The organism is Novosphingobium fluoreni (assembly GCF_014196615.1).
In the GTDB taxonomy this organism is placed as follows: Bacteria; Pseudomonadota; Alphaproteobacteria; order Sphingomonadales; family Sphingomonadaceae; genus Novosphingobium; species Novosphingobium fluoreni.
The window spans coordinates 230,686-288,356 of sequence record NZ_JACIDY010000004.1 but is presented as its reverse complement, the minus strand read 5'-3'; the positions used below and the strand labels follow the sequence as shown (position 1 = coordinate 288,356).

Below are 57,671 nucleotides of genomic sequence, written 5' to 3'. Positions count from 1 at the left end.
TAGCTTCGACTGCGGCGCCTGGGCGTGCCGAAGTCCGGTTTTCAACTGCCGGACCCGGCTGGAGATGCGGGCGCGATTGTCATAGACGTAGGAGACCTCACGCGTTGGGTCCGCGCCTTCACGCATGGGAACCCAATAGAGCGCGTCGTCGTCCCACAGCGCCTCCCATTCGTCGTAACGATGTTCGTCCTGCAGTCGCGCCTCGTGGAACAGAAATTGTTCGATCGTGGCGCGGTCGATCGACTTACAGTCTACAGGAGAAGCGGTCATGCGGCATCCCCGTCAGCAACAGACATGACTTCGCGATAGTGCTTCCAGAAGCCGCGCTGGCTTGTTTCGTCCATCAGCCCGGCCAGGCGTACGCCATCAGGCTGCACGATTTCTTTGTCCAACCCGCGTGACAGGATGATCCATTCCGGTTCGCGGTTACTGACGCCCTGCTGAGTGTGCTCGCCGATTTCGGCATCGTCGGCGATCAGAAACCCCGCCGGCCCCATTGCGCCTTCGCACCGGCGCAGCGTGCGCTCATTCAGTTCGTCCGCTCCGTCCAGGAAAACGGGGCAGGTGTACTGGACCGATTCCGTCGGGCTTATCGGCTCGATGACCATAATGTTCATTTCGGCGAGCGACAGGTTGGGAAAAAGCATGGAGTGCGGTGGCCCTTCGATCAGCAGACGGGTCGCCTCCGCCTCGCCATAGGCATCGTTCATGGCTTTGACATAATTGGGCAGCCGTTCCGGCGCGATGCCGCCGGTCCAGCGAAAAAGCTTGTCGCCTGCGGCACGGTAGTCGCTGGGATGATCGATGTCGGTATGGCCTTTGCCGAAATCGCGTACCCTCGTCGGGGAAGTTGGTTTGCGATCGCGGACCGTTGCGAAGACGCGGTTCGCTGTGATCAGCGAGCCGTGCACCGCGTGAGCGTGATAGCCATCGACCTGGTTTTCGACGATCATCTTCCAGTTGGAACGCATCTTATGCTTCATCCAGCCTGCGGTGAGGCGGATGCGGCCGGTGGGTGACAGGGCCAGCAGGTTGTCGATCAAGTCGGTGGCCCGGCCGAGATGGTCGACCAGCGATATACCGTTGGGTACGAGGTTCACGAAGATGAACCCGCCGTAGCTATCCTGCCGTGCGACCGGGGAGAGCCCGCTGTCCGCCTTGGAGAAATCGGCAGGATAGGCATCTTCGTCGGGCAGCCCGATCAGACGGCCATCGAGCGCGAACGTCCACGCGTGATACGGACAGGTGATGCGGCTGCGATTGCCGGAGGCAGACTGGCACAAGCTAGCACCACGATGCGGGCAGCGGTTGTAGTAGATGCCGATCTCACCATCCTTGCGGCGCACCGCCAGCAAAGTCTGCGTTCCGACCCGGCGGACAACAAAATCGCCCGAATTGGGAATCTCGCTGTCATGCGCGACAAAGCTCCAGCCGCCATGGAAGATCCGTTCCATTTCGTCGGAGAATATGGCGGGGTCGGTGTAGAGCGATCCGTGCAGACGCCCGTCCTGCACGAGATGACGATAGTCGATCCTGGCCTGCACCGGCGCGATCATGTTCATCACACCGTCTCCTTGTCGATGGTCCAGGGAACGCCGCCAGGTTGCGACAACATGTCCTGCAGCGCACGCTTGTTGACCTTGTCAGTGTTTCCACGCGGCAGTTCGGGCAGTACCACGATATACTTGGGCACCTCGAATTTCGAAACATTCTCGCGACAGTGCCGATCAAGGTCTGCCGCGGTCAGGTTCGATCCCGCGCTTAGGGTCACGGCGGCGACGACCGCTTCGCCCCATTGTGGGTGAGGAATGCCGAATACCGCAGCCTCGGCCACGCCCTTGCGCTCGGCAAGCGCATTCTCGACCGCATTGGGATAGACATTGAAGCCGCCCGTAACGATCATGTTATGCTGGCGATCGCCCAAAAAGACATAGCCGCGGTCGTCCATCCGGCCGAAGTCGCCGGTCTTGAGCCACTTGCCGAACACCGTCTTCTCGTTGAGTTCGGGCAGGTTGAGATAGCCCTGCATGATGGTGTCGCCGCCGATCCACACCAGACCCAGCTCACCGCGCGGCACCTCGCGCCCTTCCTCGTCGCGTATCTGGATATCGGCATGGGGCATCGCCCGCCCAACAGAGCGCAGCAGTTCGAACTCGCCCGCCAAAGCCTGCTGATGCCCCGGATTGTCAAGCAAGGCGATCGCTCCGGTCGATTCCGAAACACCATAGCGGTTGAGGAACTCACAACCCAGAGTGGCGTAGGCATCGCGGATCAGAGCAGGAGTCGCTGGCATCGTGCCGTAGCAAACCTGGCGAAGCGAAGAGACGTCCCAGTGGCCCGTCTTCACGTCATCGATGATCCGCCGCAGCATGGTGGGGACGACGGTGACCGTCGTGATCCGGTGCTCCTCGATCAGATCGAGGAAGCGTTCTGCCTGGAAGTTTTCGAGTACGGTCGGCATGCCCGTGATCATGTTCATGCACATCGTGTTGATGTTGATGCCGGCGGGATTGGTGACGTAGATGCGCCTGTCCTGCTTGGTATAGCCATTCACCATGTTGTTGAAAACCAGCGAGGTGAACAGATTGCGATTGCTGAGAAGGACCCCTTTGGGATTGCCAGTGGTGCCTGACGTATAGCCGATCGCACCCAGGTCGTCCTCGCCTAGCGTTGGCAGGCTAAAGCCGCCATCGTGAGAGGCAATCAGCCGGTCATAGTCAAGCGACAGATCATGCTCACCACCAAAGCCGACTACGACACGACCTTCCGCTGCAAGCTCCTGCACCTGCTCGGCAAGACTACCGAGGCACTTGGCCTCGATGAAAATCAGCCGCGCATCGCAATCGCGAATGACATGCATCATCTCCCGTGTCGAATAACGCCAGTTCAGGCCGGCGCGTACGGCCCCCATCTTAAGGCATGCGAACCAATGTTCCGCGACCTCGATGCGATTGTGAGAAAGAATGGCGGTACGATCTCCCGGCCTTATGCCGAGCCCCTGCATCGCGCTCGCTAGCTGACTGGATCGCTGATGCATTTCGCCCCATGTCGAACGCCGATCGGCATCAATAAAGGCGACGTCGTTTGCAAACTTGTCAGCGCATCGCCTCACGAAATCGCGCAGAAACATTCAAAAGCTCCTATCGGGTCCATCATTCAAGGCGGCCTGCGGGGCGGTTGTAGCCATCTGTCGCCGCGCGTTAATTCGAGCCCTACCGCTGATCAACACAGCCTCGCTAGGATACATTAGTGTCCAACGCCCATTGAAGTTGGCTATGGCAGTCGGCCCCCCGGCTCCGGAGAGGCTCGCGTCCCTGTGGGGGGGATTGCGAGCAGTAGGGCGCAAATGGTGTGTTGCGCGAAAGCGTTGGCTGGCCAGCACGCTGCGGCCGTGAACAGCCCGGCAATTAAAGGCAACGTACCGATAAGACAAATTAGCAGTAACCCGACGTTTCTTCACTCGCGTCGTCGTCATTGCTTTGGAACCACAAGCAGTTGAACTGGAGAATATGATGGCTGGAAGAAAGTATCGCGTCGTTCATTGCGGAACGGGGCCAACCGGCAGATTAGGTCTGATCGGTATCGACAATCACCCTGATCTCGATCTCGTTGGTCACCTTGTGTTCGACCCGGCAAAGGTGGGACAGGACAGTGGCGACATCTGCCGGATGGATCGCAAACTCGGCGTCCTCGCGACTGACGACCAGGATGCTTTGATCGCCCTCAAGCCAGACATGCTGGTCTTCTTAGGCGACGGCATCGGCCATCTGAAGGAATCCGTCGATACCATCTGCAAGTTTCTCTCAGCCGGCATCAATGTCGGCACGGCCGCGCTCTATGCGCTGACGAATCCCCGGGTCGGCCCGCCGGAATATCGCGAGGCAATCGAAAAGGCGTGCGAGGAAGGCCAGTCTTCCTATTATTTCTCCGGTATCGACCCGGGCTTCGCCAGCCCGTGGCTCGCTGTCGCGATGCTCAAGAATTGCGACGAAGTCAGCGAAGTGCGAATGCAGGAATTGGCCGATTACGGCAAGTACCCGGTCGAGTGGATCATGCGCGAAGTCTATGGTTTCGGGCAGCCCAAGGATTATAAATGCTTGCTGTCCGAAGGGACGCACGCCATGACTACGTGGCAGGGAACAGTCACTGCAGTCGCCGATCGCATGGGTATCGAGCTCGAACGGCTAGAAGCCTTTTATTATAGCGAAACGCACGACGTCGGGCACCAGACGCTGTGGGGGCCGGTGGACGCGGGTACCGTCGCTGCGGTTCGCTTTGGCGTGGAAGGTTATTACAAGGGCAAGCCGTTTATCGTGCTGGAGCATGTGAACCGCACTACGCCTGCCGCCGCACCGCATTGGCCACAGCCCAAGATCGACCAGGAAAAGGGCCTCGACCATCAGTACACCGTACTGATTTCAGGTGATCCAGGCTTCGAGATCCGGTGGGATATCGGCCGGACCCGCTCCGACGAAGACGCCGGACTGGTGGCAACCGCGATGCTGATCGTGAACGCGGTGCCGATCGTTACCGAGCATGCGCCGGGCTGGATCAATGAAATGGATCTGCCGTTGTACACGGCGCGCAACATCAAGGTCTGATTTCGACAGAATAAGGGTGGGTCGCTCGGTCGTGCTTAGACTTTGCGACCCGCACCCATGATCTGAAGAGCGGCCATCTGCGCCGCATCGGATGACGCGAGATAGATGCAACCGGAGAGGTATCTTCATGCAATCGATAAACTTCGAGGGGCAGTGCGTCATCGTCACCGGGGCGGGCGGCGGGCTTGGCAGGGCCTATGCATTGGAAATTGCCCGTCGCGGTGGGGCGGTTGTGGTAAACGACCTAGGCGGCGATGTGGATGGGTACGAACCTGGTCCGGAAATGTCGCAGGCGGTGGCTGCCGAGATCGTGGCGGCGGGCGGCAAGGCTATCGCGAACCACGACACCGTCAACACACGCGAAGGCAGCGAGGCGATCGCGCAAGCGGCTCTGTCGGCATTCGGTCGCATCGACGGACTGATCAACAATGCCGGCATCCTTCGCAATGCATGGCTGCAGGATCTCGATGATGCCGATCGCGATGCGCTTATGGCCACGCACTTGCTGGGCGCGTTCAACGTTACGCGCGCCGTCTGGCCTACCATGATGAAGCAGGGGTATGGGCGGGTACTGTTCACGGCTTCGGCGGCGGGCATGTTCGGCAACCCGATGCAGTCCGCCTACGGCGCGGCGAAGGCTGGAACCGTGGGGCTCATGAACGTTCTCGCCCAGGAGGGTGCGCCGCATGGCATATTGTGCAACGCGCTGCTTCCCACGGCGCAAAGCCGGATGGGGGTCAAGATGGACCCATCCGAATTCGTCGCGGTGATGGATAACGTCGGGCCTTACGCCGCAAGCTTGCTGCCCGAGTTCGTTGCTCCGACCGCAGTCTATCTCGTCAGCAAGGCCTGCACGACGACCCACGATTCCTATTCCGTGCTGGGTGGAAGAATCGCGCGCGTTTTTGTCGGCATGACCGCCGGCTGGCTCGGGCCGCGCGATGCGCCACCGAGCGTTGACGATGTCGCCGCCCATATGGACGAGATACGTAGTTTGGACGCTGGTATCGACGTTCCGTCCAGCCTGGTCGATGAAATGCGCATTCTTTCCGAACAGATCACGACGCGCTGACCTGGCAGGGTGAATATCCCCCTATAAGGCGATGACCCGGCTTTAGATCCGGGTGAATGCAAATCCTCGATGACCTTACGGTTTGCTAAAAGAAAGTAAGTTGCAATGATGCAGCCTGACGCCAAGACTCAGCTCGAAATCTATCGTCGCATGTCGCTGCTCGTCACGAATGACGAACGCAGTCGGCAGGTCATCAAGGCCGGTAGGCTTGTCATGCCCTATTACAGCTACCGCGGACAGGAGGTAATTCCCGCAACGTTGATGACGTTGCTGAATGACGACGATTATCTTTGCACGATCTACCGAGGCATTCATGACATGCTGGCGAAGGGCATGCCGCTCAAGAAGCTATGGGCCGAGATCGCCGGTCGCGTGGATGGCACGTGCAAGGGCAAGGGCGGTCCGATGCACCTGACCTATCCGTCACGCGGCATCATGGTCACCACTGGTATCGTCGGATCGACCATGCCGATCGCCAATGGCCTGGCCTGGGGGGCGCAACTTGAAGGCAAGGGGCAGGTGTCGATCGCCACTTTTGGCGACGGTGCCTCCAATATCGGCGCTTTTCACGAATCGCTCAACATGGCGGCGGTGTGGAAATTGCCTGTTGTATTCGTATGCCAGAACAATCTTTACGGCGAGCATACGCGGTATGAGCGGTCGACTTCGGCGGCGCGCATAGCGGATCGCGGCATAGCCTACGATATGCCCGGCGTGAGGGTGGACGGCAATGATCCTTTCGCCATGTACGCTGCGGCCAAGGAGGCTGTCGATCGGGCACGGAGGGGAGGCGGACCAACCCTGCTCGAATGCATGACCTATCGTTTTCATGGCCACGTCTTTGGTGACGCTGACGCGTACATGGACAAGGCGGAGAAGCAGGCTGCGATCCAGGCCGATCCATTCCCGCGATATCGCGCCGATCTCATCGCCCGAAACATCGCGACTGAAGCGGAATTGGACGCGATCGATGCGAAGTTTGCAGCAGAAATTGATGAGGCCGTCGAATTCGCCCTGAAGTCGCCCTTCCCAGAGCAGAACGAACTTATCACCGATGTCTATGGAGAATTAGCGTGAGCGAGGGCGCAGGGACTATCGGTAAGGAAGCCAAGTTGGAAAAGAATAACGTGATCCAGGCAGTCAACCGAGCGTTGACCGATGCCATGGAAGCCGACGACAGGGTGCTTATTCTCGGCGAGGATGTTGCCGATCCGGAAGAGGGCGGCATCGCGGGCATCACTAAGGGTCTGTCGACCCGGTTTGGCGAGCGACGGGTGCGCTCAACTCCTATTTCCGAACAGGCTATTGTCGGTGCGGCGATTGGCGCCAGCCTGATCGGCTGGAAGCCTGTTGCCGAGATCATGCTGATGAACTTCACCACGGTCGCAATGGACATGATCGTCAACCATGCTGCCAAGCTGCGCTATATGTCCGGCGGGCAGACCAATGTGCCGATCGTCATTCGCACCATGACTGGCTCCGGCTTTTCCTCGGGCGGCCAGCACAGCGACTACTTTGAGGCTTGGTTTGCGCATACGGCGGGCATGAAGGTGGTGGCGCCGTCCAACCCTGCGGACGCCTACGGCATGATGCGCGAAGCCATCGATGATCCCGATCCCGTTCTCTTCATAGAAAATTTGCCGTCCTATTGGGTGCAAGGCCCGGCGGCCGAGAAGGGACATCGCGTGCCGATCGGCAAGGCGAACGTTTCGATGGCCGGCACCGATGTCACGATCGTGAGCTATAGCCGCGTTCTCAACGAGGTTTTGGCAGCACAGGCGATGATGGCCGAGGCTGGTGTTTCAGCGGAGATCGTCGATCTGCGCACCATCGCACCATGGGATCAGCAAGCTGTCCTCAAATCCGTCAGGAAGACGGGAAGGTGTCTTGTGGTTCATGAGGCGGTGAAGCCGTTCGGTGTAGGTGCTGAAATCGCCGCCGTCGTGCAAAAGGAGTTGTTCGGTTTATTGAAGGCGCCGGTGGAAAGGCTGGGCGCGCCGCTTGCATCGGTGCCCTTCTCCCGCCCACTGGAGGAAGCATTTGCACCTCGGGCGCAGGAAATCGCTCGGACGGCGATCCTGATGGTAAAGGGCGGCTGACGCCCTGCACCCGGCCGTCGCGCCGGGCAGGAAGATCGCCGCGACGCCAAAAATTACCGATCGGCAGATTACTTGGAAGCGGTAGCTTAGTGCTGGCTGAAGCAGCCTATGAAGCCAGAGCAGCTTTCAGGCGGGACGTTCACGCTTGATCGATTCCGCGACGTGATACGCGGTCTGTACGCGCGACGGGGGTATAATCTTCGTGATTAGTACACGCGCTGAGCTGCCGCCTACTACTCGCGCCATCACGGCTGCGCGATGGGATATACCTTCTCCACCCATCCCGATGACGGCACGCCGGGTGAAAGCTCGTGGAAGCCGGCAGCCTCACGACGCCCTGTTCGGTGAGGTGGTGGACGCGATCGTCGGCCACCCGGACTGGGTTCGTTGTAATGGATACATTTTGTTCATCGCAGGCACATGTCCGATCCGTCGCAACCTTGCCATACTGGCAAAGTCGGATGATCCGTCCTTGCGGCTGAGGCTCTCGCAGTTGATCCGCATCGCCGCGCTCAATGGCACGCATGTTCCCATCCGCCAGCTGCTCCTGCTCTGTTCGAACATCCTTCTCGGCGACGGCAAGAACGGCGGCCTCATCAGGTGTAACGATGCCCACGTCATTGCGCAGAGAAACGACGCGGCGGCCCGGGTTAACCCATAGGCGCGGAGATCGAACGGCGATTGCCGCCGACCCGCGTCACCCAGGCGCGACAGGGCAGCGAGGGCATGGAAGTGAAGCTCAATTGCCAGCGCGTCCGCACGCACGTGAAGATCGAGGTCAACCCATCGCTCCGGGGTCACCTGTTCCCCGTGCGTGACTTGGCCTGTTCCAACCAAGTGCAGGAACATTTCGAAGTCTTTGCGGAGGCGCGATGCGTGTCACACGGCGAGTTGTTCGGCGGAAAAATCTGCGCGGCGGTTGATCGGCAGCATCCCCGCGACCTGTTCGACGTCCGGCGTCTGCTCGATCAGGAAGGCCTGACGGACAAAGTTCGCCTGGGCGCGATCGCCGGCTTCGTAAGCCATGGGCGCCCGATCGCCGAGCTCGTCGATCCCGCGCGCAAGGATCAGCGCGAAACCTTTCGGTTCCAGTTCGAATGCATGCCATTCGAGCCTTTCACGTATGACGATCACCAAGCAACGCTCGAGCGACTAGTCAGCGCGCTTCGCGAAGTGTTTACCGATGACGATCGCGTGTTCCTCCTGTCCTTCGAGGCAGGCGATCCGGACTGGAGCCGCTTTCTAATCGCAGCGCTGGCCGAGTTGCCCGCGCCGCAATTCAAACTGATGAACATCCGCAAATTCCGTGAAGCCAGCCCGGAGCGCCATGGGGCGGTTCTCAGCGCGCTGGAGAAGTCCCTGACATAGGATTTGCCTACCCGCTTATCTGTCCGAAATTTGTAGGTGTATTTCGGACAAAGCTCCAACCAGCCCGATGCCGAGAAGGACTCGAACCGCCAGTTCATCTACGTCCCAGCCTTTCCCCACCAATCCAGATTGTGCTATTGATGCCCTTGGCGACTTCGTAAGTCTATTATTCGACCACAGAATCAATCTCTTAGGTGTCTTGCGACAAAGCTCTTCTGGCACTGTATCCGCCGAATTGTGGGGCTAATCAACTTCCTGCGATATGGAGCGCGCCGATCGGCGCCTCAGATCGGCGCGCTCCTTGGCCATCATGCCGAATAAACGGCACGCAGCCAGCCCTATGGCGGCTGGCCTAGCGGGCTCCGAGCGGGTTCGCCGCCATCCCCGCCACCGCCCTTGATCCGCCCCACACGGCGGCTTCTCCGACGGTCCCGGCGCTTTTTGGGTCCCGGGCCCCAAGAGGGCGTCAGGTCGACATCGATTGATCGAGCGACGTCGCCTGCACGATAGAGCGAAAATTCTCCAGAAATTCGGGGTGACGGCGCGCCAGGAAGCTCTCAATTTCGGGCTTCGAGAGGAGACGTTCGAGGAAACCCGAGGCGACCACTAAAACGAGCATGTCGTCGCCATAGGAGGCTTCGAGCTCCCTATAGTCCTCGCTTACCGATGCCATTTCACGCTCTAGCCGGGTCATCTGCTCGGCCGATAACCCGGTTGCCTTCTTCAGCTCATCGGGCTTGTGGAGATCGGCGGGCTTCGATGTGGCGAGCAGCGCCTTGGCATAGCTCACCGTGTAATTGTTCGCTGAGACCATGAGCTCGGCCACTTCCAGCTGGCGGATCGGCTTCATCTTGCGCAATTTCTGGAAGGCGTGATGCCCTACCGGCTTGTCCTTAAGCAGTTCGGCGACATCCGGGCTTATCCCGGCCAGGAGATGCCGTCGCTGCCGGATCACCTTCACATCGACGTTTAGTGCGCGCGCCAGCTTCTCTTCGGGTACGCCGCGATCGAGTGCCCTCACGATCATATAATGCTCTTGGATCGTAGCGAGGCGGTTCACCCGCTTGTTGTAGGTGAAGGACTCGTCATCATCGGCCACGACGCATGCCGCATCGGCGGCTCCTAGAAACCGGAGTGCATCGAGCCGCATATGACCGTCGAGCAGCAGATAGCTCCCGTCCTTCTGTCGGGCGATCGACAACGGCTCTATCAGGCCGACCTCGGCCACCGAAGCCGCGATCCGGCGATATTTAACCGTGTCGCGCACGCCTGCCGGCAAGGCCTTGGTAGGCAACAGATCCACGATCGGCAGGATCAGAACCTTTTGCTCGAAGGCGATCTTCACCAGTTCCGACATGCTGCCCCTATGCGGGTTCGATGCGCTCGGCGAGCGCGCGCGGGAGAGTGCTGAGGCCTTCGGCGCGTAGTAGCGTAGCGAAATGCTCGTCAGAGAGCAGGCGGCGCATGGCATTGGCAACGAACAGCAGCCGGCTACGTGCGAGCGAAGCGCGCTTGATGAGCAACTTCTGTCGCTCCGTCTCGCGCTGATAGGCGCGGATCAGCCCCTCGGACGTCACGGGCTTCTGAACACGGCCAGGCCTCGAGCCTCGCTTGTGAAGCTGCTTGCCGCTCGTATTGCGCTGATCGATGATCTTGCGGATTGCCAGCACCTGATTCCCAGGAATCGTTTTCTCCTCATAGGCTTCGGCAAGCGCGCGTTGGACCTCGCCGTCCTTGGCTCGGGCGATTTCCATCGCGATCGTGTGCGGGATCACCCCACGCTCAACTGCGGCGATCAGCTTTTCCTCGCCATTATCAAGCAATAGGCAGATAGCACTTACATACTCGACCGAGAAGTCGACCTTGGCCGCGATCTCGGCGTAGGAGTAACCGCGTGCATGCAGTGCTCCTATGGCATGCACCAGCTCGAGCGGACTGTGCTGGCGCCGGGCCAGATTCTCGACCAGACTCATCACGAAGCAGTCTTACTCGACCGCATCGATCACGATCGCTGGGATCTCCGTCTGGCCGAGTGCGATGAAGGCCTCGAGGCGCCCTTGGCCACAAACAAGGTCGAACCGGGCCTTCCCCGGTCGCTGGCTCACGGTGATCGGCTTCTTGAGCCCCAAATGGGCGATGCTGTTTACCAGCTCCTGAAAGATGCGCTTGTTGCGAAGCCGTTCGCCTCGGGGCTTGCGACGAACATCATCATCCTGACCGATCGGCGCAGCTATCACCTTCTGCTCACCGCAACGTTGCGCACCGCCATGGCTGCGCTGTCCTGGACCTATCCGGCCGATCAGCTGATTGCGCTCAGACGTGCTGCCAAGCAGGCGGTCGCAGCGGCGCCGATCTCGGAAGGGCTCGCGGTCTACAGTCTGCATTTCAATTACACGGTGAGCGGCGACCAGCCGGCATGGCGACCGCTGCGCGCCTTCGACGACGGCCGGCAGACCTTCATCGAGTTTTCTGCCAGCCTTGCAGTTGGCGATGCGCCCCCGCTCTTCATCGTCGGGCCGACCGGCGAAGCCGAGCTGGTCAACTATCGCGTCCGGGGGCGCTACTATGTCGTCGATCGGATATTCGATGCGGCGGAGCTCCGGCTCGGCACGAAGAAGCGGCAGATCGTTCGCATCACCCGTGTCGCCGAAGGTCGTCAGGCCTGGAAGGGCAAGCGCGCATGGGGTGCCTGCTGACGATCCTACTCTATTCGACGATGACATTCGTCGGAGCTAGGTTCGGCCTCAGGCTGTGCAGGTACGGAAAACGAGCATCGAACATTAGCCGTCGCCCCGACCACCAACTGGTTGGTTGCCGTCTAGTTATGATGACCGACTTGTCAGCTACCTTAAGGTCTTGTGGAAAACGCGCATCACGGCATCTACATCGTCCACGGTGTTGAACAGCGTCGGCGCAAATCGTATGCGATTTTCCGAGCACGTGACATAGCAGCCGGACTGCTGCAACGCTGCCTTGATCGAGCCGCAGTCAGCGCAGTGGAAGGCGATGATAGGCCCATGCGATGCGAATCCTGCTTGTTTCAGTCCCAGCTTGGCTGCCTCCGACCCGATGTGCTCAAGGATCTGCTGGCGCGCCGCTACGATCGCGTCGAGATCGACCGACGTCAGAAATTCGAGCGAACTGGTCAGCGATGCCACGACGATGTTCGAGATCGATCCGACTTCGAACTTGCCAGCGGTTCCCGGCCGCGTCCGCCAGTCCTGCGATGCGCCGTCGGAGGTCGCCACCTGACGCGCTCCGAATTGCGTGGCGGTGAGCTCTGGCAACGCGGAGCCGCGCACGTAAAGGAACCCAAGACCAAGGTCCGCCATGAGCCATTTATAGGATGATGTTGCGGCATAATCGACGCCACTGGCGTCAAGGTCAATCGGTAAGGCACCGACGCCCTGCATCAGGTCGACATAGACGCGGGCGCCGTGGGCATGGGCCAGTGCCGATAGCGCCGCCAAGTCGTGCCTATGGCCATTCCACGCGGAAACCCAGGACACGGCAAGCAGCCTGGCACCCCTTGCAAGCGCCGCCTGGACATCCTCCAGATAGACCACACCCTGCCGGGCGCGAACCACGTCGACCTCGACGCCGGTCTTCCGCAGCTGATGATACATATAGAGCGAACCGGTATAATGCAGTTCGTCGGTCACGATCCGGTTGCCGGCTCTTATTCCGAGTGCAGAAACGATCAGGTTCTCGGCGGTGGTAGCCGTCGGAACGAATGCGACCTCGTGTGGCCGCACGTTCACCAGGCGGGCGAAGAGCGATTGGACGCGATCCTGTTCCCGCGCGGTGTGCGAAGCGACCGCAGCATTGGTTCTGCAAGCGAGATAGTCCTGGATCGCCTGGATGCTCTCGAGACTCATCGGGTGCTGATAGGCGCTGTCGAGCCAAATTCCGTGGAGTTTGAAGTGCTGACCGAAGGCCTTGCGGACGGTCGGTTCCGGCCGATGCCAGCCCTGATGCGGAAGGTCATCCGGCACGATCAGGCGACCGCACCGAGCTTCGAACGGTAGACCCAGTAAAGCGTACCGATCCCCCCCCATACACCGATCAGCGCATAGGGCCGCCAATCGGTTTCGTAGCCGAGTGCGAACAAGCCGAGCGCGGTTGCCGCACCCAGCAGCGACAGCGCGAACACTGAGGTTCCACTGAGCCGCATCCGGGCGGCAGCCAGCACATCAGGCCGCCATTTCGAGACTTTGACGCCACATAGGCAAACGGTCAGATATTTCAGAATCGTGGGAATGTTCGAGGCGAGAAACAGAAAGACGAGATTGGAGGGCAGACAGAGGCCCGCGACAAGGCAGGCGAAGGACGCGGTGATCGCGACCCGGGGGACGGCCGCCTCGCCCGACAGTCGCGCGAGCGCCGGTGGCATCACCCCGGCCCGGCCCATGGCGTAGAAGGCGCGCGAAAAGATCAGGAAGGATGCGTTCAACGACTTGGCGAGCGACACAATGGCAGCACCGACGATCAACGTGAGCGCGAGCGAGGGGATCGATCGCCCGGCTGCGGTGACCAACGGGGCTGACGATGCTGCGAGGCCCTTGGCGCCAACCAGCCCGAGCGCGACAACGGCGACCGACAGATACACGGCTCCGATGACCAGGAGCGAGAGGAGGATGCCAAGCGGGACATTGCGTTCGGCGTTGACGACCTCCTCGCCGACCTCCGTCGCGCTTTCGATCCCCATGAACAAGTTGATCATGATCGGTGCCGCAAGAAGGATCGGCCACAACCCTGCAGGTGCGAGCGGAAAGATGTTGTCCGGCCGGATTGCGCCAATTCCGGTCACCACGAAGATACCCAGTGTCCCGAGCAGGACGATCATCAGAATCGATTGCGCCTTCGCGGCGACCTTCAGTCCCGCAAGGTTGACGAGAAAGACAATGACAAACAGCGCGAACATCGCCGGCTTTACCGGCAGCGGCACGACCATCGAGGCATATTGCACCAGAACAAGGCTGACCGTCGTCAGCTGGCCGACGCTACCGAAAATCCGCAACCACGACAAAAAGAAGCCAACGAACGGATGGAGATATTCTCGCGGCCATTCGAACGACGCGCCGGATCGTGGGTTTGCGGATGCAAGAAAGGCGTAGACCAGCCCGAACACCGCCATTGGCATGGCGGCAAGAACGGTCGTCACCAGAATGCCCGAACCGCCGATCGCGGCTGCCGGAGAGAGAACCGAGAAAATACTGAACCCGAGCGCTGACCCGGCACTAATCATGACAAGATCGAACAGCCCGATCGTTCGGGTCAGATGTCCCGCTTCAGCCGGTTCAGACGTCGAGATAGAACTTTGCATGCCTAAATTATCCGACATGGATCAAGCGCGTTTCGGCGGCTTGAAAGATCAGTAACAGATCGCGAATCAACGGCTCGTCCGCAACAGATCCCCGACCGTGTCTTGGAGGCCGCCAAAAACTCTTGCCGACGACTCGATATGATTGCGCATAGCGGCTTCGGCATCGTCAGGGCGGCGCCTGATGATGGCGTCAACGACGTCACGGTGCTCGGCCATGGTGTCGACCTCCAGGCCGCTGTCGAAATTCCAGGAAATATAGTAAAAGCGTCGCGCCCGATCGTGCAGACCGCGCAGCAGCTGTTCGAGGATGGAATTGCGCGTTGCCTGCGCGACGGCCGCGTGAAAATTCTGATCGATTGCCATCAGGGCCTCACGCGCACCGTTGCGACCCAACACCTGGCCCTCGGTTATCCCAGCCGTAAGGGATGCGCGCTCTTCCTCGCTCGCGCGGCTTGCCGCCAATCGCGCGGCAGCAGGTTCGTTCACCAGCCGCGCCTCGAACAGGCTTTGGATGTCGCGGATGGTGAGCGGCGCGACGATCAGGCCGCGACGGGGTACGATCTCGATCAGGCCTTCCTGCGCCAATCGCATGATGGCCATGTGAACGGGCGTCCGGCCGATTCCCAGGTCCGCACTAATCTGCGCTTCGTTGAGCGATGCGCCAGGACGATAGGTCAGATCGATGATGCGCTGTTTGACACTGTCATAGGCATGCGCACGCAACGGGATCGCCGGTTGATCGCTAAGAGGACGATCGCTGCGACGCGTCGCGCCAGCTTTGCTGCGGCCCGTTTTTACCGAGGCCGAACGCGCCCCGGCTTCGCCTGCACCCTCGGTCGACCGATCTGTCCCGCTTGGTCTCATCATCCCGCCCATTTCAATTCGACTCATTCGTGACGCGGACTTTGACGAGCCCGCTATGCTCGTGTCCCGTCAGGATCGCAGGCCAACGAACGCTCATGCCGACCGCACCGACCGAACGATCGTCATTGCCGCGTGCGCCGCGGCGATGTCCTGGATCGCGATCCCCGACGAATCGAAGACGGTGATGTCGTCGGCAGACGAGCGACCGGATACCGTTGCGCAGATCAAGTCGCCGAGCGAGCGGCGACGCAGGTCCGCAAGCGTCGCCTGGCCCGCAGCCAACAGATGCTGGGCCTCGCCGATGACTGCCGACTGCTCGGGATAGTCCATATAGAACAGGCTGCGCGCGACGAGCTCGACGGGAAGCTCCATCTTGCCGACATTGTCTGAGCCCATCGCAGACACATGAGTGCCGGGCCGAATCCATTCGTCACGCAGGACGGGAGAGGTTGCGGGCGTTGCAGTCACGATGATGTCCGCTTGGCGCGCGAGATCCTCGACGTCGCGAAACTCGACTATGAGCCCGGTTCGCTCCCTTACCGCTTGGGCGAAGCGATCGGTATCGGCGCCCGCCCGACGTGCGGCATAGACCGTGTCGATCGGCCGGACCGCCGCCACGGCTTCAATCTCGAAGACCGCCTGTGCGCCCAGCCCGATGATCCCCAGCCGATGGGCATCCGGCCGCGCCAGATACTTGACCGCGATCGCATCGGCGGCCGCCGTCCGCAGGCCGTTGAGATATCCCGCTTCGACGACCGCCACGACTTCTGCCGTGACATCGTCGATCAGCAGGGTCGTCGACGTATGCGACGCGAGCCCCCGTGCGCGGTTTCCAGGGTTATACGAGGCGGCCTTCACCCCCATGAACCCGGTCGAGGCATCGAAGCCGGATTTGATCGCGGTAATGTGGCAAGGATCGGAGCCCGACCCGCGGGCGACGGGAAAGACTTTGCTCTCGCCGCGTCCAAACGCCGCGAACGCCTTTTCGACAGCATCGATGACGACCGCGGCGCCAACGTGCTGCTGAATTTCCTGGTTGGTGATGACGAGCATTCGGTTTGGCCGTCCTAATTAGAAAGGGTGGATCGGTTGGCCGATAGACCACGAACGACGACACCGCCTTTCATCACGAACGACACATGTTCGAGACTGCGGACATCGACGAGTGGATCGGTGTCGACGGCAATGATATCGGCATACGCCCCAGGCGCGACGATGCCGATGTCCTTTTCCCCGATCAGGGCGGCAGCATTACTCGTGGCGGTCTGGATCGCTTGCATGGGCGTCAGGCCGGCGGCAGTCAGCAATGCGAACTCCTGGGCCTCGTCGGAAAAGCCCACGAAGCCCGAAGCATCGGTGCCATAGGCGATCTTGACGCCTGCCTTGTGGGCGGCGGCGACCATTTTGAGATTGATCGGTGAGACGTTGCCGATCTTGGCCGCGAAATCGGGCGGGAAGCGGTTGGGATTGAGCCGAACCGATCGCAAGAGGTCGTAGTTGGTCAGCATCGTCGGGACGAGAAAGGTGCCATGCGCCTTCATCAGCGCGAACGTTTCGTCGTCCGAGAAGGTGCCATGTTCGACCGAATCGACCCCGGCCCGCACTACGGCGTCGATCGCAGCCTTGCCGTGTGCATGCGCCGCAACACGCAATCCGAGATTGTGGGCGGTGTCGATCGCCGCCTTGATCTCGTCATCGGTCATAAGCTGGGCATTCGGATTGTCGCCTACGGTCCCGACACCGCCGCTCGGCATGATTTTGATGACCGTCGCGCCGCGTCGCATATGATCCCGGACGCTTGCACGCACGGCATCGGAGCCGTCGGCAACGTCGAAGCGGCGATCGGGATCGTTCGAGTCGCCATGCCCGTTGGCCGGATCGGAATGGCCACCCGTCGGTCCGATCGGCTGAAGCGACACCCACATACGCGGCCCCGGCGTCTCGCCGCGATCGATCACGGTCTTCAGATCACGGTCGATTTCCGTCGGGCTGCCAAGGTTCCGTATCGAGGTGAAGCCCGATTCGAGCGTCGCCTTTGCGTGCGCTGCGGCGACGACGGCCCTCTCTCCATAAGGTCGCTCCGTCGTACTGCGCGGGTCATCCCAGTGATTGTCGTCGTCCGTCAGATGGACATGACAATCGATCAGGCCCGGGAGCACGGTCTTGCTCGAAAGGTCGATAACGTCGGCGCCGATCTCGGTTATGAAGTCGGGTGCGACGCGCGCCACGCGCTGCTCGTTGATGACGATCGACACATGCTTTATTGGTGACGGCGAACGCCCGTCTATGAGCGTTCCGGCGTGAATGATCGTCGTCTTCGCAGAAAGGGGCGCATGCGCCGCTGCGATCGCAGCCCAGCCGGCCATGACCTTAAAAAAGCGCCTCAAGACCAGCCTCCCCTCATTTGACGCCGGCCCTCACCGGCCAACCACCGCCCGATCAGCGCTGACTGCTTTTCACAACGATTAATGCGGTGAAGTCTCACGCGCTGTCAACACATCGACATCATTCTTTTTATGACACTGATATAAAATGAGATTATTCTAAATAAGACATTTCGAAGAAAATTACTTGCAGTACAGTCTGATTCGGTGAAACTTCACGACAGCGGACTCGGAATGCGCTTGGCAAAGCGGGCGCTACCGGGGGGCGCAGGTTTCCGGAGGGATCGATGTTGTGGCGAGCCTCGCGACGAGGCTCGGACACACCGCGTGTCGGAATGGACGATCAGACAGAGGGGGATCAATGAAACAGGTAATGTCAGCGAGGGGTGCGGTCGTGGTCGCCCTGCTGTCCTCGACCATCCTCGGTGTGCCAGCCTTTGCCCAGCAGCAGCCATCGAGCCAGCCGGATACCACCTCGCCGAATTCGCCGTCCCCCGGCGCGACCGCTACTTCGGCCGGCGGTTTGCCTCAGGCCGACGGTGCGCGCGCCGGCGTTGCAGACATCGTGGTCACGGGTTCCCGCATCTCGCGGAGGGACACGGTGGCGAACAGCCCGATCGCGACGATCAGCGGCACCGCCTTCAACCAGACGGGCGCGGTCACGCTCGAAGACACTCTCAATCGTCTTCCGCAGTTCTCACCAGGGACCGGGGCGACAACGAACGACAATCTGTCGGGCGGTATAACCACTCTCAATCTGCGCGGCCTCGGATCAAACCGGACGCTCGTGCTAATGGACGGGCACAGGCTGCCGGCATCGACCGATCTCGGTGCGGTCGATATCAACATTATTCCCGATGCACTGATCGAATCCGTCGAAACCATCACCGGCGGGGCCTCTGCCGCTTACGGTTCCGACGCCATCGCTGGTGTCGTGAACTTCAAAATAAACCATCGGTTCTCGGGCATACGGCTCGACGCACAGAATGGCATCAGCGCGCGTGGCGACGGCTACACGTTCAAAACGTCGGCGACCGTCGGATCCAACTTCTCTGACGGTCGGGGCAATGCCGTACTGTCAATCGGCTACCAGCAGCGTGATGCCGTCAACAACAGCGATCGCGCCTTTTCCAGCATCGTTCGACCGTCATCTAGCCTACCTTACGGGGCCCTCATCGTCGATGCGGACAACCAGCCCTCGGATACGTCCGTAAAAGGTATCTTCACCCGCTATGGAGTCGCGCCAAGCCGCGTCAATGGCGGCACCAACCTTGCCTTCAACAATGACGGCTCGCTGTTTACATATTCGAGCAGCGCCCTCAACTATCGCGGCAGCGCCCCGGACGTGTTGGTGTCGAACCGTATCCGCTACAATTCCAGCGGCAACAACGGCCTCATCCTGCCGATCGAGCGCCTAAGTGCCTATGGCCGGGTGGAGCACGAGGTCGGGGACAACACCACGGTGTTCCTCGAGGCCAATTTTCAGCACTTCACGTCGCGCGCACAATATGCGCCGGCCGGATTTACCTTCACCGCGCCGGCGACGAACCCATTTATCCCGGCCGACCTTGCCACCGTCCTGGCATCACGCCCCGATCCGGCGGCAGATTTCACGATCACCCGTCGTTTTACTGATGTCGGCTTCCGCACCGCATCGACCGAATATAACGAATTCCGCACCGCGGGCGGAGCCAGCGGCAGGCTGCCGATCGGCGACTGGACATGGGACGCCTACGGCTCTTATGCGCAGGTGACGGCGGAGGAACGCGACCGTAACGGCTTCAGCGTCGGCGCCCTCGAGACACTACTTTACGCGCGGGACGGGGGGCGCAGCCTTTGCTCAGGCGGACTCAACGTGTTTGGAAACCAAGCCGGCAGTGCCTGCGCCTCCTATATCCGTCGTGATACGATCCGAAACACCAGAACCTATCAGAGCGTAGTCGAGGGCACGATCCAGGGGTCGCTGATTAAGCTGCCGGGCGGCATGATGAAATTCGCTGCCGGAGCGGACTATCGGAAGGACGGCTATCGGTTCACTCCCGATTCCGCTTTGCTCGCCGGTGACGTCGTCAGCTTCTCGAACGGCGTGGTGCCGGCGGAAGATGGCGCGATCACCGTCAAGGAAGCCTTTGCAGAACTTCTCGTGCCGATCCTGGCAGACCTGCCGGCGATCAAGAAGCTCGAGGTCGACGCCGGCTTTCGCTACTCCGATTACAACACGTTCGGCGGTATCAAAACCTATCGCGTCGAAGGATCGTGGGAAGTCGTCGATGCCCTGCGGTTCCGGGGCGGTTATGCGCGTGCCGTGCGAGCGCCGTCGGTCGGGGAACTGTTCGCACCGCAGAGCCAGACATCGCCGCTGATCGGCGCGGCCGGCACTACCGGCCAAGGTGATCCGTGCGATGTTAACGGCGCCTATCGGACCGGCGCCAGTGCGAGTCAGGTAAGGGGCCTTTGTATTGCTCAAGGCCTGCCATCGACCATTGTCGATCGATACACCTTCGACAACACGCAGATCGTGGACGGTGGCGTGACCGGTGGCAACCCGAACCTACGTCCGGAATCCGCAGACACCTACACGGCGGGCGTGGTCGTGACGCCGGGGTTCGACGCGCCAATCCTCCATCGGCTGAGTATCTCGGTCGATTATTACAATATCACCATCTCGAAGGTGGTCGGGACGATCGACGGCCTGACCGCATTGCAGCGGTGCTACAATTTGGACGGTTCGAATCCCACGTATAATCCGGGCAACATCTATTGTTCGCTGTTCGGTCGCAGCACCAGTACCGGGCAAATCAACTCCTTCTCGCTTACCAACCAGAACCTTGGAAGATACAAAACCTCGGGTCTCGACATAGCGTTGGACTGGAATGTCCCGCTGTCGGCACTCGGGATATCCGATCGCGCGGGAAGCCTGCATCTCGCAGCAGCGGCAACGCGACTTCTCGCCTTTGAAATCCAAACTTTCCCGGGCGACCCCAACGTTAATTACAGGGGTTATATCGGCGATATCGGCTATCCGAAGTGGCGAAGTGTCGAGACGCTGACGTACCTGAATGGTGGGTTCAGCATTGGCCTGCAGCATCGCTATATCGATGGGATGGTCGATGTCGGCCTGATCGGCACCGATGATCGCAGCACGCGCGTCCCGGCGATCAACTATTTCGATCTCAACCTTGCCGTTGCGGTGTCAAAGGCATTCTCAATGCGTTTGGGTGTGAACAACCTGACCAACGCGCAGCCCCCGGTGTACGACTCCTTTTCACAATCGAACACGAATCCAGGTGTGTATGACGTGCTCGGCCGGACATTTTACGCAGGCGCGCGCGTCACGTTTTGATAGCGGCGGTCGCAGTGGTGTCGAACGGGGGATCTATGACTGTCATTCGTATCGTGATGATCGCGCTCCTGTCCGTGACCGTGCCGCTTGCGTCGGCGATGGCAGAGACGGTCGTGCCGACGACCGGCGCTGGCGAGGGCCGGGGCGATGCGCAGGGCTTCAAGCCCAGCATCACCAAACACAAGGGGCGGTTCGGCAAAGCCGAGATCCACTATGAGGCGATCGCCGAGACGGTTCCGATTGCAGGCGAAAACGGCCAGCCCGAAGCAGAAATTTTCTCCGTCGGCTACACCGCGATCACCAAAGCGCCCGCAACCCGGCCGGTTACCTTTCTCTACAATGGCGGCCCCGGCTCGGCTTCCTTTTGGATACAGATGGGTGCCTTCGGCCCCAAAATTGTTGCTTTGAACGGTCCGTCGGGTGGCAGCGATCGGTCCAGCCCAGGCAACCCACTCGTCGACAATCCAGACGCCTTGCTCGATGTCACCGATCTGGTGTTTATCGATCCCGTCGGGACGGGGTTCAGCCACGCCGTCGGAAGCACGAAGGACGAGGCCTTTTTCAAGACCACGGCCGATGCTTCGTCCATCGCGAAGTTTATTCGCGCTTGGCTGACCCGTCATGGCCGCTGGCAATCCCCCCGTTTCGTCGGCGGAGAATCCTACGGATCGATCAGGACCGCGATGATCGTAGACGACGATCCGTTCATGACCTTCAACGGTGCCTTCCTCATCTCGCAGGGACTCGACTGGGGGACGGTGATCATGCCGCCCGGTTATGATCGCGGGTACGAACTCTTTCTGCCGAGCTATTCCGCCGCAGCCTGGTACTATAACCGCTACCAGGCAAGTGCGGTGTCGTCAGTCGCTGACGCGGTGGCCGAAAGCCAGCGTTTTGCCGAGCGCGATTATGTCTCCGCGCTCGCTCGGGGACAGGGGTTGAGCGCAACCGACAAGGCCAATGTGGCCAGCCGCCTTGCCCAGCTGACCGGCATTTCGAAAGACGAATGGATAAGGGCGGACCTTCGCATCGATCCGGACGCTTTCCGCCGGCTGCTATTGCGTGACCAGGGTCTGCGGATCGGCCGCTTCGATGCCCGCTATTCGATTGGTAACAGTCAGGTTTTCGACGCGGGCGAGCGCTACGACCCGTCGCTGTCGGCCGCCGCGCTTCCCTATTTGAACGCCATGCGCGCGTATCTGTCGTTGGGTCTCGGCGTGACGACCGACAAACCGTATGTCGGCGTGATCTCCTCGGACTGGACCTACGATCTCAGCAACGAAGCGTTCATCAATCCGGCTCCGAAGCTCGGCGCGGCGATGACACGAAACCCGGGCATGCGCCTGTTCGTCGCATCGGGCTATTACGACTTCTCGTCGCCCGTATCGTCGGCCCAGTACAATATCGGCCATGGTGGGATTCCGTTGGATCGCACGACGATGAGATATTATCCGACCGGGCACATGATGTATCTCGACAGCGAGCATCGCCGGGCGTTGCTGGATGACATGCGCGCCTTCATCGTGGCGACACTCGACGCCCAGGCAGTTCGATAATGGCCCGTATGCGTTGCGGCAGGATGGGTCGATCTGCCTTAGCGCTGCTGACGCTCGGGCCAATAGTCGTTGCCCCTGTGCAGGCGACCGGCCGGTCCGGCATCTTACCCCCCGAAAGCAGACGCCAGCACGATGTCACGGTGAACGGACAGCGTCTTACCGTCGTTGCCGCGCTCGAACGCTATCCGGCGCAGGGGCGATCCGGTCGGCCGTTGGGCAGCGTCTATCTGACCAGCCTGACCGCACATTCGGGTGATAGCCGGCGCCCGGTGATCTTCGCGTTCAATGGTGGCCCGGGTTCGAGCAGCGCCTACCTCAACCTCGGGATGTTGGGCCTGCGGCGCGTCCAGGTCAGCGGCCCGGAGGCGCGCGGACCAACTGGCACCATCGTCGACAATCACGACACCCCGCTCGACGTCGCCGATATCGTTCTGATCGATCCGATCGGTACCGGCTTCAGTCGGCTCGCCTCGCGAGGCGCGGCGGGCGAGGCCTATTCGGCGGTCGGCGATGCCGCCTACATTGCCGGTGTCATCCGGCAATGGCTGAAGCGGCATCATCGTGAGGCCGCTCCCGCGTTCCTGGCGGGCGAGAGCTACGGGGCACAGAGGGTCGCCAGCATTCTACGCGTGTTGAGCTGCAACGGGGAACGACACTGCACGCCACTCGCCGTCGAAGGCGCGATCCTCATCTCGCAGTCGATCGAAATCGTGAATACGTTGCAGCGACCGGGTAACGTCACAGGAATCGCGGCGGGCTTTCCGACAATTGCGGCGCTCGCCTGGTATCACAGGAAAGTTGACCGGCACGATCGCTCGGTAGACGGCGTCGTAGCTGACGCCCTTGCATTCTCTTCGATTTACCTCTCCGCGCTGTATCGCGAAAATTCATTGTCCGTGGACGAGCGAAGCGCGATCGTAGGCCAACTTGCCGCCTTCAGCGGCCTTGCGCCTGCCTTTTTCCAGAAACATCTGTCGATCACCAAGGACGAATATCGTAACGAGGCCTTCCGTCCGACGGGACAGGTGCTCGGAACCTACGACGCGCGTTATCTTGGTCCAGTCAATGGCGCGGGCGATCCGTCGACGAACGCGCTGGATACGGTGATCGCAGCAAAGCTGTCGCGCGTGCTCAACGAAGGCGTCGGGGTGCCGGCATCGTACAGCTACCGCGTATACAACGACGCGCTGGACGGGCGCTGGACCTACGCGCCGGTCGCAACGCCGTTTTCCAAATACGATTATGCCGGTGAATTCGCTGCTGCGCTCCGGATCAACCCCGCGCTCAAGGTGCTGGTGGCGGGCGGCCTTTACGATACCGCAGCCAGCGTTGGTGCGGATGCTTTCCTTTTGAATCAATGGTCGGTGCCAGCGACTCAAACGCTCAGCGTCCATTATCCGGCAGGTCACATGTTCTACCTTGACGATGCCAGCAGGGTAGACTTCGCGCGTGCCATTCGATGCTTCGTTGGCAGCCGTTCGATCGCGGTATGTCGAGCTGCGGCGCAAAGCCGGGGCATACCACCGGGGATCGGGTCGCTTCCCTCCCAAGGCCAGCAGGATCTCGCACAGTGAAGTATCTTATCCAAACCGCGCTCATGGTCGTGGCTTGTGCCAGCGTATCACAAGGCAATGCGGATGCCGGAACCGCCGCCCGCGCAGTGCCTCCTCTCCGGTCGGCAACGCGCCAGTCAGAAGCGATCCTTCGGGGTCGTACAATTCGATACACCATCACTGCCCAGGAAAGTCCGATCAGCATCACGCCGGGAGCGTCCCGGCCGGACGCGACGATGTTCTCGGTCAGTTATCTGCGGCAAAGCGCCAATCCCGCCGCCCGCCCCGTCATGTTCGTCTTCAATGGAGGGCCGGGATCGTCCGCCTCTGGTCTTCACGATGCATTCGCGCCGAAAAAGGTCGTCAGTCGCAATCCCGATATGGCGGTCCGATCGGTCGGGACCTACGTCGACAACAACGGCAGTCCATTGGACGCGACCGACCTCGTGTTCATCGACCCGCCCGGCACCGGCTACGGACGCGAATTTACGGCGGGTGCGGTGCGGCACTTCTCCTCTGTCCGCGATGATGCGAAAGTCATGGCGGACTTCATGGCGCGATGGCTGGAGCAGCATGGACGACGAGGATCACCCAAGCTGATCGCCGCAGAGAGCTACGGCGGCGTCCGCTTGGGCCTCGTTGCCGCCGAACTCGGCCGGCGGACGCGGCCGATACTGTTTGACGGCTATTTGCTGATTTCCCCCAGCACATTGGCCGTCGAAGACGATGAAAAAGCGCGCGGGTTCATCGCCAATGCGGTCGGCGCACTGCCGAGCCTGGCGGCTGCAGCGGCTTATTACCATAAAGGCGCCTATTCCACACTTCCGGCGGACGAGTTGCAGCGCAAAGCCTTCGCGTTTGCCCAAGGCCGCTATCGCGCGGCGCTCGAGCGCAAGGAGCGTCTGTCGCCGGTCGATCGTGCGCGGGTCGCGGACGACGTTTCGGCATTCACCGGCGTGCCATCGGCGCAGATTGATCGATCATCGCTCGTCGTCCCGATCGATGCCTTCGTCAAACTCTTGCTGGCCGACAGAGCGGAGCGCATCGGCCTCGGCGACTCTCGGGCACATGCGCTGCTTGCGCTGACCGGGAAGGCGCCTCCACCGTATGACGATCCATCGACCTCGCGCTGGACGATGAATTTCAGCTGGGACGATGCCATCGACGGCTATTTCAGGAATGCCGTCGGCTATCCGGTCACTTCGACCTATGTCCGCTACAACGGGGCGGTGTACGATTCCTGGCGATGGAATGCTTTGCCCGCGGAGCAGCATATCGCGTCCATTCTGATGGCCCAGATCAATCGCGATCGATCGAGTGCCCTGCTCGCGCTCGGCTATTATGACCTGATCATCCCTTACGAACTGCCGCTGCATGATTACCGCGCTGCGGCTGGCGGGTCACAGCGCCTCACGGTGCGCCTCTTTGCGGCAGGCCACGCGGTCTTCAACGACGCGACGGCGCAACGAGAGGCGGGCGAGGCGCTGCGCAACCTCATCGGCCAGAGCATCACAAACCACGCGGCGCGGTTGGCAGCGAGGAAGCGCCTCTAACGGTGTATCGGTTCGACATAGCCGCTGACGGCGTCTCATGCACCTTCGTCGCCTACCGCTTGGCGGCATCCTGTGCCTTTGCGATCGACCCGTTCCAATCGGGCAAACGTCTCTCACGCTGCAGCGTGCGACACTCGCCAGTTTCATAGCCTACCGTGAACGTGCCCCCAATCACGAGCGCAACGGGAACGATACTTGATGCCTTATTCATGCAACTAGAAAGCATTTTGAACGTCCGGTTCCAAGGTCGCGAAATGCCTTCGCGAACGGCGTAGATTGGGCGGGAGCGGCCGCCTTAGACGAAGCTGCCCTGCTCATCGACCACGCTCGAATAATAGCGTGCGCTCACCGTCAGTTTTAGGCGATCCAAGAAGGCACGACGCAGAGTCGTCTGCCCATTTGGATGTCGTTGGTCGTCAGCGGCTGGCCGCAGCCCCACTTTCGCGGCGGCGAGCGCCGCATCGACCAGGCTCATCCCCACCTCGCGATAGCGCTTGGCGAACTCGACGATCAGGATCGCGTTCTTGGCGCTCAAGCCGATGATGGTAATCAAGCCGACGCGGAAGAAGATGTCGTTCGCCATGCCCCGCGGCATGACAGCGGCCACCGCGCCGGTCAGGCCCAAGGGCACCACCAGCATCACCGCCGCCGGGATCGACCAGCTTTCATAAAGTGCGGCCAGGACCAGGAACACGACGAGCAGTGACAGGGCGAGCAACATGGGTGCTTGAAATCCCGCTTCACGTTCCTGCAAGGAGGCGCCAGTCCACTCGACCGCGAAGCCACGGGGAAGGTTGGCGGCGAGTTCCTCCATCGACTTCATCGCGTTCCCACTGGACACGCCGGACGCAGGCGAGCCGGTGATGCTGATCGAAGGATAGCCTGCCACCAGCATCACCGACACCGTGCCGAGCAGCGCGATGGGGGCGACAATAGCAGGAATGAGCGTGTAGCGGATGTTCTGCAGGAACAGGTACATCACCAGGAATACCAGGACCATCGCCTCGACGAGAGTATGCAGCACCTTCTCGATCGAGATCCGCACGAATGGGGCGGTGTCGAACGGCGCGGACCAGCTGACGCCGCGCGGAAAAGCGCGCGAAAGCTCGGCCATGCGTTCGTTCACGGCCTTTGACATCGCGACCGCATTGGCGCCGGGAGAACTGGATCGCGGCGGCGGCGGCGACTTTACCGTGCTCGCGCGTGGCGGTGCCGAAACTCTGCCGCCCCAATTCGATGCGCGCCACCTTGTCGAGCGTCACTGATGAACCGTCCGTGTTAGCCTTGAGGATGATGCCGGCGAAGTCTTCGGGCGTCTTCAGCTGGCCAACTGCGGCAGTGCGATGGCACCCAGCAGGATAATGGCGATAGCGATAACCCAGGCGAAGATCGGGCGGTCGATAAAAAAACGCGTCATCGGCTCAGCGCCCGCGCCAAGGCATGGGTTTGACCGGGGTGCCAATCTGCACCCGATCCTGCCCCTCGACGATCACCTGTTCGCCGGCGCGAAGGCCCGAAAGGACGAGGATGCGGCCGCCAACGACATCGCCCGCCGTCACGCGGCGGACGTGTACCCGATCCTGCTGTCCCACCACGCTGACCTGAGCCTGCCCGCGGGCATCGCGGGTCACCGCCTGCTGTGGCACGCTGAGCGCACCGGCAGCGACGAGGCGGGGCAGGCGGGGGCGTACGAACATGCCCGGCAGCAGCCGCTCAACCGGGTTATCGACGGCGACGCGTACCAATACGTCGCCGGTGCCCGGATCTACCGCTATGCCAGAGAACAGGACATGGCCTTTCACGGGATGCACCTGGCTGCTCGCGGTCACGATCTCGACAAGGGCATCGGTCTCACCGGCTGCGCGCAAGTTGGCGAAGCGATCCGCTGGTTGGCGCAGGTCGACATAACGCAGTCGATCTGCTGGACAACCACCAGGGGATTAACGTCGGCTACCGTCACCAATGCGCCTTCTGTGACAGCGGCTGCGCCGATGCGACCAGCGATTGGAGACGTCACGCGCGAAAAGCCGACGTCGAACTGCCGGCATCGCAGCGTCGCGCGGGCCTCCGCGACCTCGGCCGCCGCCTGATCGCGCGCGGCGACGGCGTCGTCATAGCCCTGGCGGCTGATCGCATCCGCCGCGACTAGCGCCTTCAGCCGTCCCGCTTGTGCGCGTGCTCGTGACAGCGCCGCCGAAGCCTTTTGCAGCGTGGCGCGCGTGGTATCTTTATCCGCGCGATAGGGCGCTAGGCTGATCTGAAACAGCGGTTGGCCGGCGTGGATCATCGCGCCCTGCTGAAAGAGCTGCCGCTGGACGATCCCGCCCACTTGCGCTCGAATTTCTGCGGTCCGCCACGCAACAACCCGTCCCGGCAATTCATCGGCCACGCTGGCTGGGGCTGGCTGAGCTGCAGCGGTCAGCACCTCCACCTCATCGGGTTTGGCGGCGGGCGCTTCGGTAACGCACGCGGCAAGCAGCGGGGCCAACAGCAGCGGCATCAGAGCGTTTCGAAAGGGCATGACGTTCATGAGGCCCTATTGGCCCGCCGCATTGTCGTTACGTCGAGGTTGTGTGGAGATTGTGTTGAGGCTCTGGCCGGCAACGCGAGCCGGTTGCTATCGCCTCGGTATGAGCCCGCTCGCCCTGATCGCCGAAGACGACAAGGACATCGCCGATATCCTCCGCGCTTATCTGGAGCGAGAAGAATTCAGGACGGTTCAGGCAGCGGATGGTCGCACGGCATTGGATGTTCATCTAGCATTGCGGCCCGACATCATTCTGCTCGACATCACCATGCCGCTGGTCGACGGATGGGAGGTGCTATCCAAAGTGAGACGCCGCGGCGGAACTCCCATAATCGTTATCACCGCGCTGGATCAGGATCTCGACAAGCTTCAGGCTCTGCGGATTGGCGCGGACGCGATGGCCGCTCGATTGCAGCGCATGGCCGACGACGTCAGCGTCTGGAATGCTCAGATCGCGCATGAACTGCGTACGCCGCTCACGATCCTGCAGGGGCGCCTGCAGGGGGCAAAGGACGGCGTCTCCCACTCGACGCACCCCTGATCGACGGTTTGCTGAAGCAGGTCTCCGGCTTGACCCGCTTGGTCGAAGATCTCCGTAGTGTCAGCCTGGCGGGCAGCGGTCAGCTAGAATTGTTGTTGATTGAAGTCGACTTGTCCTCGGAAGTCGTTGATATGGCACCGACGCTGACATTGATGTTGGAGCCGGTTGGATTTTCGCTGAAGCTGGACCACCCCTGCACGGCTCGGGCCGATATCGGCCGCATTCGGCAGGCAATCCTGGCGCTCGTCGACAATGCCAGCCGACACGCGGACCCTTGCGTGTTGACAATATCCACAAGCGGCGTGAACGGTGAAGCGTCGATTACGGTCGCTGATGCAGGACTAGGACTTCCGCACGACCTCGAACGGGACGCGTTCAGTCAGTTTGTGCGTGGCACGCAGTCACAGGGAGGATCAGGGCTTGGTCTGGCGGTTGTTCGAGGAATAGCTCGAGCACATGGAGGTGATGTGCATTATGAAGCCGATAGCGGCGTATTTGCCTTCGTTATGAAATGGCCGACATAGCGGCTCGATCGCTTCATGCTGGTGCGGCCGGGTCGCTGAAGCGGAGTGAAAGGGGCATATTGCAGACGGCTTTTTGTCCCGATGCGGCCATACCGGCCGCTTCCTCATCCGCATTACCAAGACCTGCTATTATCGAGGGCCGCGCCCGCACTAGCGTTGAATATCTCCGCATCTAGGCTTAAAATCGGACGATCGCCTACTGGCGATGCCGTTCAAAAAGCCAGTGTGCAGTCGGGGTGACGGTCTGATTCAGCATCAATATGCTAAATGGTGCCAATCGACGATGGGCGAGCGCCGGGTAAATCAGTGTGCAGCCCCCGGCGATCAAAGCCACCGGAGGTCGGGCTTCGCAAGGCCTATTTACCCGGCGTTTCATTCTGCAAAACGGCAAGACGCCCGCCATGGCGGGCGACGAATCGGTCGATGATCAGCAAGACAAGCACTGATGCGCCGAACAGCGGGAGCAACAGCGCCAGCACCACCACGACTGCTGTCACCCAGGGCTTGCTGGCTGCTCCGGTCGCAGGTGGCGCACCGATACCGTCGGCCGGCTTTCGTTTCAGCCACATTGCTATGCCGAGGACGCTGATCGTGATCAGGGCAATGGCAGTGAGCACGCCGATCAGCTGGTTCGCCCAGCCCAGCAGCTGCCCTTCGTGCCACGCGATGCCTGTGTTGACGACCCGGTCAACGATATGTTGGTCGCGAAAGCTGCGTCGTCCGGTTTCCGCTCCGGTGACCGGATCAAAAGTCACTTGTCGCCCCAACCACCGGTTTTGGGCCTCTGATTTCGCGGTCCATTCATTGCCGGTCGGCGGACCGAAACGCTGCGGGGTATGGGGGGGGATAACCAGCGCTGGAAATGCCAGATGCTGATCGCGCGCTTTCGAAACGAATACCGACAAAGGCAGCCCGTCCGCTGGCGCGGTCGACGGCATGGCCATCGGCATCAGGGGATGATGCCCGGCATGGCCGCCATCGACGCCAACCTTCCAGTCCTGCGGCCCTTTGACCAAGCCAAGCTCGGTCCGCACCAGTTTAAGGGCGCTGCCCCAGACGCCAGCCCACGGAAGGCCGCTGGCCAGCATCGCTAGAACTAGCCCAGCGATCCAGAATCCGGTTACGCGATGGACATCCTTGAGTAACGGCCGACCTCTTAAAGAAAGGCGGGGCCAAAGGGTGCCGGCGAGCCGAAATGGTCGCGGCCACCAAAGATAAAGACCGCTCAAGATCATGACGATCGTCCAACTCGAGGCGAGTTCTACGAGCCAGTCGCCAACATTGCCCAGCAGCAGCGAGCCATGAATGCGGGCCACGGTCTCCGAAATCCTGGTGGTCGGATCGCGAATTCCCAGCACTTTGCCTTGGGGCGAGACGAAGACGTCTCGCTGCGCGCCGTCGTGCGCGATTACATGAATCATCGCGGCATCGCCTGGTCGCTCGGGCAGGCGGTAATAGTTGAATTGCATGCCCGGGGTTGCGGCAAGTGCGACCGTCAGCTGTCTGTCCGGTGCTACAGCGTCCGACATGGAAAGCCCGTGGTAGGACCGTTCTTCCCACCGATCTATCTGAGGCTTGAACAGATAGATCGCACCCGTCACCGAGAGGATTAGGATGAAAGGCAGCACGAACAACCCGGCATAGAAATGCCAGCGCCAGATCGTGCGATAGGCGGTGCTCGCCGGTGGTGGTACCGGCCCGGTGCGCGTCACCATGTGACGCGTACGCCGCCGAATGCTGCGCGACCGGTACCCGGGTTGAAAAGCTCTGAATCTGCGCTGGCAATCCCAGCGACCGCGACGGTAGCGATATAGCGTTTGTCGGTCAGGTTGCGGCCTTCCACGTAGACCGACCAATGCTTGCTGGCGTCGAACCCGGCTTTAAGGTTCAGCAGTGCATAGGGATCGACCGTCAGAGCGTTGGCATTGTCCGCGAAATAATGGCCCGGTGCCCATTCGACGTTGGGACCTGCATATAGACCGCTGAAATGCTTGTAGAGCAGTTCTGCGCGCAGATAATGCTTGGGAATGCCAGGCAGTTCATTGCCTCCGTAGTTGGGGTCGACATCGAACGTGAAGTCGCTGTAGGTGTAGGCGGCGTTCAGCATCAGCTTGTCTCCCGACGCCGAGACGGGGATATCGCCGGTCAGCCCGGCCTCGATGCCTCGATGGATGGTGCGACCGGAATTGATGATAGAGCAGGCATTGAATGGCCCTGTTGTAAGGCACTGCAACTCATCATCGATTTGGGAGCTGTAGAGCGAGACGTCCCAGCGGACCACGCCGCTATGTCCGCGTGTGCCGATTTCAAAAGTCGTCGCGCGCTGTGGCTTGAGGTCGACGGCGGTGATGATATTCGCGTCGTAGCTCGGCACTTCGGCGCTACGCGAAATATTCGCGAAGGCCTGAGTTCCTGGAGCGATATCCCAGAGCGTGCCGATTTTGGGGCTCCACAGGCTGAAGTGCTCGCGACCCGACTGGTCGCCATTCGACAGGAAGCGGTCACGACGGTCGCGGACGGCATCGAGATATTGCGCGCCCGCAACAAGCGATAGTTTTGGCAGGATGAACAGGCAATCTTTTGCATAGAACGACAGGTTGCGCGATCTATCGATCATGGAGGCGGCCAGGGCACCCTTGGTCGCGGCGATATTCACATACTGATTGGTGTCGATCTTGCCGTTGTGGACACTGGTGCCGACGATCAGCCGATTGCGCGTACCGCCGATCAAGCGATCATCCACGATACGTGCAAATGCGCCATAATCATCGACCGTGAAGTCGATATACTGGAAGATCGGATGGTCGACGTGGCGCCGGTTGTAGAAGGCGCCGACCTCTAGCGCCGTGTCGCCGAAGCTGAAGCGGGTCCTGTTGGACACGCGAAGCGAATCGACGTTGCGTTGCTGGTCCTGCGCTACCCAGACGGGATTGGCGACGCGGGGATTGGTAAGTGCAGACGTCTTGCTCACTTCGCCCGGAATGTGCTGGTTGGTGGTCGCCCCTGTCACATAGAAGCGCGTTTCGGCGTTGGGGGAGAAGCGATAGCCAACATTGAAATTGCCGCGGATCGCATTGCCGTTGCTATGATCGCGATAGCCCTTGTTGGACTGCGCAGATACAGTCGCGAAATAGTCGAAATCGCCCACAATCCTGCCGGTGCTGGCTTGGCCCTTGATGTAGCCGAAGCTGCCGCTGTCGATGCGCGCGTCGAGCGGTGCGGTGTCGCGCCCGGTCGGCGTAACCAGATTGATGGCGCCGCCCAGTGCATTGGAGCCGTAGCGCAGAGCGTTGCCACCACGATATATCTCGACATAGCGATAGGCACTGGGGTCAATCTCAAAGAAATCGAAAAGGCCATCCGAGGTGTTCATCGGAACGCCATCGATCAGCACGCTGATGCCGCGAATGCCATAAGCGCGTGACAGACCCGAGCCGCGGATCGAAGCGCGCGCGTCGTCGCCCATACGTGTCTGGGTGATGACGCCTGGAACGTAATTCAGGATATCCTTGATGTGCTGGACCGGCGTGTTTTTGAAAGCAGTGTCGGGAACGATGTCGACGCCGCCCGGCGTGCGCATGATCGCGGCCTTCTACGGCCATGGTCACGCGGATGCGCGCCGACCCCGGGGGAGAGGCGCATACAATTGCAGCCGCCGACGCGACGTTTGAGATCAGTAGAGAGGTGGCCCTCTCAGGGGCGGACGCAGATAAGGCGGCGCGGTCGAATTCGGTAGCGCCATCGGACGCAAGCCGAGAACCAGGATAAACAGGATGGTGATCGCCAGCAGAAGCGGATCGGCACCGGTAAACGCTGGCGCTGAAAGGCCAGCAAAGATACAAGGCTGCCCGGCCTTGTCTTGATGACCGCTTCCATCCGACTTTCCATGCTGCAGGCCGGGAATCGGCATTGCCATCGTCATCCGCCCAGTGCCGGAGCAGATACTGGCGACAATCTGATCGTTGGATACGGTCGGCATGAAGCCGGCCGGAATGACGACTTTCATCATCAGCGCGAGCACAAGAATTGCGCCGGCAAAGGGCCTATTGGCAAGCACAAGATCACGCAGCCGATGCAAAGGATGGGCTCGTGCCCGTCAGGATTGGCCTTGTCATGCAAGAACGTGGGAGGGATGTTTTTTCGTTGTCGCGTTCGATGGTGAGGCAGGTTCCGGAAGCTCGTAGCGCGGTTCTCGATGTGCGCTATCCCGATCCGGGTCACGCGGTGCTGGACGAAGACGAAGCCAAACTTCGGCCCGCTGACGGTATTGGCCAGTCTAGCCGACGGCCTCGGCATTGGCGTGCCCATTACCGAGATGAGGCTCGAGAAGAATTAGTGAACCATAGGTATCGATCTGGCGGCAAAGAGTGCGCTGTGGATAAGCGGGCAGGGCGCGTTAATAACGGGGCAGGCGATTGACAGAGACGGCGGAATCGCGATGAGGCCGCGATCTTGTTCCGTTCTGGCGCTTAAGCTCTCTGAACCTATTGCACCAAGCTTTTAGCGGATGGTCGGCACTACCTGGAACGTGGCACTGTAGCGCATGAGGATCTTGCCCGATGTTCCGCCCTGGCGGACCAGGCCCGCCATGAACAGAACACTCTTGCCGGCGCGGATAACTTCGGTTTCGGCCTCAATCCAGTCTCCGGGTGCTGCCGGGCCGATGAAGTCGCTGGTCAGCGATGCTGTGACGATGCCCTTATCCGCCGGGCGACGGGCAATACCGGCCAGCGTCATCGATGTATCGGCAAGCATGAGGAACATGCCGCCGTGCATGTACGAACCTTTGTTGCGATGCTTCTCGTCCACTCGCATGCCGACGACGGTTCTGTCATCGCGCTCCATACCGTATAAAGGGCCGACCAACTCATGAAACGGTCCGAGCGGGTCAAGCAGCGTGAAGCCTTCGGGAATGTCGTCGGTCTGAGTCATCGATATCTCTGAAACGGGAAGGCGAGGCATCAGCCATGGTGGTGGGGCGCGTATTTCGTCAAGCACGGTGAGTGGCGATATTTCCCTTGCGATGCCGCCCGTCGACCAGCCGAATGGCCAGTCGACGGGCGGGTCTTCGATGTCGTGCGCGTGAACCGGCTGGCAGACGCGATCCGCCATGCCAACGGCGCTACGCTGATGGTCGGCATCTATCCCGACGCGCGCCGCGTGGACTTGCCCGATCGCCCGGCGGCGCAAGGCTTGCAATGGGTGACCCGGATCGGCCGCGCCGGGATAACAGAGGCGGGACTGCCGCACGATGGATTCCTGCCGCTGCGGCGCTTCATCCGCTGGGTCAACGACGAGAATTGATCCCAGGCGGACATATTCGATTGCGCCGCCAGGCCGCTATAATCCCGGCGGCGGTCCGTGGCCGCTGGCGCGAAAAGTTACGGCTAAGGGATCGTGGTAACTCTTGCTCCTGCTTGACAGCCAAGCCCGCCTCTTCATTGGATATCGGCATGCCTGCCACTGAGTCCAAAACAAGCCCGCAAGCCATCATCGACACGGCCGAGCGCCTTTTTGGTGACCATGGCGTGCTGGGTGTTTCCATCCGCCAGATCGGGCAGGAGGCCAAGATGGCCAACAACTCGGCGATCAATTACCACTTCGGCGATCGGGCCGGGCTGGTTCGTGCGATCTGGGCGCACCGCTTGCCGGTTCTGGATCAGATGCGCACCGTCCTGCTTCAAGACCTTGAGCAGCAGGGCATGACCCAAGATCGCCACGGTGTCTTGCGCGCACTGATGCTGCCGACCTACCTTTATGTCGATGAGGATGGCGTCCATCGATATGCCGCTTTCTTTCGCAGCGTCATGCGATGGCGAGAAGGACGGCCGCTGCGCGCGCAGGAAATGCACGCTAGCCCGGCCAGTGAACGCGCACTGGGACTGGTGCAGGCCCTTGCGCCGGATTTACCGCACCAACTCATGATAGAACGACTGGTCTATGCCAGCGGCGTTTTTCACGACATGATCATCGACCGTGATCACGCCATAGCTGAAGATCACGAGGTCGCCCCGGAAGATGCATTCCTGCACGAAGCGATCGACATGATGGCAGCCATGATCTTTCGCCCCGCACCTTGATCGGGGGCAAGACCGCGCGGGACTGTTTGTTCTTCATCTCTGCCGCTTCGTTTTGCAGCTTCGCTTTGAACTAAGGCCCCCCGGGGCCAGATGCGACAGGTACGCGATCAAGACGCATGACCTTGCGCGTGTACTATCCAATCGCAGGGGCGACATTGACTGGGGGGCGCTTTACACGCGGCCCTCACGGCCTCACTGCCGCTCGTGAGGGGCTTGGTGACAAGCTGGAATTTTGAAGGCCGCGGCGACGTGTGAAACGGATCAGGCGGCAAGCTGACGAGGAGTTTGGTGCATGAGCGGTGAAGCATATCCGGGTGTGGGTGCCGAAAAAACGGCAGAAATTGTCGCCAAGGTAGAGGCGTTCGTCCGTGACGTCGTGATCCCCTACGAAGTCGATCCACGCCAGGACGATCACGGGCCCACGGATGCGCTGATCGTTGAATTGAAGGGGAAGGCGCGCGAGGCCGGGGTGCTGACGCCGCACATCCTGCCCGATGGCCAACACCTTTCCCAGCGAGAGACGGCAGCAGTGCTCAAGGCTTCGGGGCTATCGATCCTGGGCCCGCAAGCCGTCAACACCGCCGCGCCTGACGAGGGCAACATGTTCCTGCTCGGCAAGGTCGGCAGTCCTGAGCTGAAAGAGCGTTTCCTCAAGCCTCTGGTGGAAGGGAAGGGACGATCCGCCTTCTTCATGACCGAACCCGCCGATGACGAGGGGGCAGGTTCGGACCCATCGATGATGAAGACCACCTGTCGCCGCGACGGCAACCACTGGATCATCAGTGGACGCAAGAAATTCATCACCGGGGCCGATGGAGCGATCGTGGGCATCATCATGGCCAAATCGATCGAGCCCGATTCCGAGGGTGGGGCCTGCATGTTCATGGTCGACCTGCCCGACCCCGCCATTCGCACCACACGGGTGCTGGGCACGATGGACGATTCAATGCCCGGCGGCCATGCGGAGGTGGAGATCGACGACTTGCGCGTTCCGGCTGACCAGATGCTGGGCGAAGCGGGGGAGGGGTTCAAGTACGCCCAGATCCGCCTTTCGCCTGCGCGCCTGTCCCACTGCATGCGCTGGTATGGGGCTGGCGTGCGCGCGCAGGAAATCGCCACGGACTATGTCAACCGCCGCAAGGCCTTCGGCAAGTTGCTGATCGATCACGAAGGTGTTGGCTTTATGCTGGCGGAAAACCTGATCGACCTGAAGCAGGCCGAACTGATGATCGATTGGTGCGCCGATGCGCTGGACAGCGGCTCGATCGGTACCACCGAGTCGTCGATGGCGAAGGTCGCCGTGTCAGAGGCGTTGTCTCGCGTGGCGGATCGCTGCGTGCAGGTGATGGGCGGAACCGGGGTAACGCGCGACACCATGGTGGAAAAATTCTATCGCGAAATCCGCTGCTTCCGCATCTATGACGGCCCGACAGAGGTCCACAAGTGGAGCTTGGCGAAAAAGATCAAGCGCGATTGGAAGCACGCCAACGCCTGAATTCATCGCGGCGGCGGTCTCGTGATCGGACCGCCGCCGACAAGGGATTCAAGATTGCGACGCATGATCAGGGTTCCAGTGCTGGGGGGCACACCCGTAGTCATCACAGGCCCGATTTGTGTCGCTCAGCAGGCGGGGGTTCGCTCGCCGGGCGGTCAGCCCTTGCCTCGACAGGGAATAGCATCCATCATCCGCGCCATATAATTGCCCACGAGGGCTCTCTTTGATCAACGAACTGGCGTGTGACTTACGCCGTCTTCGTCGTGACAGCAGCACATATTGGGAGGGGTGAGGATGCGCCTGATAAGCCGATGATCAACGCTATTGCCACGCCGCAGCAATTTGCGGCCGAGCGCGATGTGGCCGCCATGTGGGAAACCGATGTCGTCAAGCGCGCCCGCGCGACGGTCGGCTATTCGTTCGCGATGGCCCACGGCATCGACGTGCCTGAGGATGAGCGCGAAACCTTCGATGCGGCAATGGATGAATATGTAACGAACTATCTATTCAAGGCCGCAGCCAGCGATGGCGCACATCCGCGTTTTGTCCGCGACTTCATGCCCGCATACGAATGGGACGGGCGACAAGTCCACGGCGCGCGAATGGGCGGCGATAACCCAGACAATATCTATCAGCTTGCAGGCATCACCCACGGTGGACGATATCGCGTCACCGGCACGTCAACGGGAAAGCCACCGGCGCAAATAAGCCTGACGCTGACCGGCAATTATGGCACGTCAGTCACGATCCATACGCTGGAAAGCCACGAGTTGCAGTGCGACGCGGACGGTGGTTTCGTGTTGACGATCGATGATCGGCCAGCGAACGGCCGGCCGAACCATTTGACGACAGCGCCGCATGTGAAATTCCTGTTCGTGCGACAGTCACTTGAAGATTGGGCCACGGAATGCGGCTATGCCCTGGCGATCGAAAGGATAGACCCGGTCGACACTCCACCTCTGACCGTTGGACAGATGGCGGAGCAGGGCGCATTCCGCGCTGCCGAAGAAGTGCCACTTTACTTCTGGTTTCACCGACTGTTCAGCGGCTTGCCAGTCAACGCCGTCAGGCCGCCGTTGATTTCGGCCAGTGTGGGTGGATTAGTGACGCAGGCCGGTGTCCAAGGCTGGTTTCAGCTTGATGCCGATGACGTGGTGCTGATCCGATACCAGCCCGCAGGTGCCGCTTACGTTGCCTTGGAACTGACCGACTGGTGGTTCCGGTCCTTGGAAGCTGACCGTCGAACCTCCAGTCTGACCCGTGCGCAGTCGGTCGCGGATGAGGACGGCTGGATCACCGTCGTCCTGGCTCGGCGCGATCCCGGTGTCATGAACTGGCTTGATGCAGGCGATCGCGAGCGGGTTCTGTTTCTGGGGCGTTGGCAGGGTTTACCGTCGCAAGTCATCGCGGGCGGACCGCAGATCGAAACGACCGTGATGAAGCGGGACGCGTTGCCGATGGCGTTGCTGGATCGTCAGGCAATCACGGCAGAAGGGCGCCAGCGGCAAATCGATGACAGGGTGGCGGCCTGGAACCGGCGCATCACTGTGTAGCTAGATTTACCAAAAAAACAGGCCCCTTTTCGAGCCTCTTTTCGCTTATAAATCGTAAGCGGCCGCCCCGGGTTTCCCAGGGGCGGCCCCCCAATATTACAGGTTCCAGAGCTTCTCAGCGTTGCGGCCGACGACGTCCTTGGCCTTTTCTTCGCCAAGCTCGTCGAAGATCTTTTTGATCTCGTTCCGGCTCTCCCCGAATACGCTCTCACCGTGCGGGTAGTCGCATGACCACAGCAGATTGTCGGTCAGGTCGTAATCGCGCGCCAGCTTCAGGCCAACTTCGTCCGACATGATTGCCGCATAGCACTGGCGCTTGAAGTAGAAGCTCGGCAGCTCCTTCAGCTTCGGGCGCATCTCGGTCTCATAGACCTGATAGATGCGGTCAGCATCCTGGAGCGTCCAAGGCACCCAGCCAAAACCGCCTTCGCAGAACACGACCTTGAGGTTGGGGTGCCGCTCCAGAATGCCCGAGAACGCCAGCAGGGACCAAAGCGGGCGATAGGGCCCGAGGTTCTTAGTCAGGTTCGCACCCAGTGCGCCCTTGCCGCGGAACTCAAGGTAGGCCCCGACGTGGAACATCACGGGGATGCCGCTGTCGGCGATCGCTTCCCACATAGGCTCCATCGCCGAGGAGTTGTAAGGGACGTTCTTGGGCGCCGACGGGATTTCCAACGCCTTCAAACCCCAGCCCTTCATTTTCTTGAGATATTCGGCAGTATCTTCGGGCTTGTAGATTGTGGGCAGAATGCCGACGCCAACAAGGCGATCCGGGTTGACGGCGCAGAATTCACCCAGCCATTCGTTGTAGGCATCCATGCAGCGTGTAAAGAACGCCTTGTCTTCCATGCGCACCAGGCTCATCGCGCGGCTGTGGAAGAACAGCGAGGTGTCGATACCCTCCGCGTCCATGTCCTTCAAGCGCTCCACGGGGTCCCACATACCGGGACGGCCTTCGCCAATGTGCGAATCCAGGCCGGGAACGTCATAGTCCTGACCATCCACCGACATGTGCCAGCGGTTATCGTCGTCCATCCACAGCTTGGGCGCGCGAGCTTTGTCGTCACCCTTCAGGCGCTTTTCCCAAAGCCCGGCTTCTTCCATGCCATGATCGTCGACGGAAATGATGCGAGTGCCCGCAGGCGGGCGCCAGCCGCTATCCTTGCTTTCGCGGTGCATCGGCCAAGCGATACCGCCCAGCGATTCATCTTTCGAAATTGTACCGAGATTGTCCATTTCCGCCTTCTCCAGTCCCTAGATCATTTCTACTCAATCTATTCATCTAGTGAGTAATGTATTCAACATAGAAGATTCGGCTAGTTTTGTCAAAGGCGAAAGAAGTCCCCCATGGGCATGCGTAAAACCCCAGCAAGGCCGCATCTTCTGTCAAAGGCCAGACTGGCTTGGCGACTGGGGATGATCCAAACGCGGTGAACGAGAATCGCGGCTGCGATATCTGGCTGGGTGGTTGCCTAGACGTGTCGGTTGGGTGGATGGATGATCGCCACAGGTCGGTCCGCCACGGCCCCGATACGGGGAGTGCGGACCATATCGAGGGAAGTGGAAAGTGACTGACGAGTATGCCGGTTTCAAAATCGGGCTGGACCACACGCTCCCCAAGGTGATCGCGCATGTCGCGCGAGCCTATGGCGACAAGCCGTTCTGCGTAGATGAGAGCGGCAGAGTTACCAGCTTCGCTGCATTCGAACGCCGCGTGGCCGGTCTGGGGGCTCGCTTGCTGGACCTTGGCGTCCGCATGGGCGATCGCGTGGCAATCCTGGCGCCTAATTCCTCTGAGTGGGTCGTAGCGGCGAGCGCGATTGAGTCGATCGGCGCGATGATGGTTCCGATCAATACCCGATTCAAAGGCCCTGAAATTCAGTATGCGCTGGCGCGGGCGGGTGTCGTCGTGCTGTTCACGGTCGGAGAGTTTCTGGGAACAGACTATGCCGGGATGACCATCGAAGCCGGCGGCGGCCCCGGCACTGATGGGAGGCCGATCCGTGATTTGCCGGGTCTGACCACGCTAATCCGTCTGGACGAACCCGGCTTTGCGCCAGACCAGGTGGACGATCAGGCGCGCGCTCGTTTCGAGATTGCGGCGGCGGCCGTCACGCCGGATACCACGGCCGACCTGATGTTTACCAGCGGCACCACCGGCCGGCCCAAGGGGGCGATGCACGGGCATGGCCAGGCGCTGTGGATGACCAGCCTGTTCAGCACATCCAACGACCTGGGACCGGACGATCGTACCGCCATCGTCAATCCTTTTTTCCATTCCTTCGGCTATCGCTCGGGCTGGGTCTCCGCGCTGATGGGCGGCATGACGATGTGGCCGGTTTCCACTTTTGATCCAGGCGCCTTGCTGGAACTGATCGAGCGAGAAAAGATCACCCAGCTTTCGGGTGCTCCGACGGTGTTCTACTCGCTCATGCAGCACCCGGATTTCGCAAGGCGCGACATTTCTTCGCTACGCAGCGGTCATACAGGAGGCGCCAAGACGCCGCCGGAGATCATCCGCGCGGGCTATGACAAGCTGGGTTTCGATATCTTCCTGACCAGCTATGGTCAGACGGAATCGACTGCGATGATCTCTACCAATCATCCCGGCGACCCGATCGATGCAATCCTCTATACAGTGGGTCGCCCTATCCCCCATACCGAGGTAAAGATCGTCTCGCCCGAAGGGGAAGAGATGCCGCAAGGCGAGCAGGGCGAACTGCTGGTGCGCGGTCCGAACGTGATGCAGGGCTATTTCGACGATCCGGAGCAGACCGCGAAGACGGTCGTAGATGGCTGGCTCTACACCGGCGATGTCGCCCGCATCGACGAGGATGGGCGGTTGCGCATTCTTGATCGCTTGAAGGATGTGGTGATCGTTGGCGGTTTCAACGCTTACCCCGTCGAAATTGAGATAATGCTGGGCTCTCACCCCAACATCGTGGAAGCGGCAATTGTCGGTCTGCCTGACGAGCGCATGGGCGAGGTGACTGCTGCTTTCGTGATCCCGCGTTCCGGCGCGACGATCGAGCAGGCCGATCTGACTGCCTGGTGTCGTGAGCGCATGGCGAACTACAAGGTACCGCGGCACCTGTTCGTCGTGGATGACATGCCGCGTACGCCCTTGGGCAAAGTGCGCAAGTTCGAACTGCGGGAGCAGGCCCTGGCGCAGATTTCGAACCATTGATTTGCCCCCGTGCGTCGTCGCCAAAAGCGGCGTCGCCGGGGACGGCGCGGTTTCAACGTTCCGGAATGCTGAGCCATTGTCCGGTGCGAACGGATACAATCACGGCTTCGACTACCTCTTGAGCATGCGCGGCCTCTTCAAAGCTGCGCGGGGCGGCAGCGCGAGCCGCGACCGGTTCCACCATTTCGTGAAACATTCTGCCGGTCAAAACCCTACGCCGCCGCTCAAGCAGAGATTGGCGGGGTTCATTCGCCAACGATTCATCGGACTGTTTTATCGACAATGCGATTGTCGCGCCGGCTCGGCATGAAGAGGGCGCGCGACATGGTCTTTCGCTTCGTCAGCCGCGATTGACAAGCCAAGTTCCGGCGATGATGGTCCCCCCGAGATACGAGATTGGGAGTTTCGCTATGACATCGACCTTGGCCTACGCCGCACTTTCTCAAGGTTCCACCGTCGAACCCTTTAAAATCGAACGGCGGGAACTGCGCGACGACGATATCGCGATGGATGTGCTGTATTGCGGTGTCTGTCACTCTGATCTTCATCAGATTCGAAACGACTGGCACAACTCCGTTTATCCGGTCGTGCCGGGGCACGAAATCGTCGGGCGGGTTACCGCTGTCGGGGCAGGCGTTACCAAGCATCAGGTCGGTGATACAGTCGCGGTGGGGTGCCTGGTAGATAGCTGCCGGGTTTGCGAGCCTTGCGAAGAGGGCTTGGAACAGTTCTGCGAGAAGTATCCGACGCCAACGTACAACGGCCAGGATCGCCACGACGGCAGCATGACGTTCGGTGGCTATTCAGGCCAACTGGTAACGAGCGAGCGTTTCGTCCTGCGTGTACCGGAAGGTCTCGATCCGGAGCGTGCCGCGCCGCTGCTGTGCGCAGGCATCACCACTTGGTCGCCGCTGCGCCACTGGAAAGTCGGTCCAGGCACGAAAGTGGCGGTGATTGGTCTGGGTGGCCTGGGCCACATGGGCGTAAAGCTAGCCGTCGGACTCGGTGCGGAAGTCACGGTGATCACCACGTCGCCTGGCAAGAGCGATGATGCCCGTACGCTGGGTGCGATCGATGTGCTGATCTCTAAGGATGAGGACGCCATGAAGGCGGCGGGTAGCCGCTTCGATTTCATCCTCGATACCATCCCGGTTCCACATGATATCGCGCCCTATCTGTCACTAGCCAAGCGGGACGGCTCAGTGGTCATCGTCGGTGTGATCGACATGGTGCCCACCTTCCATTCCGGCGTTCTGCTGATGGGGCGACGCGCCTTGTCCGCCTCGATGATCGGCGGGATCCCTGAAACGCAGGAGCTGCTCGACTTCTGTGCCGAGCATAACATCCTGCCTGACTGCGAGACGATCTCGATGGCAGAGATCAATCATGCGTACGAACGGATGGACCGGTCCGATGTGAAATATCGCTTCGTCATCGACATGAGCACGCTGGGCAAGGATTGACATAGGCCGGCCAGCGTCCTTTTGGCTTCCACCGAACGGCTGCCGCCCCATCGCTGTCGTGATTTTCCACGTCATGCGGTGGCGGTGGCCGATTGGGGAGACTAGGCCTCTTTCTTGCAATGCAGGAGGTTGAGCATGGGTGATTACGTTCGTTTGGATAAGCGCGACAATATCGCCATTCTGACGCTGAACCGGCCGGACAAGTTGAATGCAATCGGCGAACCGCAAGATTGCGCCGACTTGATCGAAGCCGTTCGCGCCATCAGTGATGATCGCGATATCAGCGCCGCGATTTTGACCGGTGAGGGGCGGGCGTTCAGCGCCGGTGGCAACTTGCGCGGCATGAAGGATCGCAACGGCATCGGCCCTTTAGAGCATCCCGCTTCCACCCGCACAAATTATCGCAACGGGATTCAGGGCATCCCCCGCGCGTTTCGCTCGCTGGAGGTGCCGATCATCGCCGCCATCAATGGTCATGCAATCGGCGTCGGTTGCGATATCGCATGTCTGTGCGACATCCGCATCGCGGCGGAAAATGCGAAATTCGCCGCAAGCTTCATCAAGATGGGCCTGGTTCCCGGCGACGGTGGCGCTTGGCTACTGCAGCGCGTGATCGGCTATTCGCGCGCCGCGGAAATGCTGCTGACGGGGGATGCGATCACCGCTGCCGAAGCGCTGGCTATCGGCCTGGTATCTCGCGTGGTTCCTGCCGAGACTTTGCTGGATGAAGCTCTTGCCCTGGCCGGCCGCATCGTCGTCAACCCGGCGCGGTCGCTGCGCATGGCCAAGCGCCTGATGCTGACCGCGCAGACGAGCGATCTCGATACGATCCTCGAAATGTCGGCCGCGATGCAGGCGATCGCGCATGAGACAGTGGATCACGCCGAAGCGGTTGACGCATTTCTGGAAAAGCGCTCGCCCGTCTTCACCGGCAAGTAGTCAGACGATGGGGCGGCTTCACGCCGCTCCACCGATGCGGCCCCAAAAGGCCTGGGCATCGGCGTCCAGCATATCCGCCCCGTAGGTGATCAGGTCATCCTCGACCCGGTACAGCATTGACCATTCATAGCTCAATCGTTCGCCCGTCGCCTTGCTTTCCCGAAAGGCACGGGCATGAACGAAGCCGCATTGCTCATCGATGCCGCTGATCGTCAGGATCTGGTCGCTGCGGGCAGACAAAGTGGCCGCGCACCGCGCGCTGAAATCCAGCATGGCTTGTCTGCCCACCAGCATCTCTTTCGTTCCGGTAGGACCGAAAAGGTGATGAACGCAGTCCGGGTGGAAGAAGCTGGCAGCATCGTCGTCGGCGGCCAGGAACAGATCCTGCCCGTCAGCATCGGCATCACCCCAGTGGAACATCCGCCGGAGCAATCGCTCCGCGGCGTTGAGGCCGCGCCCTGACATCAATCAAATACGCCTGCCTTGCGGCCACCCTCGGTAACGTCGAAGATTTCGTCATAGACGGTGTGCGGTTCGGTAAAGCCGGCGGGGGATTCGATCTGTGCGAAGTTTGCCGCCACATCTTCTACCGTCGCCGGCGTGTTGCCACGCGGTGTGTGCCAGCCTTCACCAGCGCAGATCCGCACGCGGGCATATCGGCCCCCATTCGAAGAGTAGATCCCGTGGCTTGCCTTGCAATCCTCGCTGACCAGATAGAGCGCCAACGGCGTGTTGAATTCTGGTACGGTGCGCGGCCCGACGACTTCGAATTCGCAGCGCTGCAGGGATGCGGCGAAAGCCGGAATTTCCATGTAGCCCATATCCATCTCGTCAGCGAGCCGTGAGACGGCGGTGGGCAGCAGCAGGTTTGACTGGATGCCGTATGCCGAGCCTTCCAGCGCGACGACATGGCTCAGGCCCATGAGCCCGCCTTTGCCGGCCGCATAATTGGCCTGCCAGGCATGGCCGAACATGGCTGAAGCCGATCCGGTGAACAGCATCCGCCCGTAATTGCGCGATCGCATCGCCTTGTAAGCGGGTTGGCCAACGTAAAACGCGGCTTTCAGGTGAACGTCCAGGATCGGGTCGATTTGTTGGTCGGTCAGGTCCTCAAAGCGCGAGTTGCGCAGGAATCCTGCGTTGCTGATCAGGATGTCCACCTGGCCAAACGCATCGATCGCTTTCTGCACGATCGCGGCGCCACCGTCGCGGGTCGCCACACTGTCATGGCTTGCTACCGCTTCGCCGCCGGCGGAGCGGATCTCGTCCACGACCGCATCGGCAGCCGTGGCGGACTCGCCCACGCCAGTGCTAGAGCCACCCAGATCGTTGACGACCACCTTGGCACCGCGACGCGCCAATTCGATGGCGTATGTCCGGCCAAGGCCATTGCCCGCGCCGGTGACAATCGCGACGCGGTTGTCGAAGCGAATTTCGGTCATGCTTGTGGTTCCTTGTTAGGAGATCGCGATGGAAGAGAGGGCAGCACGTTGCTCGGCGGTCAGTTCCACCGGGCGGCGGGTCTGGCGATCGACATAGACGTGGACAAAATGGCCGGTGGCCGCCGGGGCATCCTCGTCCGGCGTGAACAGCCCGATCTCGTACCGCACGCTCTTGCCGCCAACCCGTCCGGCGCGCAGGCGCGCGTCCACGATCTGGGGGAAATCGATACTGCGGTGAAACTCGCAGGCGCTGGAAACGCAAAGGCCGATGGATGGGGACGTTCCCATCGCGATGACGCCAGCCTGCAGGATGTAGACCGTCACCACCTGATCCATCATCGCATAGTAGATGGCGTTGTTGACATGGCCATATGCATCACAGTCCATCCACCGCGTTGGGATGTCCAACTGCCAGCGGTAGTCTTCGCGAGTGGGTCGATCGGTCACGCGGCCTCCCGGGTTCGTTGTGGTGGAGCGCTTCGCACCAGGCGCTCAGGCAGACGATGCGACCAGGCAGACAATGCCCTTCGCGCCCATCCCACACCGATATCCAAGCGATCTCTCCCGTTGTGACCGAACATTGGCCAACCGGGTATCGGGAGCAAGAGTGCCGGAAGGCATATCGTCAGCACGATGGGCGCCGCACCCGATGGAGCGACGCCTCCTGCCTTATCAGAGAACTTCGAAAAGTCCGGCCGCGCCCATGCCGCCAGCGGCGCACATGGTAACGACGGCGTATTTCTCACTGCGGCGCTTCGCTTCGATCAACGCATGGCCAACCATCCGTGACCCGGACATGCCGAACGGGTGCCCGATCGAAATCGCGCCGCCATCCACGTTCAGCCGAGCCGGATCGATCCCCAACTCGTCACGGCAGTAGATGACCTGCACGGCGAACGCCTCATTCATCTCCCAAAGTCCGATGTCATCGACCGTCAGGCCGGCGCGCTGCAGCAGCTTGGGAACCGCGAAGACCGGTCCGATGCCCATCTCGTCAGGTCCGCATCCTGCTACGGCGAAGCCGCGAAAGATACCGAGCGGAGCGAGACCACGACGGGATGCCTCCCCATCGCTCATCACGACGCACACGCTGGCACCATCGGACAGTTGGCTGGCATTGCCGGCGGTGACCGTGCCGCCTTCCATCACCGGCTTGAGCGAGGACAAGCCTTCCAGCGTGGTGGAGGGACGATTGCCCTCGTCCTTGGCGATCGTGACTTCTTCCTCGCCGGTTACCGCGCCGGCCTTGTCCTTGGCCAGCTTGGTCACGGTAAAGGACGCGATCTCCGCGTCGAAACGACCGGCATCCTGCGCGGCGGCGGTGCGCTGCTGGCTGAGCAGAGAGTACTCGTCCTGTGCCTCGCGGCCGATCCCATAGCGCTTCGCCACGGTTTCGGCGGTCTGGATCATGGAGTCGTAAGTGCCCGCGACATGATCGACGAGCCACGGATTTTCCAGGCGATCCGCACGGGTGTTGGGCAGAGCCAGCGAGCAGCTATCCAGACCACCGGCGATGTAGATGTCGCCTTCGCCAAGCCGCACGCTGTTGGCGGCGATCGCGATGGTATTGAGGCCCGAGGCACACTTGCGGTCCAGCGAGACGCCCGCGACGGACACGGGGAGCCCGGCCCGCAATGCCGCCATGCGGCCGATGTTGCCGCCCTGCGGGCCTTCCAGGCGGGCGGCGCCCAGCAATACGTCGTCGACTTCGGCGCCCTCCAGCCCGGCGCGGCGAGCGGCCTCACGGATGACGAGCGAACCGAGTTCGGCACCATCCAGATTGTTGAATGCACCTCGCCCGGCCTTGCCGATGGCGGTGCGGGCAGTGGCGACGATAACGGCATCAGACATGCAGAAAACCTTCTGGAAGGGTTAGCCGGTGAGGGCGGTGAGATCAGGCCAGAATCGCGCGGCGCCGGCCTCGATGATAGGGGCGCCCAGCTGCTGCGACCAATGGCTGTCTCCGCCGAATTCGGAGCGCCAGGCCCAGAGGCGGCGGGTAAGCGGGTGCAACTGGTATTCCTCGGTGAAGCCGATCGCGCCATGCACCTGATGTGCCAGCGCGGTACCCGTGCCGACAGCGCGATTGGCGCGCAGTTTCGCCGCCGCGATCTCGAATGGAGCATGGCCGCGCGCCATCGCCTGAGCCGCGCCCATGGCGGCACAGTTGGTGGCGGCCGCCTCGCAGGCGAACGTCGCAAGTGCCTGCTGCACCGCCTGAAACTTGGCGAGGGGGCGGCCGAACTGCTTGCGTTCATTGACATAACTCACCGACAGCGCCAGCGCCGAATCCAGTGCGCCTGCGATCTGCGCCACGCGCGCGAGAGCCATCAGAGCGAAGGGATCGGCGGGTGATCGCTGAACCACGGCATCCTGAAACGCCACGCTATCACGCGGTTCACCCGCGATATTGGTGCCAGCGGTGATCTGTCCATCGGCCGCATCAATGATCATGGCGCCGCCATCCGGGGCGGGCGCGACAATATAGGCTGCTTCATGGCCCCACGGCACGCCGCGCAGGGTACCGCTGAAGCGGTCACCGGTGATGCGTCCTTCCGTGGCGGCGGCGACGGTTCCGCGCTTTCCGGCCTTGCCTGCGATCGCTGCGGCCACGGCGGCCTCGGCTACGGGAAGGGCGAGGGCATGGTAGCCTGCCAGGCGGAAGACAGTGAGGGCATCTTCCCAGGTTCCGCCGAAGCCGCCCCGGTCTTCGGACAGCAGAAGTCCTTCGAGCGAGACCTCGGCGATCGCGCTCCAGCTGCTTTCCATGGTGGCGGCAGAGCCCAGCTCGGCAAAGAGGCCGTTTGCCAGGTCTTCCAGCATTTGCTGCTGTTCGTTCATCGCAGTCCGAGCCCCCGCGCAATGATGCCTTTCAAGATCTCGCGCGTGCCGCCACGCAGCGAGAAAGAAGGCGAGAGTTGCAGCAGATGCCCCAGCACCAGGCCCAAAGGTTCTGGCCCCGCAGGGTCCACTTCCACTGCGGCCTGGACGAGTTCGGGCATCGCCTGCTCGAACGTGTTGCCCAAGTCCTTCACCATGGTGGCTTCCAGCGCCGGATCTTCTCCCCGCGCGATCTTGTTGGCCACGGAGGCAGACATCAGACGCAGTGTCCACGTTTCCGCCGCGAGGCGGGCGACCAGTGCGGTCAAGGTATCGGACGGGTGCGTACGGGCATAATCGATCAATTGCAGGAGCAGCGCGGTGGAGGACAAATACCGCTCGGGCCCTGATCGTTCGAGTGAGAGTTCCGCCGTGACCTGGCGCCAGCCATCGCCCTCCACGCCGATCAGCGCGGTCCCAGGCAGGCGCACGGATTCAAAGAAGACTTCGTTGAAGTCATGGCCGCCCGTCAGGTCGATGATGGGCCGGATGGTGACGCCGGGTGCATCCATGGGAATTAGGAACTGGCTGAGCCCCGCGTTGCGCTCCGAACCCGGCTCCGATCGCACCAGGGCGATCATCACGTGGGCGTGATGGGCATTTGTGGTCCAGACCTTCTGGCCTTCAATGATCCAGTCATCGCCATCACGCCGCGCGGTCGTGCGCACGGAGGCCAGGTCTGATCCGGCATTGGGCTCTGACAAGCCGATGCAGGCGTAGATCTTGCCCTCGGCCATGCCGGGCACCCAGCGCCGCTTCTCTTCCTCGTGCCCATAGCGCAGCAGCAGCGCGCCGGTCTGACGATCGGAAATCCAGTGCGCACCGACTGGAGCGCCCGCCGCCAGCAGTTCCTCCAGCACGACATAGCGTTCGAGCGGAGAACGATCATGCCCGCCGTATTCCTTGGGCCATGTCATGCCGATCAGACCAGCAGCACCCAGGGCATGGCTGAACGCGACGTTCGGCACGGCCCAGCTGTTGGCCAGCGCGCGTGGATCGGAGCCATCGACATGTTCGGCGATGAGCGCACGCACCCGCTCTCGCAAGGCGGGTGCGGTTTCGGGCCATCGCAGCGGTTCGGCGACAAAGGTTTGCAGTGGAGCCCCCTGGGCGTGAAAACAGTGGCGCTTATCTGGGCCAAACCGCCCCCGCTTCCAAGGCCGCGCGCGTTTATCGCAGGTGCGATGCGGACCGATACCGTGACTTGCGGTGAACGCGCGAAGGAAACCAAACCTCTTTCGTCGGGCTGGTGATGATAAGGCTGATCATGCCCCAAGTCGGCTGCGAACAGCCGCCCGGCGAGGGGATATATCGACCTGACGATAAGCGAGGGGCAAGGCTGGCAAGGCTGGCCCCCCGCGATTACCGTTCCAAGCTGATCGCCAAGACTGGCGCATAAACGGGGACAATAATGCCGGGCGCTCTGGAAGGACTGCGGGTTCTGGATCTCAGCCGAATTCTGGCGGGGCCCCTGGTGGGCCAGATGCTGGGCGACCTGGGGGCCGAAGTCATCAAGGTCGAACGGCCTGTAAAAGGTGACGATGCACGCGAGATGGGGCCGCCGTTCCTGAAGGATCTGCAGGGAAACCCCACGAACGTTGCGGGCTTTTTCCTGTCTTGCAATCGCAACAAGGAATCCGTGGCGATCGATATCGGCCAGCCCGCCGGGCAGGATCTTATCCGTGAGCTGGTGATGCATTGCGACGTTCTGGTTGAGAACTTCAAGGTGGGCACGCTGGAGCGCTACGGGCTGGATGCCGAAACGCTGACCGCGCTCAACCCGAACCTTGTCTATTGTTCGATCACGGGCTTTGGCCAGACTGGGCCAATTGCCAAGAAGCCGGGTTATGACGGCATTTTCCAGGCGATGAGCGGGATGATGAGCGTTTCGGGCCACCCCGACGACGTGCCTGGTGGCGGTCCAATGAAAGTCGGTATCTCGATGGTCGACATCATTACTGCCTACAATTCCGTCATCGCCATCCTGGCCGCTTTGCGTCATCGCGATGCCGGCGGCGGCGGGCAGGCGATCGACATGTCGCTGTTGGATTGTGGGTTCGCCGCGCTGTCGCACTTTGCCCAGAACTACCTGATCACCGAGGAAATGCCTGAGCGGCGCGGTAACGGCGGCTATGGGGGCATCCCCAGCCAGGCATTCCAGTGCTCGGATCGCCCGATCTTCGTCGTGGTGGGCAACAACGCCCAATACGAGCGATTTTGCGAGGCGATAGAGCGACCGGACCTGTTCACCGATCCGCGCTTCTGCACCGGCCCCTTGCGCATCCAGAACCGCAAGGAAATCCTGCCGCTGCTGGACGCAGTGTTCCTCACCAAGCCGGCAGCGCATTGGGTGGCGGCGATCGACGCCGTGGGCGTCCCCGTCAGCTATGTGAACGATATCCGTCAGGCTTTGGCGGAGCCGCAGATCGTGGCGCGCCAAATGCTGCGCCAGGTCCCGCATCCCGAAGCGGGCACTCTGCCGATTATCGCGAACCCGCTCCGCCTCTCGAAGACGCCGATCGAGAATTACAAGGCGCCGCCAGCGCTGGGTGCTGACAGCGATGCCGTTTTGAACCGTGTCTTGGGAATGGATGAGGTGGCGATCAACGATCTTCGTAGCCGGGGGATCGTAGGCTGACTGGACGCCTTGGCGGCCTTACCCGAGCAGGTCCAGGACCTTGCGATCGAAAGCGTTGGCATTATCGACCATACACCAGTGCATCTTACAGAGTGTCCGTGCCGTGGCATCCATCGCGGTGAGGTTGGCTAAGGCAAGGGCGATGTCGGGTGAAGTGGGCAGTGCAAAATATCGGACTGGCTTGGCGATGTGATTGGTTGTCCTCAATCTCTGCCCGTGGAGGCCCTTCGCTGGCAGTTTATTTATCCCAGCCGACCTGCAAGCCTAGAAAGTGGTACGCACCGCCGGAGCGGTATTGAAGAGCCAGCGGTTAGACTGTCAATAATGTATACACGCGCTTACGGCGCGACACTTTTTGCCTAGGTTGCTTGCGAAGCCGATGCCTGCCTGCCCGCTCAGCCGCAACATTCCGTTCGTTATCAGCTAAGCCTCAGGCAGCAGTTGCTCCCAATATCGCAGCAGCAGGCTGGATCAACGCACGTATATCCTTCAACTGACGCGCCGCGTCGGTCAGTGCTTCGGGCGGCCATTGCGATTGCAAACCCCCACAACTGAGCGTCCAATACCGTCCCCGCGACGTATCTCCCTCAATCAAAGGCACGGAAACAGCCGCGTATTGGCCGCGCATCATGACCAGTGAGACGTAGCCGTCCGCCTCAAGCTGAGCGCGCGCGGTTTCGATACGATCACGGCGTCGCGGCCAGGCTTCCGGATCCTGAGTGGCGATTGAAGCCAAAATCTTTTCTCGCTCGAACTCGGGCATTACCGCCAGGATGGCGAGGCCGGAGGGGATGGATGTCATCGGTGCGCGCCATCCCACCGGGCGATTGGCAACGACGAAATCGCCATCGACCTGATCAACCGACACGATATCAAGCCCGGTGCTCAAGCCCAGGGTAACGGTCGCGCCCATCCGCGCGGCGACTTGTGCCATGTAGGGGCGAGCGATTGCAGGCAAGTCCTGCCCTTGGATAGCAGCATAGCCAAGTGTCAGCGCGGGAGCACCTACGCGCAAGGCGGATCCTGTGGGAGCTTTGACGAGGAAACCGCAGTCGATCAGCGTGCCACAAAGCCGCCAGGCAGTGGGCTGAGACAGGCCGGTCCGGCGAGCAATTTCAGAAACCGTCAGTTCGGCGCCCGGCCGATCAAAACACTGCAGAACGCGCAAACCCCTTACCAGTGCAACAACGCTGGCCTTTTTGGGTTCGTCTCCAGCCGGTCTCGACACTGCTCACTCCTTATCGCTGAGCGAATTATATATTCACCCAGCAAATAAACAAGCACGCAAATTGGCAGTGAAGACTGTCTATCATAGGGTATTCTTTTGTCAAAAGAAGAGTACCAAGATGCTGCAATCATTGATCAACTGACCCAGCCAGTACCGCATGGCATTGGAGCTTCGGCGGTAACGTTTCGCGGGGGAACGCCGATCGATGCTTTTTACGAACGCCTTATACGTGGCGCAAATCTAAATAAAAACCGGAGAGGACAGTTTATGGGGGAAGCGTCGGAATGGTCCCGGGGCTGGCGCACGGTTGCCAGTGGTACATTGGGCATGACCGCGATGGCGGGTGTCGCCAGCGTTACTGGCGTGGTGATGGAGCCTTTGCAGCATGAGTTTGGGTGGCCGCGCGCCGTGGTGGCTGTAAATGTCTTCCTGTGTTCGGCCATGGCGTTGTTGCTCGCCCCGGTTGGCGGCGCGCTCACTTCAAGACTGGGCGCGCGCAAGGTAGCCATTTGCGGTACGCTTGGCGCGATCCCTGGCTTGCTGCTGATCAGCCTTACAGGTGGCTCACCCTGGACGTGGTATGGCGCATGGACAGCGTTTGCCGTAGTCAACGTCGCGATCGGTCCAATGGTTTGGTCAATGGCAGTCAGTGGTTTGTTCGAGCATGCGCGCGGATTTGCGCTCGCCGTTACGCTGAGCGGGGGCGGCCTTGCTCATCTGCTCTTTCCCCCTCTCGCCGTCTTGATGGAAGCGCATTATGGATGGCGGGGGGTTTACATCGCCATCGCCGCGGTTTTCCTGATCGTGTTGCTGCCGGTCCTCCTGTTCCTGTTTCGTGCCCGCGAGGATTTGGCCGCCACACAGCCGGTCGAGGCAATTGCGGTGGATAAAGCTGCTCGTGTGCAAGAACCGCTGGCGACCGGCCTCTCGCTGAAGCAAGCGCTGGGCACACGCCATTTCTGGCAGCTGGCGTTGCTAGCGCTTGTTGTGGCGTTTGTCGAAGGAACCTTGACGGTGCATCTTTTTCCCATCCTCAAGGAGGAGGGATTAAGCGGGGCGACGGCGGCCGGCATCGCATCGGCCATGGGGTTGGCCCTGATCGTGGGGAGGCTTGTCACCGGCATTTTGCTGGATCGGTTGCCGAGTTCGCACGTGTTTGCGGCATCGATCCTGTTCCTCCTGTTTTGCTGCTTCATGGCCCGCGTGGTGGCAGGCAACGCGGCCATAGGGATTGCGGTTGGCATTTTGCTTGGTCTAGGTTCTGGAGGGACCACCGGGACGCTGGCCTACATGACAGGGCGCTATTTCGGGTTACGCGCATACGCGGCGATCTTCGGCATGCTTATCGGTATTTTTGCGCTGGGTTATGGGATCGCTCCTTCTGTTGCAGGATACGCCCGAGACGCGGCGACAAGCTATGCCCCGCTTTTCCTCTATCTGGCATTTGCCTGCGCGGTCTCGACCGTGCTGGCCTTCACTTTGGGCAAAGGGCCTCGCAACGCGAATGTATCGTGACCGCGCAGGATTAGCGCTTACCTGTGGGGTGCAGATTCTGGTTTGATCAGCTATTTGTACCCCGCCCACAAAGTTTGGACCCAAGGGAAACAGGTTAGCGGCGTTTCGTGCTATGTCTGCTGTCGATCACTATTCAAGCGCGACCGAGAGGGAGAGTACCCATTCGTTTCAATACGATTGCTTTGGAACTCAATTCGTAAGTGGCGGCAGGGTGTTCGAGATTAAGAAATAAAAAATGGCCGGCATCGCTGCCGACCATTTGATATAAGATGACCAGTGAAAAATTTGCCTGGCCAAGGATCGGCCTTAAGCGGCTAGCCCCGCAGCGCCGATACCGGCCAGAGCGCATGTCTCGTCGTTGTCGGACGTGTCACCCGTGATCCCGACCGCGCCCACGATCGCTCCGGCAGAGTCCCTGACGATCACACCACCCGCTGCCGGGATGATCCCGCCCTGCGAGATCGGGCCCAGAGAGGCGACGAAGGTGGGCCGGTCCGCCGCCATGTCAGCTATCGCGCGCGAGTTCACGCCCAATGCCAACGCGCCCGACGCCTTCCCCGTAGCGATCTGAGGCCGCAGGGTCGAAGCACCATCAGCCCGCTGGAACGCGATCAAATGACCGCCCGGGCACAGGACCGCAACCGAAAGTGGCTTCAGGCCCAATTCCTGGCCCTTTGCGAAGGCAGCGGCAATGATCGTGTTGGCTTGATCGAGGGTAATGGCACCCATGGTCTAACTCCTTTTGAAAACGGGATGATCGCTAAGCGCGGGTGGCACCGGTCCACCAGTGGCCCAGTCCAGCAGTTCGATGGTATGAATTACCGGGGTGCCGGAGCGACTGCCGATCTGTACCGCGCAACCGATGTTGCCCGTGGCGATCACATCCGCCCCCAGCTTCTCGATCTGGGCGACTTTACGATTGCCCAACTGGTCGGCGATTTCGGGCTGGAAAATGTTGTATGTGCCCGCTGATCCGCAGCACAGATGTGACTCGGCCGGCGTCTTCACGGCGAAACCAGCGTCTCGTAGCAGGCGCTGTGGTTGGGACGTGATCTTCTGCCCATGCTGCATCGAACATGCGGAGTGGTAGGCCACGGTGATGCCCGCGCTGCGCTGTTCCACGACGGCTGGCATGGCGATATCTGCCAGCAATTCGCTGATGTCGCGCGCCATCGCCGAAACCCGTTCGGCCTTCGCTGCATACGCGGCGTCGTTGCGCAGCATGAAGCCGTAGTCCTTGATCGTCGTGCCGCAACCCGATGCGGTAATGACGATGGCATCCAGGCCCTTCTCGATCTCTCGTGTCCAGGCATCGACGTTGCGCCGTGCCGCTTCCAGAGCTGCCTGCTCCTTGCCCATATGGTGAACGAGGGCGCCGCAACACTGCTCACCCGCCGCGAAGGAAACGCCATAGCCGCAGCGTTCCAGCAGCCGCACGGTCGCAGCGCGGGTCTGCGGGCTCAGGACCGGCTCGGCGCAGCCCTGTAGCAGGACGACGCGGCCTTTGGGCGCGACCGGCATGACGCTGCGGGGCGGAACGGCGGTCGGGAGCTTTCTGGGCGCGAGTTCCAGCATGGCGGCCATCGGCTTGAGTGCTGCGATCTTGGCGATCCAGGGCGCCAGCGGTCGACCCAGCTTGGCGGCGACCAACGCGGCACGGAAACGAGCGGGATGGGGCAGAACGAAGGCCACAAGGGCGCGGAGCATCCGGTCAGCCGGGCTGCGATCATGGTGCTCCTCGATATAGGATCGCGCATGATCCACCAGATGCATATAGTTCACGCCCGACGGGCACGTGGTCATGCAGGACAAGCACGACAGGCAACGATCGACATGCTTGACGACTTCAGACGTCGGCTTGCGGGCGTTTTCCAGCATGTCCTTCATCAGATAGATGCGGCCGCGGGGACTATCCAGTTCGTCACCCAGCAGGACATAAGTAGGGCAGGTGGCGGTGCAAAAACCGCAGTGCACGCACTTGCGGATCACGCTCTCGGAGGAGGCCATCGCCGGATCGGCCAGCAGTTCAGGTTGAAATTTAGTCTGCATGTGGCTGATCCAGGAAGCGGCCGGTCTCGAACAGGCCTGCAGGGTCAAAGGCGCGGCGGATACGCGCAGCCAAGGCCGCCTCGCCCTGTGGAAGAGGATGCTGGGCGGGAACATGCGCCCGGACGTCATCCGGCGCGCGCAGCAGCATGGCATGGCCACCTGCTGCCGTGACGGTGGCGCGCACCATGGCCGGATCCGACTGCGTATCATGGTGGATAAGGCCGCCCGCCCAATCGGCGATCCACTGGCCGCCGTCGCGCGCCAGAGCGTGCACAATGCCAAGCCCTTCCTTGCGTGGCACGCTCAGCCGCCAGATCGTTGGCGACTGCCCCAGCGCCGCAGCGTTCGCGAAAGGACGCCAAAGCAAGGCCCCTTCTTCGGCTGCGATCTCCTGCGGCACGCCGAAACGGGCCAAAGCCCCCTTCAGCAGGATTGCCCGCGCACCGACCGAAGGACCAAAGCCTTCGATGCGCAAAAGCGTAACGCCACGCTGTGGGTCGTGGGCAGCCGCAGCGACATCGGCCGGCAGGCGCATCGCCTCGCCCATCAAATCCCACGCGGCGGCATCGTCCAGCGCAGTCCAAACCAAGGTCAGGCTCTGTGTGGGGTTGGGCAACACCTTCAACGTGACTTCGGTCAAGACCGCAAGCCGGCCCCACGCGCCGCACATCAACTTTGACAGGTCGTACCCGGTCACGTTTTTGACCACTTTGCCGCCCGCCTTGAAGCGTTCCGCCCGGCCCGATACGGCCTCAAAACCCAACAGGTGGTCTCGCACCGCTCCGCCCGACACGCGCCGTGAGCCTGACAGGCCAGAGCCGATCACCCCGCCGATGGTCGATCCGGGTGCCGTGTTCGGTTCGAACAAAAAGGCCTGGCCGCATTCGGCAAGCGCTGCTTCCAGTTCCGCCAGTGGGGTGCCGGCCTTAACCGTCAGCACCAACTCAGCCGGATCATAACTGATGATACCTGACAGGGCGGTCGTCGCAAGTTGCTCGGCATCAGGCGTGGACGCGCCGAACGATCGGCGAGTTCCGCCGCCGACGATCTCGACCGTGGCTTTTCGCGCCGCCGCATCGGTCAGGATGGCAACGATGTCTTCGGGGGTCTGGGGCTGGTGCATCAGAAGCGCGGAATGTCCGGAAAAGAAAGCTGGCCATGATGAACGTGCGTTCGTCCCAGCTCGGCGCAGCGATGCAGCGTGGGGAACACTTTGCCCGGATTCAGCAACGATGCCGGGTCGAACGCGCACTTGACGCGTTGTTGCTGCTTCAGGTCGATCTCGTCGAACATCTCCGGCATCAAATCGCGCTTTTCCACGCCCACGCCATGCTCGCCCGTCAGCACCCCGCCCACTTCGACACAAAGGCGCAGGATGTCGTTGCCGAACGCCTCGGCCTTGTCGAGCTGGCCTGGCTGATTGGCATCGTAAAGGATCAACGGGTGCAGGTTGCCGTCCCCGGCGTGAAATACGTTCGCCACGCCAAGGCCGTATTGCTGGGACAGTGCCTCCATGCGCTGCAGCACTTCAGGAAGACGACGGCGCGGGATGGTCCCGTCCATGCAGTAGTAATCGGGGGCCAATCGCCCGACGGCCGGGAAAGCGGCCTTGCGCCCGGCCCAGAAAGCAAGCCGCTCATCCTCGTCACTCGAGATTTGCAGAGTGGTTGCACCATTGCGCTGCGCGATCGCGGCCACTTCATCAATCAGATGGTCGCACTCGGCCGCGGGGCCGTCCAGTTCGACGATGAGCAGCGCCTCGACATTCAGCGGATAGCCGACTTTCACGAATGCCTCGGCAGCATGGATCGCGGGCCGGTCCATCATTTCCATGCCGGCGGGGATGATGCCCGCCGCGATGGTATCCGCCACGCATTGTCCGGCCGCTTCG

52 protein-coding genes and 2 pseudogenes (2 of these 54 only partly in view) are annotated in these 57,671 nt (G+C 61.2%); 23 read left to right on the top strand and 31 right to left on the bottom strand.

Annotation, left to right across the window (positions count from 1 at the left end; all coding sequences use genetic code 11):
• The 3 genes in view from GGR39_RS10445 to GGR39_RS10435 are tightly spaced (each overlapping or abutting the next) and all read right to left on the bottom strand, a layout consistent with a single transcriptional unit that may run on beyond the window.
• Positions 1-270, bottom strand: the 5' portion of a protein-coding gene (locus GGR39_RS10445) for an aromatic-ring-hydroxylating dioxygenase subunit beta (RefSeq protein ID WP_183617060.1). 222 nt of this gene lie to the left of the window's left edge; 270 of the gene's 492 nt are visible here — the first part of the coding sequence; its start codon is at positions 268-270; its stop codon lies off the left edge, out of view.
• Entirely contained in the window at positions 267-1,562 is a 1,296-nt protein-coding gene (locus GGR39_RS10440) for an aromatic ring-hydroxylating oxygenase subunit alpha (RefSeq protein WP_183617059.1), read from the bottom strand. The genes GGR39_RS10445 and GGR39_RS10440 overlap by 4 nt, the downstream gene beginning before the upstream one ends.
• Positions 1,562-3,130: a class I adenylate-forming enzyme family protein gene (locus GGR39_RS10435; RefSeq protein WP_183617058.1), complete on the bottom strand. Its 1,569-nt coding sequence runs from the start codon at positions 3,128-3,130 to the stop codon at positions 1,562-1,564. The genes GGR39_RS10440 and GGR39_RS10435 overlap by 1 nt, the downstream gene beginning before the upstream one ends.
• 382 nt (positions 3,131-3,512) lie before the next feature.
• On the opposite strand from GGR39_RS10435, the gene GGR39_RS10430 reads away from it, so the two are divergent.
• The 6 genes from GGR39_RS10430 (at position 3,513) to GGR39_RS10405 (ending at position 9,140) form a co-directional block, all read left to right on the top strand.
• Complete coding sequence (locus tag GGR39_RS10430) at positions 3,513-4,601, top strand: NAD(P)H-dependent amine dehydrogenase family protein (protein ID WP_183617057.1); 1,089 nt, start codon at positions 3,513-3,515, stop codon at positions 4,599-4,601.
• 127 nt (positions 4,602-4,728) lie between these two features.
• Positions 4,729-5,673, top strand: a complete 945-nt coding sequence (locus tag GGR39_RS10425) for an SDR family NAD(P)-dependent oxidoreductase (RefSeq protein ID WP_183617056.1) — start codon at positions 4,729-4,731, stop codon at positions 5,671-5,673.
• Positions 5,674-5,778: 105 nt separating this feature from the next.
• Complete coding sequence (locus GGR39_RS10420; RefSeq protein WP_183617055.1) at positions 5,779-6,750, top strand: thiamine pyrophosphate-dependent dehydrogenase E1 component subunit alpha; 972 nt, start codon at positions 5,779-5,781, stop codon at positions 6,748-6,750.
• The gene (locus GGR39_RS10415) at positions 6,747-7,772 is read left to right on the top strand and encodes an alpha-ketoacid dehydrogenase subunit beta (protein ID WP_343055855.1); all 1,026 of its coding nucleotides are present in this window, start codon (positions 6,747-6,749) and stop codon (positions 7,770-7,772) included. Before GGR39_RS10420 ends, GGR39_RS10415 begins: the two co-directional genes overlap by 4 nt.
• A gap of 286 nt (positions 7,773-8,058) precedes the next feature.
• A complete protein-coding gene (locus tag GGR39_RS10410) occupies positions 8,059-8,433 on the top strand; it encodes a hypothetical protein (protein ID WP_183617054.1) in 375 nt (124 codons plus the stop codon).
• A gap of 20 nt (positions 8,434-8,453) precedes the next feature.
• The gene (locus GGR39_RS10405; protein WP_221226077.1) at positions 8,454-9,140 is read left to right on the top strand and encodes a nucleotidyl transferase AbiEii/AbiGii toxin family protein; all 687 of its coding nucleotides are present in this window, start codon (positions 8,454-8,456) and stop codon (positions 9,138-9,140) included.
• Between the two features lie 466 nt (positions 9,141-9,606).
• On the opposite strand, the gene GGR39_RS10400 is transcribed toward GGR39_RS10405, so the two are convergent.
• From GGR39_RS10400 to GGR39_RS17255, 3 genes are read right to left on the bottom strand one after another with little or no spacing between them, the layout of a single operon-like run.
• Positions 9,607-10,485, bottom strand: coding sequence for a plasmid partitioning protein RepB C-terminal domain-containing protein (locus tag GGR39_RS10400; RefSeq protein WP_343055854.1), 879 nt, complete (start codon positions 10,483-10,485; stop codon positions 9,607-9,609).
• Positions 10,486-10,504: 19 nt separating this feature from the next.
• Entirely contained in the window at positions 10,505-11,113 is a 609-nt protein-coding gene (locus tag GGR39_RS10395; RefSeq protein ID WP_221226076.1) for a plasmid partitioning protein RepB C-terminal domain-containing protein, read from the bottom strand.
• A 12-nt stretch (positions 11,114-11,125) separates the two neighbouring features.
• Positions 11,126-11,251: a ParB N-terminal domain-containing protein gene (locus GGR39_RS17255; RefSeq protein ID WP_484549389.1), complete on the bottom strand. Its 126-nt coding sequence runs from the start codon at positions 11,249-11,251 to the stop codon at positions 11,126-11,128.
• On the opposite strand from GGR39_RS17255, the gene GGR39_RS10390 reads away from it, so the two are divergent.
• On the top strand, positions 11,198-11,836 hold the full coding sequence (locus GGR39_RS10390) for a TrbG/VirB9 family P-type conjugative transfer protein (RefSeq protein WP_484549388.1): 639 nt from the start codon (positions 11,198-11,200) through the stop codon (positions 11,834-11,836). The genes GGR39_RS17255 and GGR39_RS10390 overlap by 54 nt on opposite strands.
• 147 nt (positions 11,837-11,983) lie before the next feature.
• Here GGR39_RS10390 and GGR39_RS10385 read toward each other — a convergent pair whose 3' ends face one another.
• The 5 genes from GGR39_RS10385 to GGR39_RS10365 all read right to left on the bottom strand — a co-directional run bounded on the left by GGR39_RS10385 (position 11,984) and on the right by GGR39_RS10365 (position 17,717).
• Positions 11,984-13,198 carry an aminotransferase class V-fold PLP-dependent enzyme gene (locus tag GGR39_RS10385; RefSeq protein WP_281374479.1) on the bottom strand — a complete coding sequence of 405 codons (1,215 nt, stop codon included), beginning with the start codon at positions 13,196-13,198 and terminating at the stop codon, positions 11,984-11,986.
• Positions 13,138-14,484: an APC family permease gene (locus tag GGR39_RS10380; protein ID WP_183617051.1), complete on the bottom strand. Its 1,347-nt coding sequence runs from the start codon at positions 14,482-14,484 to the stop codon at positions 13,138-13,140. The genes GGR39_RS10385 and GGR39_RS10380 overlap by 61 nt, the downstream gene beginning before the upstream one ends.
• 48 nt (positions 14,485-14,532) lie before the next feature.
• Positions 14,533-15,342, bottom strand: coding sequence for a GntR family transcriptional regulator (locus GGR39_RS10375; protein WP_183617050.1), 810 nt, complete (start codon positions 15,340-15,342; stop codon positions 14,533-14,535).
• An 81-nt stretch (positions 15,343-15,423) separates the two neighbouring features.
• Complete coding sequence (locus GGR39_RS10370) at positions 15,424-16,383, bottom strand: ornithine cyclodeaminase family protein (protein WP_183617049.1); 960 nt, start codon at positions 16,381-16,383, stop codon at positions 15,424-15,426.
• 14 nt (positions 16,384-16,397) lie between these two features.
• The gene (locus GGR39_RS10365; RefSeq protein WP_221226074.1) at positions 16,398-17,717 is read right to left on the bottom strand and encodes a metal-dependent hydrolase family protein; all 1,320 of its coding nucleotides are present in this window, start codon (positions 17,715-17,717) and stop codon (positions 16,398-16,400) included.
• Positions 17,718-18,108: 391 nt separating this feature from the next.
• Between GGR39_RS10365 and GGR39_RS10360 the strand changes: the two genes are divergently transcribed.
• The 4 genes from GGR39_RS10360 to GGR39_RS10345 all read left to right on the top strand — a co-directional run bounded on the left by GGR39_RS10360 (position 18,109) and on the right by GGR39_RS10345 (position 25,719).
• A complete protein-coding gene (locus GGR39_RS10360; protein ID WP_343055853.1) occupies positions 18,109-21,057 on the top strand; it encodes a TonB-dependent receptor domain-containing protein in 2,949 nt (982 codons plus the stop codon).
• 35 nt (positions 21,058-21,092) lie between these two features.
• Positions 21,093-22,613 carry a S10 family peptidase gene (locus tag GGR39_RS10355; protein ID WP_183617047.1) on the top strand — a complete coding sequence of 507 codons (1,521 nt, stop codon included), beginning with the start codon at positions 21,093-21,095 and terminating at the stop codon, positions 22,611-22,613.
• 140 nt (positions 22,614-22,753) lie between these two features.
• Positions 22,754-24,187, top strand: coding sequence for a S10 family serine carboxypeptidase-like protein (locus GGR39_RS10350; RefSeq protein WP_183617046.1), 1,434 nt, complete (start codon positions 22,754-22,756; stop codon positions 24,185-24,187).
• A 215-nt stretch (positions 24,188-24,402) separates the two neighbouring features.
• Positions 24,403-25,719, top strand: a complete 1,317-nt coding sequence (locus GGR39_RS10345) for a S10 family serine carboxypeptidase-like protein (protein ID WP_183617045.1) — start codon at positions 24,403-24,405, stop codon at positions 25,717-25,719.
• Between the two features lie 424 nt (positions 25,720-26,143).
• Here the strand turns inward: GGR39_RS10345 and GGR39_RS17420 are convergent.
• Both GGR39_RS17420 and GGR39_RS17415 read right to left on the bottom strand, forming a co-directional pair.
• A pseudogene (locus GGR39_RS17420) lies at positions 26,144-26,602 on the bottom strand (efflux RND transporter permease subunit); the annotation flags it as partial.
• A gap of 60 nt (positions 26,603-26,662) precedes the next feature.
• A pseudogene (locus GGR39_RS17415) lies at positions 26,663-26,833 on the bottom strand (efflux RND transporter permease subunit); the annotation flags it as partial.
• On the opposite strand from GGR39_RS17415, the gene GGR39_RS17410 reads away from it, so the two are divergent.
• Positions 26,832-26,984, top strand: a complete 153-nt coding sequence (locus GGR39_RS17410; RefSeq protein WP_183617131.1) for a hypothetical protein — start codon at positions 26,832-26,834, stop codon at positions 26,982-26,984. The pseudogene GGR39_RS17415 and the gene GGR39_RS17410 sit on opposite strands and share 2 nt — an antisense overlap.
• A 156-nt stretch (positions 26,985-27,140) precedes the next feature.
• Here the strand turns inward: GGR39_RS17410 and GGR39_RS17405 are convergent, their stop codons facing one another.
• A complete protein-coding gene (locus GGR39_RS17405; RefSeq protein ID WP_281374478.1) occupies positions 27,141-27,587 on the bottom strand; it encodes an efflux RND transporter periplasmic adaptor subunit in 447 nt (148 codons plus the stop codon).
• Positions 27,545-28,249 (bottom strand): efflux RND transporter periplasmic adaptor subunit, encoded by a 705-nt coding sequence (locus GGR39_RS17400; protein WP_281374477.1) that lies wholly within the window; start codon positions 28,247-28,249, stop codon positions 27,545-27,547. Before GGR39_RS17400 ends, GGR39_RS17405 begins: the two co-directional genes overlap by 43 nt.
• A gap of 100 nt (positions 28,250-28,349) precedes the next feature.
• Here GGR39_RS17400 and GGR39_RS10325 point away from each other — a divergent pair, with 100 nt between their 5' ends.
• The gene (locus tag GGR39_RS10325; protein ID WP_246388609.1) at positions 28,350-28,787 is read left to right on the top strand and encodes a response regulator; all 438 of its coding nucleotides are present in this window, start codon (positions 28,350-28,352) and stop codon (positions 28,785-28,787) included.
• 29 nt (positions 28,788-28,816) lie between these two features.
• A complete protein-coding gene (locus GGR39_RS10320; protein WP_183617043.1) occupies positions 28,817-29,311 on the top strand; it encodes a sensor histidine kinase in 495 nt (164 codons plus the stop codon).
• A 356-nt stretch (positions 29,312-29,667) separates the two neighbouring features.
• Here GGR39_RS10320 and GGR39_RS10315 read toward each other — a convergent pair whose 3' ends face one another.
• The 4 genes from GGR39_RS10315 to GGR39_RS10300 all read right to left on the bottom strand — a co-directional run bounded on the left by GGR39_RS10315 (position 29,668) and on the right by GGR39_RS10300 (position 34,423).
• The gene (locus tag GGR39_RS10315; protein WP_183617042.1) at positions 29,668-31,026 is read right to left on the bottom strand and encodes a PepSY-associated TM helix domain-containing protein; all 1,359 of its coding nucleotides are present in this window, start codon (positions 31,024-31,026) and stop codon (positions 29,668-29,670) included.
• Entirely contained in the window at positions 31,020-32,891 is a 1,872-nt protein-coding gene (locus GGR39_RS10310) for a TonB-dependent receptor family protein (protein WP_183617041.1), read from the bottom strand. Before GGR39_RS10310 ends, GGR39_RS10315 begins: the two co-directional genes overlap by 7 nt.
• A 93-nt stretch (positions 32,892-32,984) precedes the next feature.
• Positions 32,985-33,389, bottom strand: a complete 405-nt coding sequence (locus GGR39_RS10305; RefSeq protein ID WP_246388608.1) for a DUF2946 family protein — start codon at positions 33,387-33,389, stop codon at positions 32,985-32,987.
• Positions 33,390-33,811: 422 nt separating this feature from the next.
• Entirely contained in the window at positions 33,812-34,423 is a 612-nt protein-coding gene (locus GGR39_RS10300; RefSeq protein WP_183617040.1) for a PaaI family thioesterase, read from the bottom strand.
• On the opposite strand from GGR39_RS10300, the gene GGR39_RS10295 reads away from it, so the two are divergent.
• The 4 genes from GGR39_RS10295 (at position 34,394) to GGR39_RS10280 (ending at position 38,439) form a co-directional block, all read left to right on the top strand.
• On the top strand, positions 34,394-34,615 hold the full coding sequence (locus GGR39_RS10295) for a hypothetical protein (protein ID WP_343055852.1): 222 nt from the start codon (positions 34,394-34,396) through the stop codon (positions 34,613-34,615). The genes GGR39_RS10300 and GGR39_RS10295 overlap by 30 nt on opposite strands.
• A gap of 113 nt (positions 34,616-34,728) precedes the next feature.
• Positions 34,729-35,391, top strand: coding sequence for a TetR/AcrR family transcriptional regulator (locus tag GGR39_RS10290; protein WP_242867145.1), 663 nt, complete (start codon positions 34,729-34,731; stop codon positions 35,389-35,391).
• A gap of 292 nt (positions 35,392-35,683) precedes the next feature.
• Positions 35,684-36,886: an acyl-CoA dehydrogenase family protein gene (locus tag GGR39_RS10285; protein WP_183617039.1), complete on the top strand. Its 1,203-nt coding sequence runs from the start codon at positions 35,684-35,686 to the stop codon at positions 36,884-36,886.
• 242 nt (positions 36,887-37,128) lie between these two features.
• Positions 37,129-38,439: a hypothetical protein gene (locus tag GGR39_RS10280; protein WP_183617038.1), complete on the top strand. Its 1,311-nt coding sequence runs from the start codon at positions 37,129-37,131 to the stop codon at positions 38,437-38,439.
• Between the two features lie 96 nt (positions 38,440-38,535).
• Here GGR39_RS10280 and GGR39_RS10275 read toward each other — a convergent pair whose 3' ends face one another.
• The gene (locus GGR39_RS10275; protein ID WP_246388607.1) at positions 38,536-39,675 is read right to left on the bottom strand and encodes an amidohydrolase family protein; all 1,140 of its coding nucleotides are present in this window, start codon (positions 39,673-39,675) and stop codon (positions 38,536-38,538) included.
• Positions 39,676-40,006: 331 nt separating this feature from the next.
• Between GGR39_RS10275 and GGR39_RS10270 the strand changes: the two genes are divergently transcribed.
• From GGR39_RS10270 to GGR39_RS10260, 3 genes are all read left to right on the top strand, one after another.
• Complete coding sequence (locus GGR39_RS10270; RefSeq protein ID WP_183617036.1) at positions 40,007-41,626, top strand: AMP-binding protein; 1,620 nt, start codon at positions 40,007-40,009, stop codon at positions 41,624-41,626.
• A gap of 410 nt (positions 41,627-42,036) precedes the next feature.
• The gene (locus GGR39_RS10265; protein WP_183617035.1) at positions 42,037-43,089 is read left to right on the top strand and encodes an NAD(P)-dependent alcohol dehydrogenase; all 1,053 of its coding nucleotides are present in this window, start codon (positions 42,037-42,039) and stop codon (positions 43,087-43,089) included.
• 135 nt (positions 43,090-43,224) lie between these two features.
• Positions 43,225-44,028: a crotonase/enoyl-CoA hydratase family protein gene (locus GGR39_RS10260; protein WP_183617034.1), complete on the top strand. Its 804-nt coding sequence runs from the start codon at positions 43,225-43,227 to the stop codon at positions 44,026-44,028.
• An 18-nt stretch (positions 44,029-44,046) separates the two neighbouring features.
• On the opposite strand, the gene GGR39_RS10255 is transcribed toward GGR39_RS10260, so the two are convergent.
• The 6 genes from GGR39_RS10255 to GGR39_RS10230 all read right to left on the bottom strand — a co-directional run bounded on the left by GGR39_RS10255 (position 44,047) and on the right by GGR39_RS10230 (position 49,396).
• A complete protein-coding gene (locus tag GGR39_RS10255) occupies positions 44,047-44,493 on the bottom strand; it encodes a nuclear transport factor 2 family protein (protein ID WP_183617033.1) in 447 nt (148 codons plus the stop codon).
• Positions 44,493-45,470 carry an SDR family NAD(P)-dependent oxidoreductase gene (locus tag GGR39_RS10250; protein WP_183617032.1) on the bottom strand — a complete coding sequence of 326 codons (978 nt, stop codon included), beginning with the start codon at positions 45,468-45,470 and terminating at the stop codon, positions 44,493-44,495. The genes GGR39_RS10255 and GGR39_RS10250 overlap by 1 nt, the downstream gene beginning before the upstream one ends.
• Positions 45,471-45,485: 15 nt before the next feature.
• Positions 45,486-45,917 carry an acyl-CoA thioesterase gene (locus GGR39_RS10245; protein ID WP_183617031.1) on the bottom strand — a complete coding sequence of 144 codons (432 nt, stop codon included), beginning with the start codon at positions 45,915-45,917 and terminating at the stop codon, positions 45,486-45,488.
• Between the two features lie 225 nt (positions 45,918-46,142).
• On the bottom strand, positions 46,143-47,321 hold the full coding sequence (locus tag GGR39_RS10240) for an acetyl-CoA C-acyltransferase (protein WP_183617030.1): 1,179 nt from the start codon (positions 47,319-47,321) through the stop codon (positions 46,143-46,145).
• A gap of 21 nt (positions 47,322-47,342) precedes the next feature.
• Complete coding sequence (locus GGR39_RS10235) at positions 47,343-48,311, bottom strand: acyl-CoA dehydrogenase family protein (protein ID WP_183617029.1); 969 nt, start codon at positions 48,309-48,311, stop codon at positions 47,343-47,345.
• A complete protein-coding gene (locus GGR39_RS10230) occupies positions 48,308-49,396 on the bottom strand; it encodes an acyl-CoA dehydrogenase family protein (protein ID WP_246388606.1) in 1,089 nt (362 codons plus the stop codon). Before GGR39_RS10230 ends, GGR39_RS10235 begins: the two co-directional genes overlap by 4 nt.
• A 365-nt stretch (positions 49,397-49,761) precedes the next feature.
• Between GGR39_RS10230 and GGR39_RS10225 the strand changes: the two genes are divergently transcribed.
• A complete protein-coding gene (locus GGR39_RS10225; protein ID WP_183617028.1) occupies positions 49,762-50,988 on the top strand; it encodes a CaiB/BaiF CoA transferase family protein in 1,227 nt (408 codons plus the stop codon).
• A gap of 430 nt (positions 50,989-51,418) precedes the next feature.
• On the opposite strand, the gene GGR39_RS17540 is transcribed toward GGR39_RS10225, so the two are convergent.
• Positions 51,419-52,216, bottom strand: coding sequence for an IclR family transcriptional regulator (locus GGR39_RS17540; protein ID WP_221226073.1), 798 nt, complete (start codon positions 52,214-52,216; stop codon positions 51,419-51,421).
• 96 nt (positions 52,217-52,312) lie between these two features.
• On the opposite strand from GGR39_RS17540, the gene GGR39_RS10215 reads away from it, so the two are divergent.
• Positions 52,313-53,731: an MFS transporter gene (locus tag GGR39_RS10215; RefSeq protein WP_183617026.1), complete on the top strand. Its 1,419-nt coding sequence runs from the start codon at positions 52,313-52,315 to the stop codon at positions 53,729-53,731.
• 306 nt (positions 53,732-54,037) lie between these two features.
• On the opposite strand, the gene GGR39_RS10210 is transcribed toward GGR39_RS10215, so the two are convergent.
• The 4 genes in view from GGR39_RS10210 to GGR39_RS10195 are tightly spaced (at most 3 nt apart) and all read right to left on the bottom strand, a layout consistent with a single transcriptional unit that may run on beyond the window.
• Entirely contained in the window at positions 54,038-54,460 is a 423-nt protein-coding gene (locus GGR39_RS10210; RefSeq protein WP_058736793.1) for a GlcG/HbpS family heme-binding protein, read from the bottom strand.
• A gap of 3 nt (positions 54,461-54,463) precedes the next feature.
• Positions 54,464-55,780, bottom strand: coding sequence for a glycolate oxidase subunit GlcF (glcF, locus tag GGR39_RS10205; RefSeq protein WP_183617025.1), 1,317 nt, complete (start codon positions 55,778-55,780; stop codon positions 54,464-54,466).
• Positions 55,770-56,903 carry an FAD-binding protein gene (locus GGR39_RS10200; protein WP_058736795.1) on the bottom strand — a complete coding sequence of 378 codons (1,134 nt, stop codon included), beginning with the start codon at positions 56,901-56,903 and terminating at the stop codon, positions 55,770-55,772. The genes glcF and GGR39_RS10200 overlap by 11 nt, the downstream gene beginning before the upstream one ends.
• Positions 56,903-57,671, bottom strand: partial view of an FAD-linked oxidase C-terminal domain-containing protein gene (locus tag GGR39_RS10195; RefSeq protein WP_183617024.1) — the 3' portion only. The gene runs 725 nt beyond the window's last position; only the last 769 of its 1,494 coding nucleotides appear in the window; the start codon falls outside the window, past its right edge; it ends in the stop codon at positions 56,903-56,905. Before GGR39_RS10195 ends, GGR39_RS10200 begins: the two co-directional genes overlap by 1 nt.

Excerpts from the sequence above, each read along its gene's own strand:
- GGR39_RS17400 (WP_281374477.1), bottom strand. The coding sequence starts at position 28,249 with ATGAACGTCATGCCCTTTCGAAACGCTCTGATGCCGCTGCTGTTGGCC.
- GGR39_RS10435 (WP_183617058.1), bottom strand. The coding sequence starts at position 3,130 with ATGTTTCTGCGCGATTTCGTGAGGCGATGCGCTGACAAGTTTGCAAAC.
- GGR39_RS10250 (WP_183617032.1), bottom strand. The coding sequence starts at position 45,470 with ATGACCGAAATTCGCTTCGACAACCGCGTCGCGATTGTCACCGGCGCG.
- GGR39_RS10265 (WP_183617035.1), top strand. The coding sequence starts at position 42,037 with ATGACATCGACCTTGGCCTACGCCGCACTTTCTCAAGGTTCCACCGTC.
- GGR39_RS10315 (WP_183617042.1), bottom strand. The coding sequence starts at position 31,026 with ATGGTGACGCGCACCGGGCCGGTACCACCACCGGCGAGCACCGCCTAT.
- GGR39_RS10255 (WP_183617033.1), bottom strand. The coding sequence starts at position 44,493 with ATGTCAGGGCGCGGCCTCAACGCCGCGGAGCGATTGCTCCGGCGGATG.
- GGR39_RS10440 (WP_183617059.1), bottom strand. The coding sequence starts at position 1,562 with ATGAACATGATCGCGCCGGTGCAGGCCAGGATCGACTATCGTCATCTC.
- GGR39_RS10395 (WP_221226076.1), bottom strand. The coding sequence starts at position 11,113 with ATGAGTCTGGTCGAGAATCTGGCCCGGCGCCAGCACAGTCCGCTCGAG.
- GGR39_RS10380 (WP_183617051.1), bottom strand. The coding sequence starts at position 14,484 with ATGTCGGATAATTTAGGCATGCAAAGTTCTATCTCGACGTCTGAACCG.
- GGR39_RS10385 (WP_281374479.1), bottom strand. The coding sequence starts at position 13,198 with ATGGGGGGGGATCGGTACGCTTTACTGGGTCTACCGTTCGAAGCTCGG.
- glcF (WP_183617025.1), bottom strand. The coding sequence starts at position 55,780 with ATGCAGACTAAATTTCAACCTGAACTGCTGGCCGATCCGGCGATGGCC.
- GGR39_RS10425 (WP_183617056.1), top strand. The coding sequence starts at position 4,729 with ATGCAATCGATAAACTTCGAGGGGCAGTGCGTCATCGTCACCGGGGCG.
- GGR39_RS10345 (WP_183617045.1), top strand. The coding sequence starts at position 24,403 with ATGTTCTCGGTCAGTTATCTGCGGCAAAGCGCCAATCCCGCCGCCCGC.
- GGR39_RS10355 (WP_183617047.1), top strand. The coding sequence starts at position 21,093 with ATGACTGTCATTCGTATCGTGATGATCGCGCTCCTGTCCGTGACCGTG.
- GGR39_RS10420 (WP_183617055.1), top strand. The coding sequence starts at position 5,779 with ATGATGCAGCCTGACGCCAAGACTCAGCTCGAAATCTATCGTCGCATG.
- GGR39_RS10310 (WP_183617041.1), bottom strand. The coding sequence starts at position 32,891 with ATGCGCACGCCGGGCGGCGTCGACATCGTTCCCGACACTGCTTTCAAA.
- GGR39_RS10200 (WP_058736795.1), bottom strand. The coding sequence starts at position 56,903 with ATGCACCAGCCCCAGACCCCCGAAGACATCGTTGCCATCCTGACCGAT.
- GGR39_RS10260 (WP_183617034.1), top strand. The coding sequence starts at position 43,225 with ATGGGTGATTACGTTCGTTTGGATAAGCGCGACAATATCGCCATTCTG.
- GGR39_RS10410 (WP_183617054.1), top strand. The coding sequence starts at position 8,059 with ATGACGGCACGCCGGGTGAAAGCTCGTGGAAGCCGGCAGCCTCACGAC.
- GGR39_RS10235 (WP_183617029.1), bottom strand. The coding sequence starts at position 48,311 with ATGAACGAACAGCAGCAAATGCTGGAAGACCTGGCAAACGGCCTCTTT.
- GGR39_RS10285 (WP_183617039.1), top strand. The coding sequence starts at position 35,684 with ATGAGCGGTGAAGCATATCCGGGTGTGGGTGCCGAAAAAACGGCAGAA.
- GGR39_RS17410 (WP_183617131.1), top strand. The coding sequence starts at position 26,832 with ATGCGTTCGTTCACGGCCTTTGACATCGCGACCGCATTGGCGCCGGGA.
- GGR39_RS10370 (WP_183617049.1), bottom strand. The coding sequence starts at position 16,383 with ATGCTCGTCATCACCAACCAGGAAATTCAGCAGCACGTTGGCGCCGCG.
- GGR39_RS10225 (WP_183617028.1), top strand. The coding sequence starts at position 49,762 with ATGCCGGGCGCTCTGGAAGGACTGCGGGTTCTGGATCTCAGCCGAATT.
- GGR39_RS10210 (WP_058736793.1), bottom strand. The coding sequence starts at position 54,460 with ATGGGTGCCATTACCCTCGATCAAGCCAACACGATCATTGCCGCTGCC.
- GGR39_RS10325 (WP_246388609.1), top strand. The coding sequence starts at position 28,350 with ATGAGCCCGCTCGCCCTGATCGCCGAAGACGACAAGGACATCGCCGAT.
- GGR39_RS10240 (WP_183617030.1), bottom strand. The coding sequence starts at position 47,321 with ATGTCTGATGCCGTTATCGTCGCCACTGCCCGCACCGCCATCGGCAAG.
- GGR39_RS10375 (WP_183617050.1), bottom strand. The coding sequence starts at position 15,342 with ATGGGCGGGATGATGAGACCAAGCGGGACAGATCGGTCGACCGAGGGT.
- GGR39_RS10430 (WP_183617057.1), top strand. The coding sequence starts at position 3,513 with ATGGCTGGAAGAAAGTATCGCGTCGTTCATTGCGGAACGGGGCCAACC.
- GGR39_RS10275 (WP_246388607.1), bottom strand. The coding sequence starts at position 39,675 with ATGGACAATCTCGGTACAATTTCGAAAGATGAATCGCTGGGCGGTATC.
- GGR39_RS10300 (WP_183617040.1), bottom strand. The coding sequence starts at position 34,423 with ATGGCGGATCGCGTCTGCCAGCCGGTTCACGCGCACGACATCGAAGAC.